This window comes from Micromonospora sp. NPDC003197 (assembly GCF_053590565.1).
Genome location: NZ_JBSFTE010000030.1, coordinates 1 through 56953 on the forward strand (window position 1 = coordinate 1; position 56953 = coordinate 56953).

Here is a 56953-nt window from a genome sequence, read left to right on the forward strand (position 1 = left end):
AAGAAGAAGCAAGTAAAAGGGGGGACCTGCCGGGGTCGGTGCGACCTGCTCGGTGTCCCGGGGGATGTAACGCTCGGGGTGGGCCGGCTATTTCCCGCCGGCCGGGTTGCCGGAGTGTTGGACGCGCGCCGGGGGGCGGCTGTCCGGGGGTCCGGGGTGGCTTCCCGAGGCGGCCTGGGTGGGGTGCTGCTCCGGGCGTCGGTGGGTTCAACGCCTGGGGGTGGGGGGTCATTCCGCGGATCCGGACACCCAGCACTGTCGATCATGGGGGCAACCAGGCATGAACCGGACGTCGCGGAAAGGCTGTTCGTAACCGACCCGAACGACCGTTAAGCTGATCGGGTGGATGTTGACGATCTCTTTCCGCCGTACCGGCTGGCCGCCGCTCAGCGGGCCGCAGCCGACGCCGGGTTGGACGCGTTGATCATCCCACCCGGGTCCGATCTGCGTTATCTGACCGGTTACCACGCTCATGCGTTGGAGCGGCTTACCTGCCTCGTGTTGCCTGCCGAGGGGGAACCGACTCTGATCGTGCCGGCTCTGGAACGTCCCGCCGCCGAGGCATCCCCCGCGTCCCGGACCGGCATACGCATCGTCGACCATGCCGACGGTACGGATCCGTACCCGTTGGTGGTGAAGGCCCTCGGCGGCCCGGTCGGCGCGATCGGCCTCGGTGACCGGATGTGGGCCGAGCAGGTCCTCGCGTTGCGGGCGACGCTGCCTGGAGCGATCCAGCGACTGGCCGGCGAGACCCTGCGTGAGCTGCGGATCCGTAAGTCCCCAGCCGAGGTGACGGCGCTACGTGCGGCCGGTGCGGCGATCGACGCGGTACACGCCCGGATGGGTGAATGGCTGCGTCCCGGCCGCACCGAGGCACAGGTCGCGGCGGACATCGCGGTGGGCATCCGGGACGCCGGCCACGCCAGTGTCGACTTCGTCATCGTGGCCGCTGGACCAAACGCGGCGAGCCCACACCACGAACCCTCCGACCGGTTGATCGAGGCCGGTGATCCGGTGGTGGTCGACATCGGTGGCACCATGCCGTCCGGCTACTGTTCGGACTCCACCCGCACCTATGCAACCGGTGGTCGGCCGCCCAGCGCGTTCCTCGACTACTACCAGGTCCTGCACACCGCACAGCGGGCCGCGGTCGCTGCGGTACGTCCCGGGGTCGCCCCCGAAACGGTGGACGCGGCTGCTCGGAAAATCATCACCGAGGGCGGTTACGGGCCGGAGTTCCTGCACCGTACCGGGCATGGGATCGGCCTGGACACCCACGAGGAGCCGTACATCGTGGCTGGTGCCACCCGCCCAATGGAACCGGGGATGGCGTTCTCCGTCGAGCCGGGCATATATCTGGCGGGCCGACACGGGGCCCGCATTGAGGACATCGTCGTCTGTACCCCGGACGGCGTGGAACGGCTCAACCTCACCCCCACGGAGCTCACCCAGCTATGACTGTCGACCGGATCCTGCCCAGCGACGAGGCGTACGACCTGCTCGCCCTCACCACGGAACTCGCCGACCGGGAACTCGCCCCTCGGGTGACGGAGTTCGAAAGCCGGGGCGAATTCCCCCGCGAGGTGCTCCGTACCCTCGGCCGGGCCGGGCTGCTCGGGCTGCCCTACCCCGAGGAGTACGGCGGTGCCGCCCAGCCGTACGAGGTTTACCTACAGGTACTGGAGATTCTGGCCAGCCGGTGGCTGACGGTCGCTGAGGCGGTCAGCGTGCACACGTTGTCGGTCTACCCGGTCGCTACCTACGGCAGCGAACAACTGCGGGAACGGCTACCCGAGATGATCGGCGGTGACCTGCTGGGGGCGTACTGCCTGTCGGAGCCGCAGGGAGGGTCTGACGCGGCGGCCCTGACCACTCGGGCCCGACGGGATGGCGACGAATTCGTCGTATCCGGTACCAAGGCGTGGATCACCCACGCCCCTATCGCCGACTTCTACAACGTCTTCTGCCGTACCGGTGGCCCGGGAGCGTCCGGCATCTCCTGCCTGCTCGCCGACCGAGGCACGCCGGGCATCGTGCCACAGACTCCAGAACGGACGATGGGCCTGCGGTCGTCGCCGGTGGCGCAGATCGCCTTCGACGACGCGCGGATATCGGCCGATCGGCTGATCGGAACGGAGAACGCCGGATTCACCATCGCCATGACCGCACTGGATTCCGGCCGGCTCGGAATCGCTGCCTGCGCCGTCGGGCTGGCCCAGGCGGCGCTGGACTACGCGGTGAACTATGCCCGGGAACGGGAACAGTTTGGACGTTCCATTATCGACTTCCAGGGGTTGGGTTTCCTGATCGCTGACATGGCCACCCAGGTGTCCGCCGCGCGGGCGCTGATGCTGACCGCTGCCCGGCTGCGCGACACTGGCCGGCCCTACTCGATCGAGGCGGCGAAGGCCAAGTTGTTCGCCTCCGACATGGCGATGCGGGTGACCACCGACGCGGTGCAGATTCTGGGGGGCGCCGGCTACGTCGCCGATCATCCGGTAGAACGGTTCATGCGAGAGGCAAAGGTGCTTCAGATCGTCGAGGGGACCAATCAGATCCAGCGGATGGTCATTTCCCGTTCCCTCGCACGGTGATGAACGACTCGACGCGCGATCGGCAGCACCACGAAACTCAGTTACTGCGTGTAGGTTCCTGGCTGTGGAGGACATCGATCGGGCTATCATCGCCGCGCTGACCGTCGACGGCCGCCTTTCCTACACGGATCTTGCGGAAAAGGTGGGTCTGTCGGTGTCCGCGGTACATCAGCGGGTGCGCCGACTGGAACAACGCGGAGTCATCAAGGGATACACGGCAAAGGTCTCGTATGAAGCCCTGGAGCTGCCCCTGACCGCGTTCGTGGCGATCCGGCCGTTCGACCCGTCCCAACCCGATGACGCCCCGGAACGGCTGGCCCACCTGCCCGAGATCGACTCGTGCTACTCGGTAGCGGGGGAGGACTTCTACCTCCTGTTGATCCGGGTGGCCGGGCCAGCCGACCTGGAACGGGTGCTGCAGGAGATCCGTACCGCGGCCAGCGTCACCACCCGCACCACCGTGGTGCTCTCCACGCCGTACGAGGCCCGCCCGCCGAAGATCGGGCACGCGCAGACCGCCTAGCCGCAGCGGTGGTGACGCCGGAGCGCTCTCCACTGTAGGCATTGCGAACCGATTTACCCGGACTGCTGCGGGGTGGTCGGCTGGTCGCGTACGCCGCCGGACAACGCGCGCAGGGCGTTGAGAATGACCGCGACGTCGATCCCCTCCTGGAGGAACGCCCCGGCGACCGGGGGAAGCGCACCGGCCGCCGCCACGATCATGGCGATGACGGCCAGCCCCATCCCGCCCGTCGCGCTCTGCACGGCGATCCGTCGGGCGTATCGGGCGATCTCCACGGTTTCGGCGAGCCGGTCCAGCCGGTCGACGGTCAGTACCGCGTCGGCGACCTCCGCCGAGGCGGTCGCCCCGCTCGCGCCGATCGCCACTCCGACGTCGGCGGCGGCCAGCGCCGGAGCATCGTTGATGCCGTCACCCACCATCACCGTCACGGCGTGCTCCGACTCGGCCCGTACCCGCTCGACCTTGTCCTCGGGACGACACAGCGGTACGACGTCGTCGACCCGGACGATCCGGGCCACCCGCTCGGCCACCGGCGGCTGGTCCCCGGTGAGCATCAGGATCCGGGTGAACCCGGCCTGCCGCAGCCGGTCGATGGTGGGCACCGCGTCGGGGCGTACCGGATCGCGGAGCAGCAGCGCACCGGCCACCTCGCCCTCGACGCTGACCCAGACCACCGACATGCCTTCCCGGTCCGCCCGCTGTCGTGTCTGCTCGGCCCAGTCGGGCAGCTCGGCGCTCACCTGCCCGACCTGTACGCGGCGCCCCTCGACCCGTCCGCCGACCCCTCGTCCGGGCTCCTCGGTCACCTCCTCGGGAATCGCCAGTTTCAGCTGGCGGGCGGCGGCCTCCCGGACGATCGCGGTGGCCAGCACGTGCTGGGACAGCTGCTCGACCGACGCGGCCAACCGAAGCACCTCGTCCGGTTGTAGCCCCGGTGCCACCACCGTCTCCGCCGTCGCCGGGCGGCCCTCGGTCAGCGTGCCGGTCTTGTCGACCAGCAGCGTCCGGGCCCGCCCCAGCACCTCCAGCGAGCCGCCGTCGCGGACCAGTACGCCTCGGCGGGCAGCTCGGGACACACCGGAGACGATCGCGATCGGGGTGGCCAGTAGCAGGGGGCACGGGGTCGCCACCACCAGGACCGCCACCGCCCGACTGAACGAGCCGGATACCGCCCAGCCCAGGCCGGCGACGATCAGCGTGAACGGTACGAAGGCCGCCGCGTACCGGTCGGCGAGCCGGACCACCGGCGCCTTCCGGGCGGTGGCCTCCTGCGCCAGCCGGACGATTCCGGCGTAGGTGCTGTGGGCTGCGGTCTCCGTGGCCCGCATGCCGAACGCCGCCCCAGCGTTGACCACACCGCTGGCCACCGGCTGGTCCGGCCCGAGTTCGACCGGCCGGGACTCGCCGGTCACCACCGACTCGTCGATCGACGCGGCCTCCTCGGTGTGGCCGTCGACCGCTACTACTTCGCCTGGGCCCACAAGTAGCCGGTCCCCGGGTTGGACCGCCTCCAGATCGATCACCTCGACCCCGCCGCCCGCAGTACGTCGTTTCGCCGTCCGGGGTGCCCGGCTGAGCAGTTCGTGCAGGTCACGCGTTGCTCTACGCTGGGCGTACTCCTCCAGGGCCCGGCCGGTCGCCAGCATCAGCGCGATCACCGCGCCGGCCAGGTACTCGCCGATGACGAGGGCACCCAGGAGTGCCAGCGCCGCGATCACGTCGACTCCGAAGTGCCGGTGAAACAACGAGCGGACCACCGTGTATGCGGTGGGCAGCAGTGTGCCGACCGTCGCGGCGGCCCAGAGCAGTTCGGCGCTCCAGCGTGGGCCGGTGAACCAGAGCACCCCACCGGCGACGACCACGATGCTGAGGCCGATCAACGGTGCCCACTCCCACCAGCTGCGCCATCGCGCCAGCCACGATCTCATCGTCCTTCGCCTCCCGGGCACTCGCTGCCCGTACCGATCCTCGCAATCCGATCGCTGAGCCACGCCGGAAACGGCGCAGCCCCGAAACGGCACGGCCCCCGAACCCCGGTGTCAAGACGGCGTCAAGAACACGGACCCGGCCGTAGCGGGACCGTCAGGAGTGGTTATCGAAGCTGGCCAGGGGCGTTTGCATGGTCTGACGCGGTCGGTCATGGCCGTGGTTGACCTGTTGTGGAGGAGACGTTCGGTGCTCGACGTCGTGTTCGTGCTGCTGACAGTGGGACTGTTCGCGGCTCTCACCCTGCTCGTGCGGGCGGTGGAGCGACTGTGAACGCGGTCAATCTGATCGGTCTGATCGTGGCGGCCGGGCTGGCCGTCTTCCTGGTGGTCGCCCTGCTGTTTCCGGAGCGTTTCTAGATGACTACGACGACCGCGGGCGTGATCCTCATCGTCACGCTCGGCGCCGCCCTGGTGGCGGTCTACCGCCCGCTGGGCGACTACATGTTCCGGGTGGTCACCGCCACCGCGCATGCGCGGGTGGAGCGGGGAATCTACCGGGTGGTGGGGGTGGACCCGGCCACGGAGCAGTCCTGGGGCCGGTACGCCCGCAGCCTGCTGGCCTTTTCGGCCCTGTCCTTGCTGTTCCTCTACGGTCTGATGCGCGTCCAGGACAAGCTCTGGCTGTCCCTGGGGCTCGACCCGGTCACCGACCACATCGCCTGGAACACCGCCGTCTCGTTCGTCGCCAACACCAACTGGCAGGCGTACTCGGGTGAGTCGACCATGGGCCACCTGGTGCAGATGGCCGGGCTGGCGGTACAGAACTTCGTCTCGGCGGCGGTGGGCATCGCGGTGGCGGTAGCCCTGGTCCGGGGCTTCGCCCGGAGTCGTACCGAGCAGCTGGGCAACTTCTGGGTGGACCTGGTCCGGATCACCCTGCGGATCCTGCTGCCCATCTCGGTGCTCGGTGTCATCGCGCTGATGATCGGCGGCGCGGTGCAGAACCTCTCCGGTGGTACGGAGGTCTCCACGCTGGTCGGCGGTACCCAGACGATCACCGGCGGCCCGGTGGCCAGCCAAGAGGTGATCAAACTGCTGGGCACCAACGGAGGAGGCTTCTACAACGCCAACAGCGCCCACCCCTTCGAGAACCCGACGGCGTGGACCAACTGGCTACAGATGTTCCTGATCTTCGTCATCCCGTTCTGCATGCCCCGGCTGTTCGGACGGATGGTCGGGCAGAACCGGCAGGGCTACGCCATCGTGGCCGTGATGGCGGTCCTGGCGGTGGCCAACATCGCCCTCACCAACGTGTTCGAGCTGACCGGCAACGGCACCGTGCCGGAGGCGGTGGGGGCGGCCATGGAGGGCAAGGAGTCCCGGTTCGGGATCTCCAACTCGGCGACCTTCGCTGCGGTCACCACCTTGACCTCGACCGGCGCGGTCAACTCGTTCCACGACTCCTACACCGCGCTCGGCGGCATGATGCCGCTGGTCAACATGATGCTGGGCGAGGTCGCCCCGGGCGGTGTCGGGGCCGGGCTGTACGGCCTGCTCATCCTCGCCGTGATCACCGTCTTCGTCGCCGGCCTGATGGTCGGGCGCACCCCGGAGTACCTGGGCAAGAAGATCGGGGCCCGGGAGATCAAGCTCGCCTCGATGTACTTCCTGGTCACCCCGACCCTGGTGCTGGCCGGTACGGCCGCCGCCTTCGCCACCGGCAACAACACCACCGCGCTCAACGTCGGGCCGCACGGGCTGACCGAGGTGCTCTACGCGTTCACCTCCGCCAGCAACAACAACGGCTCGGCCTTCGCTGGGATCACCGTCAACACCCCGTGGTGGGACACCGCGCTCGGGCTGTGCATGCTGCTCGGCCGATTCATACCGATCGTCCTGGTACTCGCCCTGGCCGGATCCCTGGCCCGGCAGCGACCCGTACCCGAAACCGACGGCACGTTGCCGACCCACCGACCGCTCTTCGTCGGCATGGTCGTCGGTGTGACCGTGGTGCTGGTGGCGCTGACCTTCCTACCCGCGCTCGCCCTCGGCCCGCTGGCCGAAGGCCTGTGAGAGACCTGCTGAGGAAAGAGAAGATGACTGTCACCCCTGCGGCGCCCGCCCCGGTGGACGAGCTGCCACCGACCGGAGGATCGGGTACCCGCCCATCCCTCGGTGAACCGGGTCGGCGGGTCGGCGGCGGCCTGCTGGATCCCCGGCAGATGATCCGCTCGCTGCCCGACGCGCTACGCAAACTCAACCCCGCCACACTGTGGCGCAACCCGGTGATGCTGATCGTCGAGATCGGCGCGGCGCTCACCACGGTGCTCGCCATCATCGACCCGAGCGTCTTCGCCTGGGCGATCACCATCTGGCTGTGGCTGACCGTCGTGTTCGCCAACCTTGCCGAGGCCGTCGCGGAGGGCCGCGGCAAGGCCCAGGCGGCCACGCTGCGGAAGGCCCGCAAGGACACCATCGCCACTCGTCTCGTCGGCTGGACCCCGGGTGCCCGGCCGGCCCAGTACCGAGAGGAGGCGGTCGCCGCCCCGGAGTTGATGCCCGACGACATCGTGCTGATCGAGGCCGGCGGCGTGATCCCGGGCGACGGGGACGTCGTCGAGGGCATCGCCAGCGTGGACGAGTCCGCGATCACCGGTGAGTCGGCACCGGTGATCCGCGAGTCCGGTGGTGACCGCAGCGCGGTCACCGGCGGCACCCGGGTGCTCTCCGACCGGATCGTCGTACGGATCACCCAGAAGCCGGGGGAGAGCTTCATCGACCGGATGATCAGCCTGGTCGAGGGGGCCAACCGGCAGAAGACGCCCAACGAGATCGCACTGAACATCCTGCTTGCCGCGCTCACCCTGATCTTCCTGCTGGCGGTGGTGACCCTCCAGCCGATGGCCATCTTCGCCAAGGACTACCAGGCCGCCGCCCAGGACAGCGCCGCGATCACCGCCGACGGGATCACCGGCATCGTGCTCGCCTCGCTGCTGGTCTGCCTGATCCCCACCACCATCGGCGCGCTGCTGTCGGCGATCGGGATCGCCGGAATGGACCGTCTGGTCCAACGCAACGTGCTGGCGATGAGCGGTCGGGCGGTCGAGGCGGCCGGCGACGTGGACACCCTGCTGCTGGACAAGACCGGCACCATCACCCTGGGCAACCGCCAGGCCGCCGAGTTCCTGCCGGTCGAGGGGGTGACCTCGGAGGAGGTGGCCGACGCCGCCCAGTTGGCCAGCCTCGCCGACGAGACTCCCGAGGGCCGCTCGGTGGTCGTACTGGCCAAGAACGAGTACGGCCTGCGGGCCCGCGAGGAGGGCGTGGTGCCGCACGCCACCTTCGTACCGTTCACCGCGCAGACCCGGATGAGCGGCGTGGACCTGGGCGCCGAGGGGGTCGACGGCGGGGTACGGCAGATCCGCAAGGGTGCGGCCACCGCCGTGATGAAGTGGGTACGCGACAACGGCGGTCACCCCTCGGACGCCGTCGGGCAGATCGTCGACGCGATCAGTGGTAGTGGTGGCACCCCACTGGTGGTCGCCGAGCACGTCGAGGGCGCTCCGGCCCGCGCCCTCGGGGTGATCCACCTCAAGGACGTGGTCAAGAGCGGGATGCGGGAACGCTTCGACGAGATGCGCCGGATGGGCATCCGGACCATCATGATCACCGGCGACAATCCCCGTACCGCCAAGGCCATCGCCGACGAGGCCGGGGTGGACGACTTCCTGGCCGAGGCCACGCCCGAGGACAAGCTCGCCCTGATCCGGAAGGAGCAGGAGGGCGGTCGACTGGTCGCGATGACCGGCGACGGCACCAACGACGCACCCGCGCTGGCCCAGGCCGATGTCGGGGTGGCGATGAACACGGGTACGTCGGCGGCCAAGGAAGCCGGCAACATGGTGGACCTGGACTCCGACCCGACCAAGCTGATCGAGATTGTCGAGATCGGCAAGCAACTGCTCATCACCCGGGGCGCGCTGACCACGTTCTCCATCGCCAACGACATCGCCAAGTACTTCGCGATCATCCCGGCGATGTTCGCCACCGTCTACCCGAGCCTGGACACGCTCAACATCATGCGGCTGTCCAGCCCCGAATCCGCGATCCTGTCCGCGGTCATCTTCAACGCGATCATCATCGTGGCGCTCGTACCGCTGGCGCTACGTGGAGTGCGCTACCGGCCGAGCAGCGCGGCGGCCCTGCTGCGCCGCAACCTGTGGATCTACGGCCTGGGCGGCATCGTCGCCCCGTTCATCGGCATCAAACTGATCGACCTTCTCATCCAGTTCATCCCAGGGATCTCGTGATGCGTTTACCGACCTGGTTGTCCCAGCACCTTGCCGCACTGCGCGCGGTCCTGGTCCTCACCGTTCTGCTCGGGCTGGTCTACCCGCTGGCCATGGTGGCCATCGGCCGGTTGCCCGGCCTGGCCGACCGGACCGACGGCTCGCTCGTTCGTGACGGCGGGGGCAAGGTGATCGGCAGTCGGATGATCGGGCAGTCGTTCACCGACGCCGACGGCAACCCGCTGCCGGCCTACTTCCAGAGCCGCCCCTCGGCTGCCGGGGACGGCTACGACCCGACCTCCACCAGCGCCAGCAACCTCGGGCCGGAGAGCGTGGTGGACACCCTCTCCGACGATCCGGAGGAGGCGTCGCAGAGCCTGCTCACCCAGGTCTGCGCCCGTAGCCGGGCGATCGGTGAACTGGACGGCGTGGACGGGCGCCGGCCGTACTGCACCAACGACGGGGTCGGCGCGGTCCTGTCGGTGTACCGACGCGACGGGCTGACCGGGCCGGTGATCCGGGTGGTCAGCGTCAACCAGGCCTGCCCGGTGACGCCGTTTCTGTCGACCTACGCCGGGATCACCGTCGAGTGCGCCCGGCCCGGCGAGGACTACCGAGGTGGCCTGGTCACCCCGGTACGGGGCGACGCGCCGGCCGAGCCCGCAGTCCCCGTCGACGCGGTCACCGCCAGCGGCAGCGGTCTCGACCCGCACATCAGTCCCGCGTACGCCCGGCTCCAGGTGCCCCGGGTGGCCCGGGAGCGGGGCAGTGACGTTGCCACCGTGCAGCGGCTGGTCGACGCGTACACCTCCGGGCGCCAGTTGGGCTTTCTGGGGGAACCGGTGGTCGACGTACTGGGGCTCAACCTCGCCCTGGACCGGGACCTACCGATCCGCCGCTGAGGCGCCGTGGCGTTGAGGTGTTGAGGCGTTAGGAAGGGCCCCTTGCTATACAGAAAACGATAGGAAGGGGCCCTTCCTAACATGCGAGGGCAGGATTGATACGTGGCACGTGGGCAGTTGCGGATCTACCTCGGGGCGGCCCCGGGTGTAGGTAAGACCTACGAGATGCTGGAGGAGGCGAACCGGCGGGCCGAGCGGGGAACGGACGTGGTCGTCGGGTTCGTCGAGACCCACGGTCGGAAGGCCACCGCGGCGATGATCGGTGACCTGGAGGTGATCCCTCGGCGGACGATGAGCTATCGCGGCGTGGAGTTCACCGAGATGGACCTGGCCGCGGTCCTGGCGCGACGCCCCGAGGTGGCCATCGTCGACGAACTGGCCCACACCAACGTCCCGGGCTCCAGCAACCTCAAACGCTGGCAGGACGTACAGGAGCTGCTGGACGCCGGCATCACCGTGTTGTCCACGGTCAACATCCAGCACCTGGAGTCGCTCAACGACGTCGTGGAGCAGATCACCGGGGCCAAGCAGCGGGAGACCGTACCGGACGAGATCGTCCGCCGGGCCGAGCAGGTCGAGCTGGTCGACATGACCCCGGAGGCGCTACGCCGCCGCATGGCACACGGCAACATCTATCGCCCCGACAAGATCGATGCCGCGCTGGGCAACTACTTCCGGATCGGCAACCTGACCGCCCTGCGCGAGCTGTCCCTGCTCTGGCTGGCCGACAAGGTGGATGAACAGCTGGGCCGCTACCGTACCGATCACGACATCGGGGCCACCTGGGAGGCCCGGGAGCGGGTGGTGGTGGCGCTCACCGGCGGCCCCGAGGGGGAGACCCTGATCCGCCGGGCCGCCCGAGTGGCGGCCCGCGGCAAGGGTGCCGACCTGCTGGCCGTACACGTCGCCCGCAGCGACGGGCTGGTCGGCGCGGACCCGGCCCAGCTGGCCCGGCAGCGGGTGCTGGTGGAGAGCCTCGGCGGCACCTACCACCAGGTGGCGGGCAACGACGTCCCGGCGGCGCTGCTCGACTTCGCCCGGGGGGTCAATGCCACCCAGATCGTCCTCGGGGCCAGCCGCCGGGGCCGGTTCGCCCAGTTGCTCTCGCCCGGGGTCGGGGTGACCACCACCGCGCGGTCCGGGTCGATCGACGTCCATCTGGTCACGCACGAACAGATCGGGCGGGGGCGGCAACAAGTCTCCGTCGGCAGCGCACTGTCCCGCCGCCGACGGCTGGCCGGGTTCGCGCTGGGCGTGGTGGGCATGCCACTGCTCACGTACGGGGGGCTTCTCCTCGAGGACGCCCTGTCATTGACCAGCGAGATCCTGGTGTTCCTCGCCGGGGTCGTGGGGGTGGCGCTGGTGGGCGGACTGTGGCCGGCGCTGCTGGCGGCGGTGGTCGGCTCCCTGCTGATCAACTATTTCTTCACCCCGCCCACCCGCGACTTCACCATCGCCGAGCGGGAGAACCTGCTCGCGCTCGCGGTCTTCCTCGTCGTCGCGGCGGCGGTGAGCGCAGTGGTGGACCTGGCCGCCCGGCGGACCCGGGAGGCCGCTCGGGCCAGCGCCGACGCGCAGACCCTGGCCACCGTCGCGGGTGGGGTACTGCGGGGTGCTCGACCGCTGACCGCGCTGCTGGAACGGCTGCGGGAGACCTTCACCCTGCGTACGGTGACCCTGCTGGAACGGGTACCGGACGCACCGCCCAGCCCGGACCTGCAACATGACCCCAGTGCCTGGCGGATCGCCGCCAGCGTCGGCCCGCAACCGTGCACCACCCCGGCCTCCGGTGACGTCGACGTACGGGTCGACGAGAACCTGTCCCTGGTGCTCAGTGGTCGGCTGCTGGACGCCGCCGATCGACGCATCGTCGAGGCGTTCGCCGCGCAGGCGGCGGTGGCGCTGCGCCAGGAGCGACTCAGTGAGGAGGCGGCAGCGGTCCGGCCGTTGGCGGAGGCCGACCGGATGCGTACCGCCCTGCTGGCGGCGGTCAGCCACGACCTGCGTACCCCGTTGGCTTCCGCGAAGGCAGCGGTGACCAGTCTGCGCAGCGTGGAGGTCGAGTTCGACGAGGCCGACCGGGACGAGCTACTGGCCACGGCGGAGGAGTCGTTGGACCGGCTCGGGCAGTTGGTGGCGAATCTGTTGGACATGAGCCGGTTGCAGGCGGGGGTGCTGGGCCTGTCGCTGACGCCGATCGGGCTGGAGGACGCCGTACCACCGGCGCTGGACGAGTTGGGTGAGCCGGCCCGGCAGGTCCAGGTACGACTTCCCGCTCACGTGCCGGCGGTGTTGGCCGACCCAGGGCTGCTGGAACGGGTGCTGGTCAACCTGGTGGCCAATGCCCTGCGATTCAGTCCGCCGGACCAGCCGCCCCTGGTCACCGCCAGCGAACATGGCGGACAGGTCGAGCTGCGAGTGGTGGATCAGGGGCCGGGCATTCCGCACGAGGAGTGGGAACAGGTCTTTCTACCCTTCCAGCGCTACGGTGACCGCGACAATCATGCCGGTGTGGGGCTCGGACTGGCCCTGTCCCGGGGACTGGCCGAGGCGATGGGCGGCAGCCTGGTGCCGGAGGACACGCCCGGCGGGGGACTGACGCTGGTGCTCAGCCTGCCCTCGGCGGAAGGAGAGAGCCGGTGACCCGGGTGCTCGTGGTCGACGACGAACCGCAGATCCTGCGTGCGTTGCGGATCAACCTACGCGCCCGCCGCTACGACGTGGCCGTGGCGGCCGACGGTGCCGCCGCGCTGCGGTTGGCCGCCAGCCATCATCCGGACCTGGTGGTGCTCGACCTTGGGCTGCCCGACATGGACGGAGTGGAGGTGATTCGTGGGTTGCGCGGCTGGACCAACGTACCGATCATCGTGCTCTCCGGCCGGGCCGGCAGCCAGGACAAGGTCGCCGCGCTCGATGCGGGGGCCGACGACTACGTCACCAAGCCGTTCGGGGTGGACGAGCTGCTGGCCCGGGTACGAGCGGTGACGCGACGTACCGCGGGAGCGGGGGAGGCGGTGCCGGCGGTCGTGATCGGACGGCACACGGTCGACCTGGCCGCGCACGTCGTACGTGCCGACGACGGCACCGAGGTCCGGCTGACGCCAACGGAGTGGCACCTGTTGGAGATTCTGGCCCGCAACCCGGGCCGGCTGGTGAGTCAGCGGCAGCTGCTGCACGACGTGTGGGGTCCGCAGTACCAGTCCGAGACGAACTATCTGCGGCAGTACATGGCCCAGTTGCGGCGCAAACTGGAGGACGACCCGGCCCGGCCCCGGCATCTGTTGACCGAGCCGGGTATGGGCTACCGCTTCCAGCCGTAGCCCATACCCGCTCCTGGCCGGAGCGCGTCGGCCCAACCCCGGCAGTGGTGCCTCGCCTCAGCCCCTGCGGGCGGCGATCACGGTGGCGTACCGGGCCGCCACGTCCGGCCAGTTCACGATCTCCCACATGGCCTTGACGAAGTCCGGCCGGACGTTGCGGTACTGCAGGTAGTAGGCGTGCTCCCAGGCATCGAAGGCGAGCAGCGGCACCGAGCCGATGCCGACATTGCCGTGGTGGTCGTAGACCTGCTCGACGATGAGCCGGCCGCCGACCGGCTCGTAGGACAGCACACCCCAGCCGGAACCCTGCACCAGGGTGGTGGCCGCCGACATCTGGGCGTGGAACGCCTCGAACGAGCCGAAGTGCTCGGTGATCGCCTCGGCCAGGTCGCCCTCGGGTCGCCCGCCGCCGTCCGGCGACATGTTCTGCCAGTAGAGCGAGTGCAGCACGTGCCCGGAGAGGTTGAAGGCGAGCGTCTTCTCCAGCCCCACGATGCCGGTCAGTTCGCCCTTGTCGCGGGCCTCCGCGATGCGTTCGAGACTGTCGTTGGCGCCCTTGACGTACGCGGCGTGGTGCTTGTCGTGGTGCAGCTCAAGGATCTGTCCGTTGACGTGCGGCTCCAGCGCCGCGTAGTCGTAGGGCAGGTCGGGCAGGGTGTAGGTGCTCACGTTCGGACCCTTTCGGCCGGGGAGGTGATAATGCAAGGCTTACTTGTTTGCCATGTATGCAATAAGTGGTCGGTGGGCTCATCCATCGCTGAGCACCCCGGTGTTCTGGCACGCGGTCAGCCGCCACTGCCCGTCCTCCTTCGCCATGACGAACAGCGGGGTGCCGACGTCCTCACCTTCGGTGTTCCGATAGACCTGACGGACCTTGACGGCAGCCACGTCGGGCCGGATGAACAGCACGTGTTCGACCTCGAAGGTGACGGTCGATCCGCGCATCCCGCCAGGCAGCACCTGGTGGGTGAAGGCCGAGATCGCGTCGCGGCCGAACAGCCGTTTGCCGTGGCCGGTCGTCCAGATCGCGTCGGCCCGGAACAGGCTGACGAACTCGTCGGGTAGCTCGTTGTTCTGGCTATGTTCGACCGTGGCGACCACCTGGCTGATCGCCTTGATTTCGGCCTTGCGGGTCTCTTCGTCGATGGTCATCGCGCTCATGGGACCGACCGTATGACCTCAAGCGGACTTGAGGTCCAGACGTTCCAGAGTGATCAGTCGTACTACACACCAGCCCGCTCGTACGACGCCCGGTCGTGACATCCCCGGGTTTGGCTGTCGGCCCTGGGTGGGGAAGGCCGCTCGCTGCTGTACGGGCATCCGCGTACCCACACCACGTGGCACCGGGTCGCGCCGCTGCTGGAGGACTACCGGGCCGGCGCCAGAGCGGGCGCAGGGTGCCACACCGGCCAGGTGCCTGGCCGCTCCATCCCGGCACCGACCGACTTGCGGGTGCCGTCCACCGTGACCAGCCGGGCGGCCACCCCGAGCGACTCCAGCCACGGCACGGCGTCGTAGCCGCGCAGCACCGTAGCGACGCTCAACGCCTTCGCATCGACACAGTTCGCCGCCGCCACGGATACGCCGGCCCACTGCTGGGCCGGTGGCTGACCGGTGCGTGGATCGACGATGCCGAAGCCGGGCGGGTCGTGGTCCAGGCCGGAGGAGGTGGCCACGGCGCCACCGGCCAGCATGATCCGTTCGGTGCCGAGGGAGACCGGCCAACCATCCGTCGGGAGGGCTCCGGCGGTGGCGACACACCGGCCGAGGCCGACCAGCGCGCCGTCGTCGTACCGGGCGGCGAGCAGGTCCGCGCAGCGCTGGGCGGCGTACGCCTTCACGATCGCGCTCAGGTCGAGCACCACGGCGGGTGGCACCGTCAGGTGCCCCTGGTGCAGGAGGACGCTCCGCCAGCCGTCCACCGGGCCGGCCGGGAGCGCTGGGCCGGCCGGGGATACGCCATTACCTGATAGCCACGGCCGACACAGCCGTAGCCGCAGCAGAGCTGCTCCGATGGTCGGGTCGACGTCCCCATCGGTCAACTCGGCGGCGGAGAGCGCGGCCGTCACCAGGTCACTCAGCGGGGGACTGACCCGCACCGGCTGTCCCGCCGCCCGGTGCGCCCGGGCCAGCTCGGTGTCGGATCGGCCTCGGGCGTAGACCCGGTTGATCTTCACAAGTTCGGCCATCACCAGTCGCCGGGCACCGATCATGACGGTTGGGTCGGTGACCGTGACCCGTACCGGTGTTCCCCGATACGCCCATCGTGCCGTCCGCATACGCCGCTCCCGTCACTACCCGTGGCCCGGTCAGCCTCGCGACGGTGGCTGTATCGGTGGTGTGACGAACCTGTGAGTCAGCTGTGACAACGCTGGTGGCCGTCTCGTGGCCGGGCGGTACGGCGATCGCACAGGTGACACACAGACGACCCAGAGGACAGACCCAGCCAGCAGCGGCATCATGCAGGTTATGGGCACCGATCCACGATCCACCGGCAGCCAGGTCGAGTTGCGCCGACCCGACGGCGAGCCGGTACGGGTGCTGGTGGTCGACGACGAGACGACGTTGACCGACCTGCTCGCCATGGCACTGCGCTACGAGGGATGGCAGGTGCAGGGCGCGAACACCGGCACCAACGCGGTGCGGGTGGCGAGACAGTTCCGACCGGACGTCGTCGTACTCGACGTCATGCTGCCCGACCTGGACGGGTTCGAGGTGCTCCGGCGGCTACGCGGGCACCTTCCCGACGTGCCGATCCTGTTTCTCACCGCCCGGGACGCCGTCGAGGACCGGATCGCCGGGCTGACCGTGGGCGGTGACGACTATGTGACAAAACCGTTCAGCCTGGAGGAGGTGGTGGCCCGGCTTCGGGCCCTGATGCGGCGGGCCGGGGTGGCGATCGCTCCCCAGGAGGAGGCGATGCTGGTGGTGGGCGACCTGACCCTGGACGAGGACAGCCACGAGGTACGCCGGGGCGGGCAGCTGATCTCGCTGACCGCGACCGAGTTCGAGCTGCTGCGGTTCCTTATGCGTAACCCGCGGCGGGTACTGAGCAAGGCGCACATTCTGGACCGAGTGTGGAACTACGACTTCGGCGGCCAGGCCAATGTGGTCGAGCTGTACATCTCCTATCTGCGTAAGAAGATCGACGCTGGCCGGGAGCCGATGATCCATACGCTGCGTGGTGCGGGGTATGTCCTCAAGCCCGCCGACTGACGGTCGACCCGACGACCAGTCGCACGTCCCCTCGGCGGCGGACCGGTCACCGCAGGCCAACCGGCGGTGGTGGTCGCGAGCGGCGGATGGCATCCGGCGGTGGTGGCGGCGGCAGGTCGGCCCGGTCCGGCGGTGGCTGGCCGGTCGCTCGCTGCGCACCCGACTGGTGGCGGCGGTACTGGCGTTGCTCGCCGTCGTGTGCGTGGCGATCGGTGTGGTCACCACGGTGGCGCTGGACAACTTTCTGGTCGACCAGCTTGATCAACGTCTCGGTACGGCGGCCACCCGGGCAGGCGGGCCGCTGGGTTGGCCAGCCCCCGGTGGGGACGGGTTCTTCCGGGGCCAAGCTGCCGGAACCCTTACCGCCAAGGTGGAGGACGGACAGCTCGTCTGGGCCGCCACCTTCCGGCCGGACGCCGCGACCGAGCAGCAGCCGGTACCGGCTGCGCAGCGGTCCACCCTGCTGGCGTTGCCCACCGACGGCCGGCCTCGTTCCCGGGATCTCGGCGAACTGGGGGACTACCGCCTGGTCGCCCGCCGCACGCCCGATGGCGACGTGTTCGTCACCGGCCTGCCGCTGGCCGAGGTGCAGCGAACCGTCTGGTGGATGGTCGCGCTCCAGGCGGGGATAGCCGGTGCCGGGTTGCTGATCGCCGGTACGGCAGGTGCCTTGATCGTGCGGGCCGCGTTGCGCCCGCTACGGCGGCTGGCGGCGACCGCCGGTCGCGTCGCCGAGCTGCCGTTGGACCGGGGAGAGGTGGCGTTGCGGGTCCGGGTGCCGGCCACCGACACCGACCAGCGCACCGAAGTGGGGCAGGTTGGTGCCGCGCTCAACCGGATGCTGGGGCACGTCGCCGCCGCGCTCACCGCCCGGCAGGCCAGCGAGACCCGGGTACGTCAGTTCGTCGCGGACGCCAGTCACGAGTTGCGTACGCCGCTGGCAGCGATCCGCGGCTACGCCGAACTCGCCCGCCGGGGCCGGGAGCCAGTACCGGCAGACGTCGCCCACGCGTTGCGCGGAGTGGAGTCGGCCAGCGCCCGGATGACCCGCCTGGTCGATGACCTGCTGCTGCTTGCCCGGTTGGACTCGGGTCGGCCGTTGGCCACCGAGCCGGTGGACCTGTCGGCGCTGGCGGTCGACGCGGTCAGCGACGCCCATGCGGCCGGGCCGGAGCACCGGTGGCGGCTGGAGTTGCCCGCCGAGCCGCTGCAGGTGGTCGGTGATCCGGTCCGGTTACCCCAGATCCTGGCGAACCTGTTGACCAACGCCCGTACCCACACCCCGTCCGGCACCACCGTCACGACCGGCCTGTCGGCGCCCGGTGACGGCACCGCCGAGATCACCGTCGCCGACGACGGGCCGGGCATCCCGGCCGAGTTGCAGCCGGAGGTCTTCGAGCGGTTCAGCCGGGGAGACACGTCCCGATCGCGGGCCGCCGGTAGCACCGGCCTCGGACTGGCGATCGTGGCGGCCATCGTGGCGGCGCACGAGGGCACGGTCACCGTTGTCAGCCAGCCGGGACATACCGTCTTCACGGTACGACTTCCCGGGCTCGTCGCCGACCCACCGTCCTGATCAGTCACCAGCCAACTCGCCTCGTACCGGTCCGGGCCGCTCGGCTGTTTCTTGGGCTTCGGCGGCGGCCAGTTGGCGTACCCGCTGAACCTCGGGCGCATGGTGGAAGCGCCAGGCGACCCGGGCGAGCCAGGCGCTCTCCGCGGCCAGGGAGGGATCGATGTCCTGGACCGGATGCTCGGCGCCATAGTTGCGTCCGGCGGCGTGCCCGGCCAGCGCGGCGGCGATCACCGCCGCCTCCAGGGTGGCCGGATCTGCAGCCGGGCCGACCCACCGGGCCACCTCCGGGTGGGCGTACGGGCGTAAAACCAACTGCGCGTCGCGGATTTCGATGACCCGGCGGTAGAGCGCGAACTCCGCTCCGGTTGCCAATCGGGGGGTGGTGGTGAGGGTGACCTGGGGTACCGCCTCGTGCAGGGTGCGCCACAGCGGCTGGATCTGCCGGTAGCGAAGTACCGCACGTCCCCAACGTAGCGGCGCGGTGAGTCGGTTGCCCCAGGCGGTGAGGGTCGCCCCGATCAGCCAGAGGACCACACAGATCGCCCCGATCGCCGAGCCCACCGGCAGGGTGGTGGCCAGTGACCGTCCGGTAGTCAGGGTGATCATCGGGCGTACCCCGGACCAGCCGGCCCAGATGATTCCGAGAGCCGCGCCGGCGACCGCGAACCGTAGCCCCACCCGTAGCGCCGTGGCCTCGATGTGGCGCACGTAGCCGCCGACGCTGTGGATGAAGGTGGCCAGGCTGGCGGCGATGTAGAGGAAGAACACGGCCAGGTAACCGACCACCAGCGGATCGCGGGAGTAGACGTTGACGAAGTTCAGGGTGTGCTGGGTGTCTGCCAGCAGTAGGAGGGTGGCCATCAGCGCGATGGCCGCAGCCAGGATGATTCCGTGCCGCCGCAGCCACTGCCGGGTGTGCTGCGGCCGGGCGATGCTCTGCCCGAGCGCCCCGAGGAAGTAGGCGGCGGTCATCTCCAGTCCGTTGCCGACCAGCCGGGCAAGGTTGGGTACGGGTTCGAAGTGGCTGGCCAGGATCAGGGTCGGCTGTGCCATGGTGGCCAGTCCCAGCCCCAGAAAGAAAAAGAAGGCCGACAGGTAGCGCAGGCCGGAGGCGCGTCGGTCACGCCGTACGCGGAGCAGCTTGTAACCGCTGACCCCGACGGTGAGGGCACAGGCGCAGTAGTTGATCCAGTTCATTCGCTCAGCGGGTGTCGAATACGGACCCGAGTCGGGCCAGACCGTCGGCGACCTCGGGGGAGGTGGTGCCACTGGCGCGTCGTCGGGCTCGCTGGGCGATCATCGAGGCGACGAGTTCGGCCTCCTGCTCCTGGTCGGCCGTGTAGTCGGACCGGCCGAGGACCCTCCGGACCAGGTCGCTGGAGAGGTTGGGCAGCAGGAGACGGGGCAGCACGTCGAGGGTGGTGTCGCCGATGTGTCCACATAGCAGGTGCCCCACCTCGTGTAGCAGGATGTGGTCCTGGTGCAGACGGGTGGTGCTGGCCGAGTAGAAGATGTAGTCGGCCTGGTCGGTGGCGACGAGGGCACCGCAGTGGGTGGCCTGGCCGGACATTGGCACCAGTTCCACTGGGCGACCGCGCTGGCGGGCCAGTGCAGCGACGAATCCCGCCGGGTCGAATGGCGCGGGAATCGCCAGCGCCTCGACGATTTGTTTGCACCGGCACCACATGCTGCGGTCAACCGCCATCGCGCCCCGCCGTCGCGTTTCGGCGTGCCTCCCGTCGGCTGATTGCCTCGATCATGTCGCTGATGGTGTCGAGCCCCTCCGGGGACAGGGTGACCGCCCGGAGGGCGATCTGCCGTACGGTGTTGTCCCGCAACGCCCCCAGCAACTCCAGCTCGCTGGCGATCCGGGCGCTCTGCTCGTCGTCGAAGAAGTAGGCCGGCGGTACCTGGAAGAACTGGGCGAGCGCCTCCAGGTGTCGTTTGGTGGGGTTGTCCCGTCGGCCGGTGCGTAACTGCCAGAGGTAGGTGGCGGAGAAGGTCTCCCCGGTCGCCTCGCGGCAGGCGCTGGCGACCTCCTCGTTGCGGTACTGCTCCCGATCCGGGCGCCGGATGATCTCGAAGAGCCGGTTGATCTTCTCGGCCAGGGTGGACCGGTCGGTGGGTTGGGCCATTCAGCCACTCCTCCTTCCGGAATGGACAGATCCCCGCAACGGTATTGACGGGGCGGACTTCCTCGGAGATTCTAGCGGGGGAGCTTTGAACTGAAATGAATCATCAGGTCATCGTCTTCCATCTCAGCTTGGTGCTGAGGAGGTACGAGGTAAGCAACACGGGACCGAGCCGGTGTGTCGTCCCCCGCGGCACACCGGCTCGTCTGCGTACCACTGAATCGGTTGCGCTGGACGGGCGCCGGGGGCTCGTCCAGCTCTTCTTCCACCTCGGCACACCACACTGTGCCGGCCGACCCACACATGCCACATGGCCAAAGGGAACCATCCCTGGTGTGACCGGCCGGGGGTCGGGAGAAGATAGTGCAGTGAGCGAGACGATGGCGGCCGGAACCGGTGCCGGGCTTCGGCCCCGAGTCGACGCGGTGGTGGTCGGTGCCGGACCCAACGGTTTGGCCGCAGCGCTCGTCCTTGCCGGTGCCGGCCTCAGCGTTGAGGTATACGAGGCTGCCGACACGATCGGTGGCGGCGCCCGGACCGAACAGCTCACCCTGCCGGGCTTCTGGCACGACGTGTGCTCGGCGGTGCACCCGATGGCCCTGGCCTCCCCGTTCTTCCAGGCGTTCGACCTGGCCGCACACGGTGTCGAACTGCTCCAGCCGGAGGTCGCGTACGCCCACCCGCTCGACGGAGGGCGGGCCGGTCTGGCCTGGCGGGACCTCGACCGTACGGCCGAGGGGTTGGGGGTCGACGGGCCGGCGTGGCGATCGTTGCTCGGCCCGCTGGCCACACACTGGCGGCCGCTGGTCGCCACCATCATGTCCGACTTCCGTAGCGTCCCCCGCCACCCGGCAACCGCACTGCGGTTGGGCCTGCGGATCCTGGAGCAGGGCTCGCCACTGTGGTCGGCCCGGTTCCGGGACGCGACGGCACCCGCGCTGCTCACCGGGGTCGCCACCCACGCGATCGCACCGCCCCGGTCCCTGGTGCCCGCTGGCGCGGGGCTGCTGTTGGCCGCGCTCGGACACGCCGTCGGGTGGCCGATGCCGCGGGGCGGCAGTGCGGCCATCATCCGGGCGATGGCCGCCGAACTGGTCCGCCTGGGCGGACGGATCGTCACCGGCACCCGGATCGACACGCTGGCGCAGCTTCCACCGGCCCGCGCCGTCCTGCTCGACGTCACACCAGCCGGGTTGCTCCACATCGCTGGCGACGCGCTGCCCGCCGGCTACGCCCGCCAACTGCGCTCCTTCCGGTACGGCGGTGCGGTGTGCAAGGTCGACTTTGCGCTCTCCGGTCCGGTGCCCTGGACCGCGCCCGACCTGGATCGGGCCGGCACCCTGCACCTGGTTGGCGCCCGGCCGGAAGCGGTGGCCGCCGAGCGGGCGGTGGCCACCGGCCGGCACGCGACCCGCCCCTATGTGTTGGCGGCCCAGCCAGGGGTGGTCGACGACACCCGCGCCCCGGCCGGGCGGCAGGTGCTGTGGACGTACGCGCACGTGCCGAACGGTTCACCCCGGGATGTCAGCGACCAGGTCGTCGCCCAGGTGGAGCGGTTCGCCCCCGGGTTCCGGGACCTGATCCTGGCCACCCACGTGATTCCTGCCGCCGACGCGGCGAGGCACAACGTCAACTATGTCGGTGGGGACATCTCCAGCGGTGCCGCGACGGCCTGGCAACAGGTGATGCGGCCGGTCCCGCGCTGGGACCCGTATCGCACCCCGTTGCCCGGGGTGTATCTCTGCTCGTCGTCCACCCCGCCGGGGCCGGGCGTGCACGGCATGGCCGGGCTGCACGCCGCCGGTCGGGCGCTGCGACACCGGTTCGGTATCCGGGCCGACCCACTTTGCTTCATCGAATCCTCCGGATTGGCGGACGGTACGGCCATCGGCTGCCTCGGGGTCCACAGCAACCGCTGACCTGGGTCGACGGTGATCGTTGACCGAATCTGGACCAGCCGACCGGACGAATTCACCTTCTGTTTCACAGGTCTTCACAGCTCGTTCCGAGCTTGTTCCGATGTTGATCGGGTTGGCTTGCTTCTCGTGACCGACGAGAGAGGAACGGCGCGCACCAGACCCGGTGATGATCAGGCCGGCCATGCCCTGCGGGCACCCAGCAAACTGCACGCGTTCAACCGGTACGAGGTCAAGTATCTGGTGGATGCGTCGTTGGTGCCCGCGTTGAGGGACGAACTGGCCAAGCGGTTGGATCCGGACAGTCATGGTGCGAACGGCGGATACGGCGTGTGGAGCGTCTACTACGACACCACACGGTTGCGTTTCTACTGGGAAAAGATCGAAGGGTTGCGGTTCCGTCGCAAGATCCGGATCCGGCATTACGGAGATCGGTTCAACGTCGATGACGACACCACCGTCTATGTCGAGATCAAGCAGCGGGTCAACCGGGTCACCCAGAAACGTCGGGTTGCCCTGCCATACCGGCTGGCTCGGCGGCTCTGTGACGAGCGGGTGATGGTCGATCACGCACCGGCTCAGTCGGCCTTCGTTGAGGAGGTGCTCGGCCTGGTGTCGGGCTTGGATCTACGGCCGGTGGCGATGACCGGCTACCAACGGCAGGCCTTCGTCGGCCGGGAATCGGACCTGGGCCTTCGGGTGACCCTGGATCACCGGGTGCGCGGACGGGATCGGGACTTCCATCTGGGGGCTGATTCGGAGAATCGGTTCATCATCCCGCCGTCGAAGTCCGTGCTGGAGGTCAAGGCGAATGAGCGGGTGCCGTACTGGCTCACCGATCTAGCGGCTCGGACGAACCTGTCGGTGGTCCGGGTGTCGAAGTACTGCCAGAGCGTCGAAGCCTTCGGGCGTGCGCCACGATCGATATTCCACATTTCCGATGATGCTGGCGACGAACTGTCGTCAATGGCTTTCCAAGGCGAGGGATAAGCAGCAATGGAATTCAACGTGCAAGATCTCTCCGGCACCTTCAGTGTCGGCGACATAACGATCGCGCTCGCCCTGTCGTTCGTACTCAGTGCGGTGATCGGCTGGATCTACCGAGCCACCCATCGCAATGTCTCCTACAGCCAGTCCTACGTCCAGACCCTGGTCATCCTCGGGATGCTGGTTTCGTTGATCATGCTGGTGGTGGGGTCGAACATCGCCCGCGCCTTCGCGCTCGTCGGTGCGCTGTCGGTGGTGCGCTTCCGTAACGCCATCAAGGAGACCCGGGATGTCGGGTTCATCTTCCTTACCATGGGCGTCGGAATGGCCTGCGGCACTCGGTTCTACACCCTGGCGGTCATCGCGACCGTCGCGATTGGCCTGGTCGTCCTGGTGATGTACCGGTTCAGCTGGTTCCAGTTGAACGTGCAGCGGCAGGTGGTCAAGGTGCAGGTGCCGCCGGACGGGGACTACACCGCGAACATCCAGGACGTGTTGCTGCGGCACACTTCCGAGTTTGAGCTGGTGAGCCTGGAGTCCATTCGCGGCGGAGCCCTCACTGAGCTGCTGTACAGCGTACGGCTCAAGAAGGGCGCCAAGCCCGGTGAACTGATCTCGGCGTTGAGTGAGCGGACGGCGGGGCAGCGGGTGACCGTTCTGACCGGCTACGACCAGACGGATCTGTGATGACCACGCCACTACCGGCGGCACCCGTGCCGCGGCCGGTCCGCCGGTCGGTGGTCGGGCGACTCAAGGACCGGATTCCGCTACGGGTGCGGCACTACTGGAAGCTGTTGACGGTCTGTGTGGCCTTTCTGACCGTGTTGACCCTCGGGTTCGGCAGTGATCGGATCCGGCCGTACGTCAGCAGCCACAGCGACGAGTCCGGCGATGCGGTGACGGTCGACCTCGCTGGCCGTCAGGATCTGTTCGACGCGACCACCGGGCACAGCATCTCGCTGACCTTCCGGGACGCCGACTATCAGCGGATGCTCGACGAGTACTTTGCCAACGGTGAGAAGGAGTACGTCGAGGCGGATCTGATGATCGACGGAACCGCTGTGCCGAGCGTCGGGATCCGCCTCAAGGGCAACTCCACGCTGATGGGGCTGACCCGCAACGGGGAGGCCCGCCAGAACCGGAGCGGCGACCGTCCGGAGGGTGCTCCGAATGGTGGTGACCGGGCCGGTGGCCCGCCGGCCGGTGGCGGCTTCCCGGGTGGCGGCTTCCCAGGCGGTGACTTCCCAGGCGGTGACTTGCCGGCCGGTGCGGGTCCCGGCGGTGGTGGACCGGGCGGTGGCGGTCCGGGCGGCCGGGCATCGCTGGCAGCTGAGGAGCCTGAAGACCTGCCATGGTTGATCAGCTTCGACGAGTTCGTCGAGGGGCGTCGCTACCAGGGACACCAGGAGATCGCGGTACGGGTCGCCGGGATGGGCGGTGGAGCCAACGTGCTCAACGAGGCGCTGGCGTTGTCCCTGTTCGAGACGGCGGGAGAGCCCGCCCAGCGGTACACGTACAGCTCGTTCACGGTCAACGACCGGCCTACCGTTGCCCGGCTGGTCGTGGAACATCCCGACGAGCACTTCGCCGACCAGTTCGACTCCCCGGGGGTGCTGTACAAGTCGCTGAGCACCAGCCGGTTCGAATATCAGGGTGAGGATCCGGTCGAATACCAGGACGACTTCAACCAGATCAACAAGAAGGGGAGCCAGGACCTGCAACCGGTGATCAATCTGATCAAGTGGGTCACCGAGGCCAGTGACGAGGAGTTCGCCGCGCACCTCGCCGATTACGTCGACGTGCAGTCGTTCGCCCGGTACGTCGCGATGCAGAACCTGCTGCTCAACTTCGACGACATGGCCGGCCCCGGACGTAACTACTACCTCTGGTACGACCTGGATACGAAGAAGTTCAGCGTGATCAGCTGGGACCACAATCTCGCCTTCAGCGGCAGCGCCACGCAGGGCCCGCACGACTCGGGATCCATGGGCGGCATGCGGGGTGGGATGGGTCGCCCAGGGGGTGGCGCCACTACTGGCCAGGGGACCGGTCAGACGCCTCAACAGCCTTCCGCGTCGGCTTCGGCTACGCCACCAGCGGGCCAGCAAGCCGGGCAGGGCAACGAGGGGGCGGCTGGACCCACCGGAGCGGCTCCGCCCGGTGCGGACGGCGCGGCTGGGCCGGGTGCGGACGGCCAGCGGAACGGGTTCAACATGGGGCACAAGCTCAAGGAACGGTTCCTGGCGAGCGACGCCTTCACCGAGGTCTACGAGAACGCCTATCGCGAGCTCTACCAGCAGTTGTACGGCAGTGGCCGAGCACTGGAGATCATTGACGCGGTCAGCGGTGTACTGGCCACTGTCGAGGGCTACCAGGCAGAGGCAGGCGCCACCGAAGCCGAGCAGCTGAGGACACTTGTTCAGCAGCGTACCGAGAGCCTCGCCAAGAACGAGGTAATCACTAAGGGCTAGCGCGGGGGTGGGCCGGGGCACCGATCTGTGACGGTGGCTCCGGCCCATTCCGCCTGCCACGAAGCTCGGTTACGTCTTCGGCGGCCAGCCCTGTCGTTGGATGCATCGTGGCTGGTTTCCCCCACTAAGATCATTCTGTCGAGACCTGACGTATGAAGATCTCGGGAGTGAAGGCGGTACCGGGTGGCACATTCCTTGATCCGACGAGCACACGAGTCCGATGCCCCGGCCCTCGCCCAGCTCCGTCGGGAGTGGACTGAGGAAGAACAGGGCAGCTGCGACGATCCGGAGTTCGAGCGACGCTTCGCTGCCTGGTACGCGAGCGAGTCGACGCGTCGGATCACTTGGCTGGCGGAGCTGGACGGCCGGCCGGTGGGCATGGTCAACATGGCGGTCTTCGATCGGATGCCGAGGCCCGGTTGCGAGCCGAGCCAATGGGGTTATCTGGGTAACGCGTTTGTGCTCAAGGCGTATCGGAGCCAGGGCATTGGGCAGCTGCTCATCGCCGCGCTGTTGGAGTACGCCAACCGGAACGACTTCGCCAGGGTGGTGCTCAGTCCGACCGAGAGATCGGCCCCGTTCTACGAGCGGGCGGGGTTCGGCCCCGCTGACGTACTCATGGTCAAGACGTTCGGTGCCTCCGACTCGCCCGGTACCCCATCCGGTGACCAGCGCGGACGATCGTCTGGCCGTACCGGGTCACAAGCGGCGAGCCAGGTCCCGGACCGCTGAGCCGGGCTGGCAGGCTGACGGGTGTGTATCGGGAGACAGGGTCGCGGCTGGCTGGGTCGGTGCTGTGGTGGACCACGGCGCCGGATGCCGAGGGCCGAGGGCGGGTGCTGCCCGATGGCTGCACCGATCTGATCTGGTCCAGCCGCAGGGGCCTGCTGGTGGCTGGACCGGATACCAGCGCTGAGGTGACCGTCAGAACGCCGGGGGAGCGCCACGTCGGACTCCGTTTCCCGCCCGGCACCGGCCCCGCCGTGTTCGGGATGCCAGCGTACGAGTTGCGGGACCAGCGGGTGCCGCTGTCGGCGGTCTGGGCCGCGCCGCTGGTCCGGGAACTGGAGGATCAAGCGGCGGGTCTGACCGATCCCGGCCGGCTTCTGGAGTCGATCGCGGACCACCGGTTGCGTGCGTACGGTGGCCCCGATTCGTTGGCCGCCGCGGTGGTCGCCCGGCTCGATGCCGGTGCCAGTGTCACCGCCATTGCCGAAGCGGTCGACCTCGGCAACCGCCAACTGCACCGCCGCTGCCAGGCCCTGTTCGGGTACGGCCCGAAGACCCTGGCCCGGATTCGGCGGATGCAGCGAGCCCTGGCGCTGGCCCGGGCCGGGGTGCCCGTCGCCGAGGTCGCCGTCCGGAGCGGGTACGCCGATCAGCCGCACCTGTCCCGGGAGGTACGACAACTGGCCGGCGTACCGCTCGGGGTGCTCTTGGCGGGTGACTAACCCAGGCCGCCGGGCTGGGTGGCGGCTAGTCGGCCGCCGGGGTCGGGGCTGGGTTCGCCGCGAACAGGTCCACCCCGTTGCCATCCGGGTCGTGCAACACCGCGTACCGCTGTCCCCAGAACGCGTCCCATGGTTTGAGCTCGCCGTGATAACCGGCCTCGGTCAGCTCGGCGTACACCGCGTCCACCTCCGCTGGGCTGTCACAGGCGAAGGCGAGACTCGACCCGCCGGTGCTGCCGCCACTCGGTGGCGGGGTCCAGTCCGGGTAGAAGGAGCGGATGACGTCGAAGGTGTCCCAGGCCATGCGGAGGCCGCCAGGCAGGGTTACCTCCACGTGCTGCTCGGTGTCGGCGCTGGCCGGGATGTCCAGCCCGAGCCTGCGGTAGAAGGCGAGTGAGCGGCCCATGTCGGCGACAGCCAGGCCGATGAGATCGATTCGAGGTGCCATGCGTCGACCGTAAGCCCTGCTGGGCGGGACCGTCTTGAAGGAATCGGACACCTGGGACCGGTTCTCTGGTGCCTCTGTGCGACGGCGTTTGCCGGCGTACGGTGTTGTTATCGGCACCCAAATCCGACTGTTCACGACATGTCCGGCGAGGTGTGGGCAAGCGACTGGAAGGAGGTGGCTCCGATGGACCTGGCCTATCTGGACGCGGGATCCGGCAGTCTCATCGTGCAAGCGGTAATCGGCGGCGTGGCCGGGGTGGCGGTGGCGACCAGGCTGTACTGGCGTCGCCTCGTGTCCCGGTTCCGCAAGCCACCGGCCGCCAACCAGCAGGACTGAGGCGGGGCCACCGGATGCTTCCCCGCTCGTCCGCGCCCGACACCGGACCTCGACCAGAGCCCGGCTCCTTTCGCGATCCCACCAACCGCGTCTTCTACGCCGGCGAGCAGGTGCTTCGCGGACTCGGGCCGAGAGCGGCCGAGGACTGGCAGGCGCTGGCGGCGAGCGACTTCTTTCCCCCGTTGCTGGCCGCAGGCAAGGTCTGCGGCACGGAGACCGCCGAGGCGGCGACGATGCCGTCGGCTGCGGCGACCGGCTGGACCACGGTGTTGCGACACGAACGCATTCCGTTCGTCTCCTACCCGTACGAGTGGTCCTTCAGCATGTTGCGCGACGCGGCGCTGCTGCACCTGGAGATCCTGCGGGCCGCGCTACCCGCCGGTTTCACCACCAAGGACGGATCGGCCTACAACCTCCAGTGGCGGGGAGCCAGCCCGGTCTTCATCGACGTCGGCTCCTTCGAACCGGCCCGCGACGGTGAACCCTGGGCCGGCTACCGGCAGTTCTGTCAGACGATGCTCTATCCACTGATGCTTCAGGCGCATCTCGGCATCGACTTCCAGCCCTGGCTACGGGCCCGGATCGACGGCGTCGAAGCCGGGCAGATGCGCAAACTGTTCGGCGGCACCCGCCGATTCTCAGCCGGCGTGTTCAAACACGTCCACCTGCACGATGCGATGCAGGCCGGCAACGCCGGCACCAGCACCGGGCAGGTACGCGAGCAACTGCGGGTGGCCGGCTTCTCACGGGAACTGGTGCTCGCCACCGTCCGTGCCGTCGACAAACTGGTCCGTCGGCTGGACTGGCAGCCGCCGGCCAGTCACTGGTCGGACTACCAGCAGACCTGCGGCTACTCGCCGGACGACCGGACCCGCAAGGAACGTTTCGTTGACGCCGCGCTGGCCGAGGCGGGCCGGCCGGAGCTCGTTCTCGATCTCGGCAGCAACGACGGCACCTACGCGCGGATCGCCGCTCGGCACGCCGATTATGTGGTCGCGGCGGAGAGCGATCCGGCCGTCGTCGACCAGCTGTACCAGCGGTTGCGAGCCGACCAGGAGAACCGGATCCTGCCGCTGGTGGTGGACCTGGCCGACCCGTCCCCGGGCGGAGGCTGGCAGGGTACGGAACGGGCGTCGTTCACCGCCCGGGCCGAGGCGGACGCCGTACTGGCCCTGGCGGTCGTCCACCATCTGGCCATCGGACGTAACGTGCCACTGGGCGCGGTGGTTGACTGGCTGGTCGGGTTTCTGGCCAGCGCCGGTCGACGCGGTCGCTTGGTGGTCGAGTTCGTGCACCCGCAGGACCCGATGGCGCAGCGACTCCTGGCCAACAAACCCGCCGGGCTCTTCCCTGACTATCACCGGGGCGAGTTCGAGCGGCTGCTTGGGCAGCGGTGTGAGATCGTCCGGCGGGAGGAGCTGCCGTCGGGGACCCGTACCCTCTACGTCGGGGTTCCGCGTGGCTGAGGCGGCGGCCGAACTGGTCGGCGACGTCGGGTCGGCCCCGGTGCGGCGCTTCACCGAGCGGCGAGCCGCGCTGGAGATCGTGGGACTGTGCGGTCTGGCGATCACCCAGCCGGTGCTCGACGTCACCGGCCGCAGCCCGGACTTCTTTCTCTTCCACGGTGCCGCTGGTCTGGACGTCCTGCTCTTCGTGGCGGTGTGCGTGCTGCCACCACCGCTTCTCCTGTGGGGAATCGGCGTGCTCACCCGGCTCGCCGGGCCAGCGATACGGTCCGCCACCCACACCGCCACCGTCGGGCTGTTGCTCGCCGCGCTCGCCCTCCAGGTGGTCAAACACCTGCTGCCGCTGCGCGGGGTGCCGCTGGTGCTGGCCGCTCTCGCGGTCGGTGTGGCCGGCGGGTACGCCCATCGGCGCTGGTCGGCGCCGGGTCAGCTGCTTCGGTTCGCCTCGGTGGGACCGCTGATCTTTGTCTTGGTTTTCGTCCTCGTCTCGCCGGCCTCGGCGGTGGTACTGCCACGCGAACGAGGCGGGTCGGGGCCGGGCTTCGCCCGGTCGGCCGGCCATCCGCCGGTGGTACTGATCGTGCTGGACGAACTGCCGCTGGTCTCGTTGCTCGGGCCGGACGGGCGCATCGACGCGAACCGGTTTCCCCACTTCGCCCGGCTGGCCGGGCAGTCGACCTGGTATCGCAACGCGACCGCGGTGAGCGGCTGGACGCCGTACGCCCTGCCGGCGATGCTGACCGGCCGCTATCCGACCGAGACCGGCGCGCCACACTACTCCACGTACCCGGACAACCTGTTCACCCTGCTCGGCGGCCGGTACGACATCCGGGCCCAGGAGAGCATCGCCCAGCTCTGCCCGCCCAGCCGGTGTGCCCGGAGCGCCCCGGCCGGTCCGGTGCTCCCCACCCTGCTACGCGAGGGCGCCGGCCTGCTCGGCCAGGTGCTCTCACCGACGGACGACGACCGCGATCCGACCGCCTCCTACCGGGAGGTGCCCCAGCAGGAGGCCGAACGCGACCGCCAACAGTCGGTCCCGACGGATCCCCGGTTCCGGTGGGACACCCTCGACGACAACCAGCCGGCGCGGTTCACCGACTTTCTCGCCGGGTTGCGTGCGGGGCGTACCTCGGTACGGCCAACCCTCGACTTCCTGCACCTGCTGATGCCGCACAGCCCGTGGAGCTACCTGCCCTCCGGGGTCCGTTACGACGCCCCGGCCGACCTGGCCAACGATGGTGCCGGCTGGGTGACCCTGGCCAGTGATCGCCATCTCGCCCAGCTCGGCTACACCGACCGGTTGATCGGCGAGACCCTACGTACCCTGGAGGAGACCGGCAGCCTGGACGAGGCCCTGGTAGTGGTCACCGCCGACCACGGGGTGAGCTTTACCCCGCAGGCCCAGGGCCGAGGCCTGGAGGCGGTACGTCGCTCCCCGGGCGAGGTGCTGTGGGTGCCGATGTTCGTCAAGGAACCGGGCCAGCGGGTCGGCCGGGTGGACGATCGCAACTGGGAGCACGTCGACCTGCTGCCGACCATCGCCGATCTGGTCGACATCGAGGTGCCCTGGCGGGTCGACGGCGTGTCAGCGGTGAGCGGCGGCCGGGACCGGTCGGAGAAGTACTTCTATGACCAGCCGGGCAAGCGCATCGCGGTACCCGGTCCCGAGACCTTCGCGGCGGTCGTCGGCGCGACGGTCCCACCCCCAGTCGCCCGGTCGGAACTACTCGGACGGGCCGTGACCGACTTCGCGGTGGTCGAGACCGGGGTGTCGGCTCAGGTCGCCAACCTTGCCGCGCTGCGCGGGGTCGACCCAGCCGAAGGGAAGCTTCCGGCGCTGCTGCACGGCACCGTGCCCGCGACCGTGCCCGACGGCACCCGGTTGGTGATCGCGGTCAACGGTCGGATCGGGGCGGTCGTCCCGGTTGTCGCACCGGATTCCGGGGGGCGCCGGTTCGCCGCCCTGGTCAGCGACGACGCGCTCTTCAATCCGGGAGTCAACCGGCTGGAGCTCTTCACACGGATCGACGGCCAGGAGACCCTGGGCCGACTGCGCCTCTGATCACTGCGGTCCGTTTTCCCGGCCCAGGTGCCGCCCGTCGTTGGGACGTGATCGTCCGAAGGGTGACGCATCCCTCACCTCGAAGCCATGGCAGGAGGTATGCAGCGATCGGTTATTACGGTAAAAGCGAAGGCGATTCAGTGAAAATTTTGCCGGCGAAGCGAGGATTAGATGACGGAAGTAAAGCTCGAGCACCCCCAAGGGCAACTTTCGATGCCGGTGCAGCCCGCCGTCGAAGGCCCATCGGGCATCGGCGTCGGCAAGTTGTTGAAGGAGACCGGGCTCGTCACCTACGACCCTGGCTTCGTCAACACCGCCGCGTGCTCCTCGGAGATTACCTACATCGACGGCGATGCGGGCATTCTGCGCTACCGTGGCTACCCCATCGAGCAGTTGGCCGAGAAGTCGTCGTTCCTGGAGGTTTCCTACCTGCTGGTCTACGGCCAGCTGCCCACCGAGCAGCAGCTCGCGGACTTTGCCGAGCGGATCCGTCGGCACTCGCTGTTGCACGAGGAGATGCGTCGGTTCTTCGACGGCTTCCCGCGTGACGCGCACCCGATGGCGGTGCTCTCCTCCGCGGTGAGCGCCATCTCCACCTTTTACCAGGACAGCCTGGACCCGTTCGACCAGGAGCACGTGGAGATCTCCACGATCCGGTTGATGGCCAAGGTGCCGACGATCGCGTCGTACGCGTACAAGAAGTCCATCGGTCAGGCGATGCTCTACCCGGACAACTCGCTGGGCTACGTCGAGAACTTCCTGCGGATGACGTTCGGCGTGCCGGCAGAGGAGTACGAGGTCGACCCGGTGATGGCCAAGGTGCTGGACATGCTCTTCGTCCTGCACGCTGACCACGAGCAGAACTGCTCCACCTCCACGGTGCGGCTGGTCGGCTCCAGCAACGCCAACCTCTTCGCCTCGGTCTCGGCCGGCGTCAACGCGCTCTTCGGGCCGCTGCACGGTGGTGCCAACCAGGCGGTGCTGGAGATGCTGGAGCAGATCCGGATCGAGGGCGGGGACGTGCAGTCCTTCGTCCGTCGGGTCAAGGACCGCGAGCAGGGCGTCAAGCTCATGGGCTTCGGTCACCGGGTCTACAAGAACTACGACCCGCGCGCCGCCATCGTGAAGAACGCCGCGCAGGACGTGCTCTCCCGGATGGCCAAGCCGGACCCGCTGCTGGACATCGCGATGCAGCTGGAGGAGATCGCCCTGGCGGACGACTTCTTCGTCTCCCGTCGGCTCTACCCGAACGTCGACTTCTACACCGGCCTGATCTACAAGGCCATGGGGTTCCCGACGAAGATGTTCACCGTGCTCTTCGCGCTCGGTCGGCTGCCCGGCTGGATCGCCCAGTGGCGTGAGATGATCTCGGACCCGGAGACCAAGATCGGCCGCCCGCGGCAGATCTACAAGGGTTCGGACGAGCGCGACTACGTGCCGCTCGACCAGCGCTGACCGACCTTCACGCGTACGGCCGTCGACCCCACCCGGGGCGGCGGCCGTCGTCGTTTCCAGCGGACCGCTCGATCCCGACCGCCCCGGTGCCGATCGCCCGGTGCCGACCGCCAGCGGCAACCCGTGCCCAGGTACGGCAGGGGTCAGCCGGCTCGGAAGTGCGCCGCGAGCAGCGCCAACCCTGACTCGATCCGCTCCCTGGGGATCGCCCCGTACCCGAGTACCAGCCCTGGTCGAGCGTCCGAGGGGAGGCCGCCCGCTGCCGCACTGCCGTCGTCGCTGCTGGTGGCGGCCCGACCGGTGCGGTAGTCGCCGAGTTCGCGTACCCGGACCCCGGCCTGCCCGACCCGGCGGATCATTCCGGGCAGGTCGATCGGGACATCCGGCCGGAGTAGGGCACACAGGTGCAGTCCGGCGACGGAGGGGATCGGTTCGAGCCAGTCGGCGAAGTCCCGGCGCAGGATCTGGTGGATCAGGCGCTGCCGGGCTGCGTACTCCTTGTTGGCCCGGCGCAGGTGCCGGCCCAACAGCCCCTCGTCGATGAATCGGGCCATCGCCGCCTGGGTGTGCTGGTCACCGTGCCAGTCGGTCAGCTGCTTGGCCGTCCGTAGTGCGGTGCGCAGTGTGGTCGGTGCCACCAGGAAGCCGAGCCGCAGTGTCGGCAGCATGACCTTGGAGAAGGAGCCGACATAGACGACCCGGCCGTCCTGGTCGAGCGCCTGCAACGGTTCCAGCGGCCGGTCCGCGAAGCGGAACTCGCTGTCGTAGTCGTCCTCGACGATCACGGCACCCTGCTGTTGCGCCCAGGCGAGCAACGCTGACCGGCGGCGCAGGGACATCGGGACGCCCAGCGGGAACTGGTGCGATGGCGTGGTGTAGACCAGCCGGGCCCCGGCTGGCAGGGCCGACACGTCCAGCCCTTCGCGGTCGACCGGCACTCCGACGACCCGGGCGCCCAGGGACTGGAACAGCCGGCGGGCTGCCGGATAGCCCGGGTCCTCGACCGCCACGCAGTCGCCCGGCTCGATCAGCACCCGGCCGACGAGGTCCAACGCCTGCTGGGCGCCCTGCGTCACCAGCACGTCGTCGGCTCCGGCCCGGACCGACCGGGAGACACCGATGTGCCGGGCGATCGCCGTACGCAGGCCTGGGTGCCCGGATGGTTCGCCGTAGCCGGCGGTCAGCAGGGCGCCGGCGCGCAGCTCGCCGGTGACGATCCGGCGCCAGGTTTCCAGCGGGAACAGGTGCGGGTCCGGGATCCCCACGTCGAAGTTGAAGTCCGGTTTACCCTGCGCCGGGCCAGGCGAGGTGAGGATGTCGCGCCAGAGGCCTCGGGGAGCGACCGCACCGCCGCTCGGCGCGCTCCGGTCCGGTATCCGGTCGGTGGCCTCGTCACAGACGAAGGTGCCCGCACCGATCCGGCCGACCAGGAAGCCCTCGGCGGTGAGCCGGTCGTAGGCGGCGGCGACCGTGTTACGGGAGACGGCCAATTGTCGGGCCAACTCCCGGGTCGGGGGCAGTCGTTCGCCCGCGCGGAGTCGGCCGTCCAGGATCGCGTCGAGAAGCTGTCGGTAGATCCGGGCGGTCAGGTCGCCCCGGCCGGCGAGGGTGACGTGGATGTCCACCAATCCAACCTACATTGGCCCAATCAGAACGCTGAAAATTGGATCTGATGCCGCGCCAATCCGGCTCCTAGGCTGATCCGCGTCGCACCCGATTCCTGGAGGAGGATGACGTTGACCATCGCTGACATGTGGTTCGACCCGATCTGCCCGTGGGCCTGGATCACCTCACGATGGCTGCTGGAGGTGGAGCGGGTACGGGACGTGCAGGTGCACTTCCATGTCATGAGTCTCTCCGTGCTCAACGACGGGCGTACCGGACTGCCCGAGTGGTACGAGAAGTTCCTCAGCCGGGGCTGGGGGCCGGTACGGCTCGCGATCGCCGCCGAGCAGAAGTACGGCAACGAGGTGCTGCGCGACCTCTACACCGCGCTCGGCACCCGGATTCACCACCAGAAGGCACCGGTCGACCATGACCTATACGTCGAGGTGCTCACCGAACTCGGGCTGGCCACCGAACTCGCCGACGCCGCTGCGACGACCGATCACGACCCGGCCCTGCTGGCCAGCCACCACGCCGGGATGGACCCGGTCGGCGACGAGGTCGGCACCCCGGTGATCCACACTCCGGGGCCGGACGGCCAGCCGATCGCCTTCTTCGGACCGGTGGTCACCCCGGCCCCACGGGGCGAGGCAGCCGGAAAGCTGTGGGACGGCGTACTGCTGGTCTCCGGCACCGACGGATTCTTCGAACTGAAGCGCACCCGTACCCGCTCGCCGAGCTTCGAATGACCGCCCCCACCCCACCGCGAAAGGGCAGGACATGAGCCGAATGACCGTGCCGCAGGGGGCGGCGCTGTCGATCGGAGCCGTACTCGGCACGGGTGTGATCGCCCTGCCGGCTCTCGCGGCGCAGATCGCCGGTCCGGCGTCCATCCTGGCCTGGATCGCGATGATCGCGCTCTCCGTGCCGCTCGCCGCCACCTTCGCGGCGCTCGGCACCCGGCACGCCGACACCGGTGGGGTCGCCACCTACGTCCGGCGGGCCTTTGGCGCGCGGGCGGCCACCGTGGTGGGGTGGTGCTTCTACTTCGCGGTGCCGATCGGAGCGCCGGCCGCCTCGATGTTCGCCGGAGCGTACGTTGCCGAGGCGTTCGGCGGTGGCCACCGCACCACCCTGGTCACCGCCGCCGTGATCGTCGCGATCGTCACCGCGACCAACGCCGGTGGCCTACGCGTCTCCGGACGACTGCAACTCGTCCTCGCCGGCGTACTGGCGGCGCTGCTGTTGGTGGCCACGCTCACGGCACTGCCCCACGCTCGGTGGGACAACCTGGTGCCCTTCGCGCCGCACGGCTGGCTCGCCGTCGGTTCGGCGGCCGCCGTGCTCGTCTGGGGTTTCGCCGGCTGGGAGGCGGCCACCTCATTGGCCGCCGACTTCCGCCGCCCGGCCCGGGACCTGCCCCGGGCCACCGGCATCGCCCTGGTCGTGGTCGGTGTGCTCTACCTGGGTGTCGCCAGTACGAGCCTGCTGGTGCTCGGCGCGGCCACCGGCTCCACCGAGGCACCGTTGGCGCACCTGCTCGCCATCGGGGTCGGCGGCGAGGTACGGGTGCTGACCGCGCTCGTCGCAGTGCTGTTGACCATCGGCACCATGAACGCCTACTTCGCCGGAGCAGCCCGGCTGGGGGCTGCGCTGGGCCGCGATGGTGCGTTGCCCGGCTGGTTCGCCCGGGGCAGCGAGTCGGGGCAGGTGCCCCGGCGCAGCCTGACGGTGGTCGGTCTGCTGTCCGCCCTGGCGCTGGCCGGGGTGGCCGTCACCGGCGTCGGTCCCGGCCTGTCCGTACAGCTCACCAGCGGATCGTTCACCCTGGTGTACGTCCTGGGTGCGGCTGCGGCCGTGCGTCTGCTCCCGGCCGGCAGTTGGTCTCGCCGAGCGGCGGTCGTGTCACTCGTCGCCGTGTCGGTGCTGCTGGTCATGACCGGGGTGTACGTCCTCTGGACGCTGGCGGTCAGTGTCGCCGCCCTGCTCTACGCCGGCCGGCGGCGATCCAGCCGGTCAGCCGGCCACCGGCCACTCGTGGACCGGGCGGTTGCTGTGCATGAGCGGGATGTAGCGGTGTAGCACCTCGCGCAGGGCGGCTGGCCGGTCCAGGTTTCCGGCATGCATCAGCCGGCGCAACGTCGCCACCTGCCAACTCGCGCCGTTGCGCCCGGTGAGACACCGTTGCTCGATGATGCCCAGCAGTCGATCCCGCTCCGCGGCGACCAGCCCCCACCCGTCCAGGCCCTGCTGGGCCATTGGCAGCAGGCGGCGCAGCACCAACTCGGTGACCGGCAGATAGCCCAGGTTGGGCCAGTAGACCCGGGCGGCAATGCCGTGTCGGGCGCAGGCGTGGAAGTTCTCCTCGGCGGCGCTGAACGACATTCGCGACCAGAGCGGGCGGTCGGCTTCGGCCAGGGTCCGTACCAGGCCGAAGTAGAAGGCGCTGTTGGCGATGGTGTCGACCACGGTGGGGCCGGCGGGCAGCACCCGGTTCTCCACCCGCAGATGGGGTCGGCCGGCGACCACGTCGTAGACCGGCCGGTTCCACCGGTACACCGTGCCGTTGTGCAGGCGTAACTCGGATAGGGCGGGGGTCTCGCCCCGGGCGAGGGTCTGCGCCGGATCTTCGTCGTCACAGACCGGCAACAGGGCGGGGAAGTAGCGGACGTTCTCCTCGAACAGGTCGAACACCGAGTTGATCCAACGCTCGCCGAACCAGACCCGGGGCCGTACGCCCTGGGCCTTGATCTCCTCCGGGCGGGTGTCGGTGGCTTGTTCGAACAGCGGGATGCGGGTCTCTCGCCACAACTCCCGGCCGAACAGGAACGGTGAGTTGGCACCGAGAGCGACCTGGATTCCGGAGACGACCTGGGCGGCGTTCCAGTACGCGGCGAACTGCGCCGGGCTGACCTGAAGATGAAGCTGAGTGCTGGTGCAGGCCGCCTCCGGGGTGATGGTGTCGGCCGTCGTCTCCAGCCGGTCCACCCCGTCGATCCGGATCTGTAGGTCCTCGCCCCGAGCTGCGAAGATCTGCTCGTTGAGCTGTGCGTAGCGCGGATTGGCCGAGAGGGTCTGCGCGGTCAGATGCTCCGCTGCCAGCGTCGGCAGAATGCCGATCATGACCATACGGGTGCCGACCGCCCGCGCCTTCTCCTCGGCTGAGTTGAGGCTGGCTCGGACATGCTCCTCGTATTCGGCGGTGCCCTGGCCGGCCAACTGTCGCGGCGCCACGTTGATCTCGACGTTGAACTGCCCGAGTTCGGTCTGGAAGCTCGGATCGGCGAGGGCGGCGAGCACGTCGGCATTGCGCATCGCGGGCATCGATCGTTCATCGACCAGGTTCAGCTCGATCTCCAGCCCGGTCAGCGGCCGGTCGAACTCGAACCGCGCCGCCCGGAGCATCTCAGCGAAGACGTCGAGACAGGCGTGGACCTTCTGTCGGTGTCGGGCCCGATCCTCCCGGGTGAAGGTCTGAATGCCGACGTCCTCGCCCATGGTCACCGTCCTATTGCTGGCTGATATTTCCAAACTGCCATGTCTGGTCAGATCAGCCGGAGATTTCCGTCGGCCGCGTCGGTGCCGGACCGCTCGACAGGCCGATGACGAGGGGAGATAGCATCACCATTCGACGAATCCGGGAGGGATCCATGCGCCGTACGGCAATGAAGCTGTTCGTGGTGGCGGCGATTGCTGAGGCGATCTCGTGGCTGGCGTTGCTGATCTCGATGGTCGTCAAGTACGGCCCTCTGGACAACGAGATCGGGGTCAAGATCTCCGGCCCCATCCACGGTGCGCTCTTCGTCATCTACGGCGTGCTGGTCCTCCTGGTGTCCCGGCTGGGCCGGTGGTCCCTGCCGGTCACCGCCGTCGCGTTGCTCGCCTCGATTCCGCCGTTCACCACGCTGCTCTTCGAGCGCTGGGCGCGGCGGCGCGGGCTGCTCACCCTGCCGGAGGCGGCGACACCGGAACCGGACCGAGTCGCGGTCGGCTGACCCGCTCAGGTGGCGGTAAGGACGTAGCCGACCACGACTAGCCCGAGTACCAGCAGGCCCAGCATCGACTGCAGGACCAGCGCCGGCCCCAGGTGGGACCAGAGGGTCGGTATCCGCGGGGTCAGTAGCTGGCCGGTGGTGATGTTGACGATTCGTTCGACCCGGGGCGCGAGGTCGCTGTCCTTCTGGCTCCGTACCGTCACCTGGATGTGATCGGCGGGTTCCAGGGCGCTCTGCGGCAGGTGCCCATGGATCTCCACCTCGTAGAGCACCCCGTGGTCGTCGCGCATCCGCAACGGAGTCACCAGGAACTCGGGACCCTTGCGTAGCTCCTTGAACTTGCGCTTCCCGCCGCTGCCGGTGCCGGCTCGCAGCACGGAGAGCACCAGCGTACCGATCAGGCGGGCCACGCTGGCGGCGGTGAGCACCGCGACCAGGGCGGGCCGGCGTACCTTCATCTCCCGCGAGTAGCCGTCCCGGAGCCGAATGACCCGGCCGGTGACGATCGGGCCTCGGGGATACACGGGCCGTTCAGGAAAGAGTTCCCTGTCCACGTTCACCACTGAGTGTCCGATTTCACGCACGGATTGTATCGACCGTGGAACGTGAATGGAGATGAATGAAAACTATTCACGTCGGTGTCGCGGTGGTTTCCGCGTCCGGTTGCCACGAGGCCGGCCGGCCGAGGTGACAAGCCGAGCGCCTCGGGTATGCGTGCGCCGAGTAGGAGAGGGGGCGACACATGGAGCTGTCCTTCCTGGGGCCGGTCTGTACCCGTCCCGGCCCATGGGCCTCGGTCTACCTGGACGCGTCCCGGGATACCCAGGACGCCCGACCGGCACTGGACCTGCGTTGGCGGGCACTCAGTGAACGGTTGGCGCAACAGGGGGCCGATCGGGACACGATCCAGGCCCTGGACGCGGTGGTACGCGGACACGATCCGCTGGCCGGGGACTACGGACTGGCCGCGTTCGCCAGTCACGGCAAGGTGGCGCTGAGCGAGTACATGTCCGCCCCGCCGGTCCGGGAGATCGCCAGCTACGCGCCGCTGCCGCACACCATGCCGTTGGTGGCCCAGCGGGGGGCCCAGGTGGCGTGGGTGCGGGTGCTGGCCAGTCGTACCGGTGCCGATGTCAAGGGCGTCAGCGTCGGCGGGGTGACCCGTCGCGCACACGTCAAGGGCAGCGACCAGTTCCCGATCCGGCGGGTCCAGCCGGGCGGCTGGTCGCAGTCACACTTCCAGCGCGAAGCGCGAATAGCCTGGAAACGCAATGCCGGCGACGCCGCCGCCGCGACCGCCGAACTGGCCGACCGGGTCGGCGCCGAAGTGGTGGTGGTCGCCGGCGACAACCAGGCGAGATCGCTGCTCGCCGGTCAGCTGCCGGAACGGTGGCAGGACCGGATCGTACAGACCGATGCGGGTTCGCGGGCCGGCGGCGCTGACCTCGGCGCGATGGACGACGTCACGGTCCAGGCCATCGCCGAGGTGGCCGACCAGCACACCCAGACCACGCTCGACCGGTACGGGGTGCAGGAGGACGTCGGCGGTGGGTTCGATGCCGTGGTGGCGGCGCTGCAACGGGGGCAGGTCGACACCCTGTTGATCGTCGACGACCCATCCTCCACCCAGCGGCTCTGGATCGGGCCGGAGCCCACCGAGATCGCCACCTCGGCGGAGCAGCTCACCGCCATGTCGGTGCCCGAGCCGCAGCAGGTACGCGCCGACGCCGCGCTGATTCGGGCGCTGGTCGGCACCGACGCCGCGATGACCGTGCTCGCGCCCGAGCAGGCGCCGGAGTTGGACGACGGGGTCGGGGCGGTCCTGCGCTACGTCGACGCCGGGACACCCGGCCGAGGTAATCCCTGACCGAACCGGATCGCGCCGCGTCACCGGCGGGCAACGCCGTACGGTGACGCGGCGTAGCCGTGTGCGGCCCCGGGCGTCGGGAGTCGGTGGACGGACGGCATTCGAGGCGTCGGGAGCCGATGGTCGGGCGGCCTGGTCGGGAGCTGGCAGACGGGCAGAAAACCGACGTTCGATGCGCCCGGCCGCAGGTTGGCTCCGTACTCGGATTACTCGCGCCAAGTGGCCCATGCCCCGTTTGAACCTGATTCGGACGGGAAGCCGGGGCGGGCGTGGCGCGAACGAGAGAAGGTGAGCCCGGTGCCTGAGATACCAGAGTGGTTGGCCGCCAGCGCCGCCGGCACCGAGGCACCAGAACCGCAGAACGTCGTGTCCCCGGACAGCCTTGCCCGGGTGTTTCTGGCTGCGGCGTCCCGGGCGCTGCGCCGAGAGGACTGCGCCGATCTCGACCACCAGCCGACACTGTCCCGGTTTCGCGGGGCGCCACCCCGGGTTCGGCGGGTGGCGGTGGCCAGGGCGGGTAGTCGGGCGGCGATGTCCGTGCCGCGCGCCGGGGAGATCGACGTTGAACGGGTCGCCCGCTGGGCGGTGCAGCACTACGCGCCGCGGTGGTATCCGGGAATGGTGATCGGGTCACCGCACGGCGCTGCCGTCCATCTCGCCACCGCCCTCGGAGTTCCGTGGCTGCCCTCGGCGTTCGAGGTGACGGTGCAGTGGGCAAGCGGGTCCGTCGACAATCCAGTTGGTGCCCTGGCCCATGGTGCCCAGATTGCCGCTCGGATCATCGCCGGCAACCCGGAAGTCGGAATCCGGCAGGTGCACGATCCGGCTGTGCGCGGAGTTCTGGCCGGTTCGACCGTATCTCTCGTGGTGCGGTGGCGTGGCCTGCCCGACGCGTACCGGTGGTTTCTCGGCAGTCACCTGGTTCCCGGTGCGCCGGTGCTGCTACTGCGCGACGCCCGTACCTGGCCGGTGCTCGACTCCGGGCTGGGGCACACGTTTCAGGTGGGTGGCCCCGCCAGTGGGCTGGCGCCGGCCGACTTCCTGCCCGCCAGAAAGGTGCTCGACCAGTTGCTGCGCGGGCTCGGTGGTGACCCTGCCCGCTGGGAGCTTCCCGGCCCCGCGAGCCCGCCCAGCGATGCCGAGCACGGGATCGAACCGGGGTTCGAGGCGAGCCTGCGGGAGTGGGTGCAGGGCACCGGCAGCCCGTTGCACCGGATTCTGGCCCCCCGTCCGGAGGTGTTGAGCGCCGCCGTCGCGGACATGTATCGGGGCTGGCTGCGTAGCGCCGGCAAGAGTGGAAACAGGTGTGTGGTGGAGTGCGGCCGCCTCATCGACCCCTGGCAGGTCATCCGGGCCGGATTGGTGCCGTACTGGTGTGAGAATGCCGCTCGGCGAAGTGTGGCCGGTGCCGAGTGGTGGCTGGCGGGCAGCGCCCCCTTCACCTCCGTGGATGTTCTGCCGGAATCGCCAGGCCTGCGCTCTCCGGCGCTGGCCGGGTTGCCGCAGTGGCTGGCTGTGGCCTCGTTCGGCAGCCGTCGCAGGGCGCTCGATCGGGGGGCTGCCCGAGGTTATCCGCTCACCCCGATGCCGACCCGGCGCGCGACGGAGGCGCTGCGCGGACAGGCGTACGATCTTCCGACCCCACCGCCGCTACGGGTGGTCGACGCGCTGGCCGCACTCCGCGACAGCGGCAGCCCGCAGGGCCTGCTCGTGTGCTGAGACCAACCGGATCTTGAGGGCGGGTAACGGTAACCGCCCGACCGAAACGAGCCCGGGAAGAGCCGCTTCCGTGATTGAGTACCTACAGGGTGGGAACATGGCTGGCTGCAATGGGTCGAGTGCGCTGTGTCATGACAGTGAGTAGTTCGCCGTCGACATTTCGGTCGCAGATTCGCTTCCAGCCCCACCCCATGGTCCGTGGCAACTAATGACCGGTTTCGCAATCCGGGCGGGGGACCTTCCTGAGGGAGGCGCGGATGTTCGGACAGACCACCACAACCACCACAACCACCACCTCACCCACTTCACCCACCTCACCTACTTCACCTACCGAGCGTGGACTTGAGGACCTGGATGCGGCGGCGACGGCCTATGCCGCCCGGATTGCCGGGCTGCCACCTGAACGGCGGCAGGAGGCCCGAGATGACCTGGTCCGCTTCGCGTTGCCGTTCGCCGGCCGCCTCGCCCGTCGCTACCGGGGGCGAGGCGAACCGCTGGAGGATCTCGAACAGGTGGCGCGACTCGGCCTGGTCAACGCGGTGGACCGCTACGACCCGGAACGCGGCTCGTTTACCGCGTACGCGGCCATCACCATCGTTGGGGAGATCAAGCGGCACTTCCGTGACCGCACCTGGGGCGTCCACGTGCCCCGGCGACTGCGTGACCTGATCCTCGAGGTCGGTCAGGCTACGGCCGCGCTGACCAGCGAACTGTCCCGTACCCCCACCGTCGCCGAGTTGGCCGAGCGGTTGGAGACGCCCCAGGAGGAGATTCTCGCCGCCCTGGAATCCGCCGCCGGCTACAGCCCGGCCTCGCTCAACGCCCCGGTTGGTGGGGAGAGCTCGGCCGAGTTCGGTGACCTGGTCGGAGAATCGGACAACGACCTGGAATCGGTCGACGACCGGGTGACGGTCAGCGGACTGCTGTGCCGACTGCCCTGGCGGGAGCGACGCATCCTCGCCATGCGGTTCTACGGCAACCAGACGCAGGCCGAGATCGCCGCCCGGTTCGGGATTTCGCAGATGCATGTTTCCCGACTGCTGTCTCGGGCGTTGACCTGGCTTCGGCAGGCCATGCTCGCCGATGCCCCGGCTACCTGGCAGGCGGGTGGGGAGGCGGAGCAGCAGCGGATGCGAATCTCGGTGCGGCGGGCCGGCGACCGGGTGGTGGTCGAGGTCGGCGGGGAACTCGATCGGGAGACCGCTGATCAGTTGCGGTGTGCGGTCGTGGATGCGGTCACCGCCGGACAGCCGGCCGAGGTGGTGGTTGACCTGGTCGACCTGGCCGCCGTCAACGCCGGCGGTGTCGCCGCGTTGCTCGCCGGCCGAGACGCCGCGCTGCGTAGCGGCACACCACTGCGGCTGGCCCGAGCCCAGCCCGGCGTACGGCAGTCGCTCACCGCCGCCGGTCTGGCCCCGCTGTACGCCTGATCCGGCACGTCGGCTCGCCGGCCTCGGCCAGTCCGCGAGCCTCAGCCCGCCACCGCGTGGGGCAGACCTTGGTCGGGGCGCGGATCTCACCGTTGGTCCTCCTCGTCGTCCTCTGGCGAGCGTCCGGTACGCCAACGCTCGTCGACCTCACCACCTCGCTCGTCGATATCCCGAGTCTCGTCGGGCTGGCTGGGTTCGAAGCCAGGCCGGAGCACCTCGTCCGGCTCGGGCACGTCGATTGGTCGCGCCCCGGACTCGGGTACCGGATGGAAGGAGGTGGCCGCCCGCGCGCCGTGCGCTCCCTCGGTGGTCGGCGGCTCCGGTTCCGGTGGCCGGGCCTCGTGGTGCAGTTCCTGCTCAAAACTCTGCGGCGGTTTCGTGGACCGCTGCGGTAGGTCCCGGCCGAGGTCGGCCACCAACGGGCCGTACTTCAGGTCGAAGGCGGGACGCTCGGAACGAATACGGGGCAGCTTGTTGAAGTTGCGCAGTGGCGGCGGGCAGGAGGTCGCCCACTCCAGCGAGTTGCCGAATCCCCAGGGGTCGTCTACCGACACCAACCGACCGAACCGGTACGACTTCCAGACGTTCCAGATGAAGAAGAGCGTCGACGCGCCGAGGATGAACGAGCCGATGGTGGAGATCGTGTTCAGCCCGGTGAAGCCGTCCTGTGGCTGGTAGTCGGCATAGCGTCGGGGAAAACCCTTCGTGCCGAGCCAGTGTTGTACCAGGAAGGTGGCGTGGAAGCCGATGAACATCGTCCAGAAGTGGGCCCGGCCGAGCCGCTCGTCGAGCATTCGGCCGGTCATCTTGGGGAACCAGAAGTAGACGCCGGCGAAGGCAGCGAAGACGATCGTGCCGAACATGACGTAGTGGAAGTGCGCCACCACGAAGTAGGTGTCGGTGACGTGGAAGTCGACCGGCGGGCTGGCCAGCAGCACCCCGGAGAGCCCACCGAGCAGGAACGTCACCAGGAAACCGACGGCGAACAGCATCGGTGTCTCGAAGGTGATCTGCCCTTTCCACATGGTGCCGATCCAGTTGAAGAACTTCACCCCGGTGGGGACCGCGATCAGGAAACTGAGGAAACTGAAGAACGGCAACAACACCAGTCCGGTGCCGAACATGTGGTGCGCCCACACCGTCATCGACAGGACGGTGATCGCGATCGTCGCGGCGACCAAACCCTTGTAGCCGAAGATCGGCTTACGGGCGAAGGCCGGGATGACCTCGGTGATGATCCCGAAGAATGGCAGCGCGATGATGTACACCTCAGGATGGCCGAAGAACCAGAAAAGATGTTGAAAGAGCAGCGGACCGTTGTTGGCGGGGTCGTAGACGTGCGCCCCGAGTCGTCGGTCCGCATAGAGCGCGAGTAGGGCGGCCGCCAACAGCGGGAACACCAGGAGCACCAGCACCGCGGTCAGCAGGATGTTCCAGGTGAAGATCGGCATCCGGAACATGGTCAGTCCGGGTGCCCGCAGGGTGACGATGGTCGTGATCAGGTTGACCGCACCGAGGATGGTGCCCAGCCCGGACAGCGCGAGCCCGATGATCCACAGGTCGGCCCCGATGCCGGGGGTGTGGTCGAGCCGGCTGAGCGGAGTGTAGGCGGTCCAACCGAAGTCGGCGGCACCGTTCGGAGTGGCCAGGCTGGTCATGACGAGTGTCCCGCCGAACAGGTAGAGCCAGTAGGAGAAGGCGTTGAGTCGGGGGAAGGACACGTCGGCCGTGCCGATCTGCAACGGGACGATGTAGTTGGCGAAGCCGAAGACCAGCGGGGTGGCGAACAGCAGCAGCATGATCGTGCCGTGCATGGTGAACATCTGGTTGTACTGCTCGGTAGAGAGGTACTGCAGACCCGGGCGGGCCAACTCGGCCCGGATCAGCAGCGCCATCACCCCGCCGACCAGGAAGAACCCGAACGAGGTGACCAGGTACATCAACCCGATCTGCTTCGCGTCGGTGGTGCGCAGCAGACGGGTCAGTGTGTTGCCCGGGATCACCTCACGGACCGGGCCGGGATATCCGCCGAACCGCGCTGGCACCAGGATCGTTGACCGCCGGCTGTGCTCCGGCTCGGTGGTAACCCGCTCAGACATCGATCTCACCCCGTACGACCTTGGAAAGGACGGCGGTGGCTACCCAGTCCGGGCAGGTCGAAACCAGGGCAGTCAGGAAATTTCGCTCGGTCGGGTCGCCACACCCCACAAAAGTCGCCGCCCGCCCAGGCCGGGCGAGCGGCGACCAGATGTTAGGAAGGGCCCCTTCTTATCGCTTTCTGCCTTGGAAGGGGCCCTTCCTAACACTCAAAGCACGCGGGAACCGATCACGCTGGGGCACGGCCCCGAGGGGCTACCAGGCCCAGCGCGATCATGCCGATACCGAGGAACAGGTGCAGCCAGTTGTCGGCACCGTTGAGCGGAATGAAGTTCGCGGAGCTCTCGTAACCGACCGCCAGGCCGTACAGCCACAGCAGCAGATAGATGACCCCGCCCCCGACCAGGAAGATCCGGGCTCCGGAGACGGTACGGGCCAACGCCAGACCGACCACCCCGAAGAGGAGATGGACGAGGTTGTGCAGGATCGAGACCTGGAAGACACCGAACAGCTTGGCCTCGGAGTGGTGCGTGGCGAACTGCATCGTGTCGTAGTTGGTCGTGATGCCGGGAATGAAGCCGAGGATGCCGACCAGCAGGAACACGATGGCTACCAGGGCTGCCGCCTTGCTCACCGGAGCTCGGCCGACCGGGGCGGTCGGCCCGGTGCGTACCGAAGGCCGTGACTTGCTGCTAACCATGCCCTCACCTCCATCGGAAGCCTTGCCGCCGGGTTCCCGACGTCCATCCGGACAAACCCCGTGCGGCGCAGCGCCGACGATCAGGGGCTAGCTGGCCGCCAACCGGCGTACGTTGTCGTACAGCTCCAGATAGCGCTCGGCCATCACCCGAGGGGTGAATCGGCGTACGGCTTCCTGGCGGCACTCGTCGCCCTCGATCTGGGTCGCGGTGTGCACCAGTTCGGGTAACTCGTCCGCTGTTCCGGCCAACAGGCCGGTCCGCCCGTGCTCGATCAGCTCGGGCAGGCAGCCGCGGGCGGTCGCCACCACGGGCGTACCCAACGCCAGGGACTCCACCACCGCCGTACCACCCGGCTCCTCCCAACACAGCGGAAAGAGACTGGCGCGGGCGCTGGCGACCAGGTCGTCGCGTTCTCGCCCGGCGACCGTACCGACCCAGCGCACCCGTACTCCGTCGACCAACGGGGCCACCTGTTCGTACCAGTAACGCACGTCCGGGTTGTGCCGGGCGACCTCTCCAGCGGCGCTCAGCTCAGCCGGCCGGTGGTACGGCCCGACCGGCCCGGCCAGCACCAGCCGGAAACCCGCGCGATGGGCGAGCTCGGCACCGATGTGTTGTCCCTTTCCGGGCGTGATCCGGCCGAGGATCACCACATGGTCCCCCGGATCGACCGGGGGCGGCCGCTGCGCCGTCGCCAGCGGGGTGGCCAGGTGTACGTGTCCGACCGAGTGCGCCCGCAGTGCCTGCGGGGCCCGGGCCAGTTGCGCCGCCGAGACGCCGTTGACCCGTACCCGGTTTGCGCCGTCGACGTATCCATAGAGGTCCGGATGTTTGCCGAGGTCCCAGTGCAGGGTGTGCAGCACCGGGGGCGCGTCCCGGCCCATGGCGGTCAGAGTGGCCAGCCCGACCGCTTCGACGTGGTCATGGACCAGGTCGATGTCGTCGCGTTCGCGTAGGGCCCGGACCACCCCGTTCAGGTGCGCCTGAGCCACCCCACACACCTGGTTGTACGGCCGTTGTAGCGCGGCGAACTGGCCGTCGGCGAAGACCGACAGACGGTCGTCGACCGGTAGGGTGCTGTTGGCGACCGAGGCGAGGACCACTCGTACCCCGAGCCGTCGCAGTTCGGGTACCAGGGTGGCGATCACGTTCTCGATGCCGCCATAGCCCGGAGGCGGTACGGAGAGCCACGGCCCGGCGTTCATCAGGACCGTCAGCGCCATCTGCCCCGCCTCCGTCTCGGGCGCACCGCGGCCTCCAGCGTGGTGCCCCTGTTCACGCCAGCCCTTCCGGTGTCTGCCTCACACCGACACCCGGCCACACCCGGTGAGTCGGTCCCGCAATTCGATCAGCGGGGGCCGTTCCTGTACGGACACGTCGCTGACCACGATGTCGCGTTCGAGGTTGGGCAGCGCTGCCGCAGCACCCCGCCGGAACTGGGTCAGTACGCTGGCTGGCACCCCGGTGGCGGTGACCCGACCCTGTCGATGCAGCCGGGACCACACGGTCAGCATGATCTGCGCGGACATCCGGCCCAACGCCTCGGTGCTCTGGTGCCGGTGCAGGCGCTCGCCAAGATCAACCTGGGCGAGCGCATCCAGGCCGACCAGCTCCAGTAGGTCGATGAGCATGGCGATCTCGACGCCGTAGTCGGAGACGAACGGGATCCGTTCCAGGACGGTACGGCGACCGGCATACTCTCCGGCCAGCGGCTGTACGAAGCCGGCCAGCTCCGGCCAGAACAGGTTCAGCAGCGGACGGGCGGCCAGTTCGGTGACTCGACCCCCGCCGTCCGGGTCGACGTCGACGCGGTGTTCACCCGGCCCGTCGCGATGCGCGTCACGAACAACCGAGTCCGGGCCATACATGTCACGGCCCGGCGAGGCAGGGCCATACGAGTCACGGCCAGGCGAGCCAGGGCCGCTTTCGGCCCCGAGTAGGGGTCGATGGTAGAAGCCCTTGACGAAGGCGACCGATGGGTCGAGTAGCAGCGGGCCGAGCAGCCCGGTCACGAAGTGCGGCCGGAACTCGCGCAGGTCGGCGTCGACGAAGGCGACCACGTCACCGGTGCTGCCTGCCAGCCCAGCCCAGAGCGCGCCGCCCTTGCCGTCGAGCCGGGGGAGGTTTCGGCTGATCTTGTCCTGCCCGACTACCTCCGCACCGGCTGCCGCCGCTACGGCAGCGGTCCGGTCCGTGGAGTGCGAGTCGACCACGATCAGCTCGTCGACCAGGGGGAGTCGTTCGACCAGGTGCCGGCGGATCGTGGCGACGATGGGGCCGACCGTGTTCTCCTCGTCGTGCGCTGGAATGACCACGCTGACCCGAGTGTCGCCTTTCGCCGCCATGAGCTGGTCAGCCGTCCACTCTCCGGCCGAGGCGGTGCGGTAGGCCGTCCAGGCTTCGACGACGGGTGACATGGTCGCTCGCGAGTGCCACACGGGCATACCCCCAGTTGATCCGACTAGCGCGGTTTCCCTTGTCGGGAGAGCGCTAACCGCGCTCCGTCGAACATCCTGATCTCGCCGGCGAACCAACGCGGTCCGGGGTCGCGCACGGGTCCGATCGAACACACCGGTTTGAGCCCGACGAGGCCGGGCAGGCGGGCATCAGCCGGGGGCGGTGGGAGAGGAATCCGGGACGGTGGGAGAGGAGTACGGGGATGCGCGGATGCCGGATCGGGCTGGTGGGAGCCGGCAACGTCGCGGACCGGCACGCCCGGGTACTTTCCGGCTTCGACGACGTCACGCTGGTCGGGGTGACCGACGTGGCCCCGGACGCCGCGCTGCGGTTGGCACAGCGCTACGACGTACCGGTGTGCGGTGATCTCGATGCGTTGCTCGACGCGGCACCGGATGCCGTCTATATCTGTGTGCCGCCGTTCGCGCACGGCACGGCGGAGGAGGCGGTGCTCACCGCCGACCTACCGCTCTTCGTGGAGAAGCCGATCGCCGCAGACCTGCCGACCGCCGCCCGACTCGCAGCCCTGGTCGCTGCGCGCGGCGTGCTCACCGCCGTTGGGCATCACTGGCGTTACCTGTCGGTGGTGGAGCAGGCCCGGCGGATCCTGGCGGATCGGCCGGTACGGATGATCTCTGGTGCCTGGCTGGACAAGATGCCCCCGGTGCCCTGGTGGGCCCGGGCCGAACAATCCGGTGGCCCGGTGGTCGAACAGGCCGCCCACGTCCTGGACCTGACCCGGTTGCTGGCGGGTGAGGTGGCGGCGGTGACCGCGTACGGGGACGGGTCGCCTCCCTGTGACGATGCGGACATCGACGGGGTCACCGTGGCGGCCCTGCGCTTTGCCAGCGGGGCGGTGGGCACCTTGGCCTCGGCCTGCGTACTCGACTGGAAGCACCGGGCCGGTGTCGAGGTGCTGGCCGACGGACTCGCGCTGCGGATCACCGAGGACGAGCTGGTGGTCCGGGACGGTGATCGGGAGCAGCGGTACCCGGGTGACCCGGAGGCGGCCCGGGTGGCCGTGGACCGGGCTTTCGTCGACGCGGTGCGGGGTGTCGGCGCGGACATCCGGATGCCGTACCCGGAGGCCTTCCGCACGCACCGGTTGGCCTGTGCCGTGGCCGAGTCGGCGACGACCGGCCGATCGGTCCGGCTCGACTCGGCCGGACCCGTCATGCCGGTTCCGTCTGCTATGCCGGCCTCGCCGAGCACGCCGGCCCCGTCGAGCGTGCCCGCCGTGGTAGTCAGGTCGACCGAGGGCACCCATGCCTGACCGGGTGGTGGTGGTCGACGGGCCGGGGCGGGTGACGATCCGCGCGGAGGAGCCGGCACCGCTGCGGGACGGGACGTTCCGGGTACGGACCCGATACAGCGGGGTGTCCACCGGCACCGAGCTCAGCTACGTCAAGGGCACCAATCCCTACCTCTCGGCGACCTGGGACCCCGATCTCGGACTGTTTCGCCCCGGCACCCCGTCGGCCCCCTATCCGGTCACCCGGCTCGGCTACATGGAGGTCGCCCAGGTGGTGGCGAGTCGTACCCCGGTCGTGGACGAGGGCAGCGTCGTGGCGATGAGCTACGGCCACCGGACCGGGTATCTGGCCGATCCACTCACCGACCGGTTCGTCCCGTTGCCGGCCGACCTGGACCCGCTGCTCGGGATCTACGTCGCCCACATGGGGCCGATCTGCGCCAACGGGCTGTTGTACGCCGCCGCCGACCTGTATGGCACCGATGTGCGCGACCTCGGTGCCGGAGTCCGGGGGCGACGGGTGGCGGTGACCGGGGCTGGCGTCGTCGCGTTGCTGACCGCGCTTCTCGCCCGGCAGCACGGCGCCGCCTCCGTGGTCGTGCTCGACCCGACGCCGCAGCGGCGGGCGGTCGCCGCCGCACTCGGGTTGGAGACCCTCGACCCGACCGCCGATGATCCGGCGGAGGCGCTCAAGCTCCGCTGGCCGCACGGCCCCGGTGACCGGGGCGCAGACCTGGTGTTCCAGTGTCGGGGGCAGCCCTCGGCGTTGCAGCTGTCGCTGCGCCTGCTCCGCCCGCACGGGACCGTGATCGACCTGGCCTTCTACCAGTCCGGTGCCGATGAGGTACGCCTCGGCGAGGAGTTCCACCACAACGCCTTGACCCTCCGGTGCGCCCAGATCGGCCGGGTACCCCGGGGTCTGGCCCCCACCTGGGACCGGGAACGGCTCTCCGCCGAGACGATCACCTTCCTGCGGGCGTACGGCGGCCTGCTCCGGGCCCACCTGGTGTCGGCCGTGGTGCCCTTCGAGGACGCGCCGACCCTGCTCGCCGAGCTGGCCGCCGGTCGCCGACACGAGGTACAGGCGGTCCTCGCCAGCACGCCCTGAGCCGTACCGGACACTCGTGCCGGAACCGCCTGGAAGCCCGCAGTGGGCAGCTCGACATCTCCGGCCAGCCGGGCCACCCGGATCCGCTTCCGGTCGCGTACCGTTGCCCGTCATGGGTGTGTCGCAACGGTTGAAGAGCAGGTTCCGGCGTTTCCTCCAGCGTCCGGGCAGCACCGTCGATCTGGCGCCGCTGGAGAAGCGGCTAGCAGCCATCGAGGCGCGCGAGGAGGAGTTGGCGGCGCTGGACGACGCCGAGTTGACCGAGGCAGCCGGCCAGGCCGACGACTACGTGGAGATCTGTGCGATCGGGCGAGAGGCCGCTCGCCGTGGCCTGGACCAGCGGCCGTACGACGTACAGCTGCTCGGCGCGATGGCGCTGCTCTCCGGCAAGGTCGCCGAGATGGCCACCGGTGAGGGCAAGACCCTGACCGCCGCGATCGCCGCGTACGGACACGTCCGACGAGGCAATGGCCCGGTGCACGTGTTGACGGTCAACGACTACCTGGCCCGCCGCGACGCCCAGTGGATGGAGCCGGTATACAAGCTGCTCGGCCTCACCGTGGGGTGGGTGACCGAGGCGTCCAGCACCGAGGAGCGGCGCTCGGCGTACGCGAAGGACGTCACCTATGTCTCGGTCAGCGAGGCGGGCTTCGACTTCCTGCGCGACCAGCTTGTCACCGACCTCGATGACCGGGTCCAGCCCGAGCTGACCACCGCCATCGTCGACGAGGCGGATTCGATCCTGATCGACGAGGCCCGGGTGCCGATGGTGCTGGCCGGGGCCGTGGCGGGCGAACAGGATCCGGTGCACACCGCCGCTGCCCTCGTCCGGAGCCTACGGGCGGGCCGGGACTACGAGGTCGCCGAGGACGGTCGGTCGGTCGCCTTCACCTCGGCCGGGCTGTCCGCGATCGAGGCCAAGCTCGACGGCATCGACCTGTACGCCGACGAGAACATCGAGCAGCTCTCCGCGGTCAACGTGGCGTTGCACGCGCATGCGTTGCTGCACCGCGACGTGGACTACATCGTCCGAGACGGATCGGTGGAGTTGATTGACGAGATGCGCGGCCGGGTGGCCCAGCGTCGACGCTGGCCGGATGGACTCCAGGCCGCCGTCGAGGCCAAGGAGGGGCTCTCCGCCACCGCCGAGGGCGAGGTGCTGGGCACCATCGCGGTGCAGGCGTTCATTGCGCTCTACAAGACGTTGTGTGGGATGACCGCCACCGCGGTGCTCGTCGGTGACCAGCTGCGGGAGTTCTTCTCCCTGGAGGTGGCGGTCATTCCGTCGAACACCCCCTGTATCCGGCAGGACGAGTCAGACCGGATCTACGCGACCCGGGCCGAGAAGGAAGAGGCGCTGATCGACGAGATCAAGCGCTGCCACGAGGTGGGCCGACCGGTGCTGGTCGGCACCCTGGACGTCAAGGAGTCCGAAGGGCTGGCCGCCGGTCTGAACGCCGCCGGGGTGCCGTGTGTGGTGCTCAACGCCAAGAACGACGACGAGGAGGCGGCGATCATCGCCGAGGCCGGCGCGTACGGCGCGGTCACCGTCTCCACGCAGATGGCCGGTCGAGGAGTGGACATCCGGCTCGGCGGCAGCGACCAGTCCGACCGGGACCGGGTCGCCGAGCTGGGCGGGCTCTACGTGATCGGCAGTGGCCGGCACGACAGCCGTCGGGTCGACGACCAGATTCGGGGCCGGGCTGGGCGGCAGGGCGACCCGGGCGGTTCGGTCTTCTTCGTCAGCCTGGAGGACGACCTGGTCGTGCGGCATGCCGGAGACGCGATCCCGTCCTCGCCCCGGATGAACGCCGACGGGCTGGTCACCGACGAGCAGGTGGACTTTGCTGTCGAGCACGCCCAGCGGGTCGCCGAGGGGGTCAACCACGAGATCCACCGCAACACCTGGCGGTACAGCGTGGTGATCGAGCAGCAGCGTAAGGCGCTTGCCGAACGTCGGGAACGCCTGCTCACCTCCGAGGTGGCGGCGATCATGCTGATCGAGCGCTTCCCGGAGCGCACCGAGGAGATGGACGAGGACATCCTGTCCCGGGCGGCCCGGTCCATCGCGCTCTACCACCTCGACCGGCTCTGGACCGAGCACCTGGCCGAGCTTTCCGAGGTACGGGAGGGGGTGCACCTGCGGGCGCTGGGCCGGCTCGATCCGCTGGACGAGTTCCACCGGGCGGCGGTGCCGGCATTCAACGCTCTGATCCCGGCGATCGAGGAGCGGACCGTGGCCACCTTCGAGGAGACCGAGTTCGACGAGGACTGGCAGCCCGACGAGGCGCAGCTGGTCCGACCGAGCGCCACCTGGACCTACCTGGTGCACGACAATCCGTTCGGTTCGGAACTGGACCGCCTGATCGCCTCGGTCGGTCGCCGACTCAGCTCCAGCTCGCGCTGAGGTTAGGAAGGGCCCCTTTCTATCGTTTCCAGCCTAGAAAGGGGCCCTTCCTAACAGCGGTTTGACGGTGGCCCGGTCTGGGTAAGAGGCCGGGTCCGAAAGTCGCGGGGGAGAAGCGAGCATGACACAGGCGATCGCACGAGCTGGGCGTACCGCGTCGCACGCGGTGATGGCGAGGATTCCGCAGCGGTGAGCCTCCAGACGCGGGAAACCGATGTCGAGACCCTGAACGTACTGGAAACGGCCGCGCTGCTGCGCGAGCTGACCGCCGGTCTCATCAACAGCAACGACTTCGACGATGCCCTGGCCCAGCTGGTTCGGACCAGCCGTGACGCGATACCGGGCGTCACCTGGTGCGGGGTGACCGTACTGCAGGCGGGGGAGCCGGCGTCGGTCGCCGCTTCCGACCCGCTGCTGACCGACCTCGACGACCTCCAGTACGGCGCGGACGGGCCGGCAATGACCGCCATTCGTCGCCGCGAGCTGATCCTGTCGGGGGACCTGCGTACGGAGACCCGCTGGCCGCTGTGGACGCGCCGAGCGTTGACGCTCGGTGTGCACGGGGTGCTCTCCGCGCCGGTCGACATCGACGATCATGTCATCGGTTCGATCAGCCTGTATACCCGAGAACCCGACACACTGGTCGAATCTCGGCAACTCACCGCGATGCTGCTCGCCGAACACGCGGGGCTGCTGCTCGCCGCCGTTCGGGACCGGGCCCGACAGGCCGCCCTCGTCGGTGAGCTGGACGGGACGCTGGTCGACGGCGAACTGATCGGCCAGGCGATCGGGGTGATCATGACGCAACGTGGCTGCCCGGCACCGGAGGCGTTGCAGGTGCTACGCACCGCGTCGGCGGCACTGTCGATCCCCCTGCGGGACGTCGCCGAGCGGCTGGTCGCCTCGGTGTCCAGACCTCGCGGTAACTGACTACGCCGCCCTGACCAGCACACAAGGGTGGCTACTGTCGTTTTGCCGCTTCTCCGTTCGGGTACCGACCTGGACAATGGTCGATGCGCGAACTGGGGAGGTCGCTGTCATGGAGAGCCGGTTGCGAGTCCAAGGCCACCCGATCCAGCCGATGCTGGTGACGGTTCCGTTCGGGTTGTTCGTCTGCGCCACGGTGTTCGACCTGACCGACCTGCTCGGCGGGCCCGGCATCCTCGGGGAGGTCGGTTACTGGACGGTGGTGGCTGCCCTGGTCTCGGCCGCGCTGGCCGTGGCGGCCGGCATGGTCGACCTCTGGGACGTTCCGGCCGACCGGACCCGCCGCACTGTGGTCATGTTCAACCTGGCCAACGCGGTGATGGCGGTGCTGTTCGTCTTCGTGTGCCTGGCAAGAGCCGGTGGGTCGGACCGGGGCGCGAGCGGCGGCCTCCTGGCGGTCGAACTGCTCGGCCTTGCCGTAGGGGCGGTCGGGGTGCGGCTGGGCGCGGTGCTGGTCCAGCGGTTCGATCGGCACCCGGGCGAGGCGCCGACCTTCGACGCGCTCGGGTCGGCCGCCGGGGTCGGGGTCGAAGGTCCCGCTCACCCCACCCGCGGCTGATCCCGCACGGCGTACCTCTCGGGGCAGCCCGTACGGCGTACCTCTCGGGCAGAACGTCGGCGACAGAACCGGGCAGCCGGGTGGTCAGGAATGCGCCTCGGCCCGATGCGCGGCGAGTACGTCGTCGCCGAAGTCGCTGTACGGCCGGCGGAGCACCGTGTGCGCGTGGTTGCCGTCCTCACTGGTGTTGTCGTACTCGATCAACAGATCGTCGCCTTGCACCCGGTAGTAGTGGCGTTGGCCCGGCCGGGTTGGCCCCTCCCAGGCGAAGTGCAGGTCACCTCGGGCGATTCGGGCCGATTCCCGGACCGCCAACTCCTCGGGCAACCGGTCCAGGTAGAGCCCTACGAGCTGGTTGAGCAGTGATCGGGCGGTCGGTCCGAGCTGTGCGGCAGATATCCCAGCGGGCTCGATTTCGGTGGTGAACTGGGGCTTCGTGGCGCTGCGGATGTCACCGGGGGCCTGGTCGGCCACGATCGCGGCGGACCGTCCGGTCGGGCCGAGTGCGTCCAGCAGCGCTCGGGCCAGGTCCTCTTCGGGGGCCAGCGGCCGGGTTACGGTTCGGCCGGCATAGCTCACCCGGGCCAGGTTGGCCCCGAGGAAGATCGGCGCGGGGGAGACCTGGTCACCGACGATCGTCATGGTCACTGACAGGTGATGCCCTTCGAACCGCCAGGACCACCGCTCGTCCCGCCGGGGATCGCCGAAGACCGCCACCCAGTAGTCGGCACTGTGCCGGCCCCGACGCCAGCCCTCCGCCCGGTCTAACACCTCCTCCAGCGCGATGATCGTCATCGCCTGGGCGTACGCGTGTGGGCTCAGTGCGGTGGCCAGCAGCCGGTGGGCGGCCTTGCGAGCGGCCCGGTCCAGGTCGGCGACGCAGGCGCCGGGGCGGGGCCGGGGACGGTACTCGATCCACCGGCGGGCCGCATCGTCTGCGAAGGGCCGCGCGGCAAGTGCCCGTGCCGGATCGTCCAGCGCATCCAGCAGGTTGCTCGCGGCATTCCGCATCTGTCCGGCGAGAGAGGAATCGTCCACGTCGCTTGTATACCCGGCCGAGCCAGAGCGCAGGTCAGCGGCCTGTCCGGTTCGATGTCGAGCCTGGTTACGACGCCTGCACCGGGGACCGGGCCGGGGGCGAGCGAGTCGCCGGAGGGATGACGGGTCAGCTCGGCTGTAGACCGGGCTCAGCTCCGCCCGGCCCGCTCGCTCCGTCGTAGGCGAAGATGACCAGCGGCTGGCCGTCGCGATCCTCGTGCCGGGAGGTACGCAGATAGCGCTGGATCAGCCCGTCGATCTCCAGTTGCACGATCGCGGCGTCCTCGGCGGTGAACAGCGTGCCGTCCCGGGGGCCGCCGAGCAGCAGTGCGTCGGGTGCCTTCGGCGTCGTCATGGCTGGCCGGCTACCCGTCCTGACCGGGCTCAAACGATGACCGGGCTCAAACGGTGATCGGTTCACTTCGGGTCCAGCCGGCTTCGGTGCCAGTAGGGATCCCTGGTTCAGCAGGGTTTCTGGTTCAGTAGGGCGAGCATCTCGGGCAGGTCGAAGAACGCGGCGGTCTCGATTGCCGACGGGCTGCCGTGTGCCGGGTCGGCTCCGGCTTCGAGTAGCGCGGTGACGATCTCCGTCGAGCGTCGGAACGTGGCCGCCGCGAGGGCCGTCTGTCCCCGGTCGTTGACCCGGGAATGGTCCGCTC

At 69.2% G+C, this 56953-nt stretch carries 50 protein-coding genes (1 of these 50 cut by a window edge); 32 read left to right on the forward strand and 18 right to left on the reverse strand.

The window, feature by feature from the left end; all coding sequences use genetic code 11:
• Nucleotides 1–342: 342 nt before the first annotated feature.
• The 3 genes from ACWDV4_RS25685 to ACWDV4_RS25695 all read left to right on the forward strand — a co-directional run bounded on the left by ACWDV4_RS25685 (nt 343) and on the right by ACWDV4_RS25695 (nt 3117).
• Nucleotides 343–1458, forward strand: a complete 1116-nt coding sequence (locus ACWDV4_RS25685) for a M24 family metallopeptidase (RefSeq protein ID WP_449983529.1) — start codon at nt 343–345, stop codon at nt 1456–1458.
• On the forward strand, nt 1455–2594 hold the full coding sequence (locus ACWDV4_RS25690) for an acyl-CoA dehydrogenase family protein (protein ID WP_449983532.1): 1140 nt from the start codon (nt 1455–1457) through the stop codon (nt 2592–2594). Before ACWDV4_RS25685 ends, ACWDV4_RS25690 begins: the two co-directional genes overlap by 4 nt.
• Nucleotides 2595–2658: 64 nt before the next feature.
• Nucleotides 2659–3117 carry an Lrp/AsnC family transcriptional regulator gene (locus tag ACWDV4_RS25695; RefSeq protein ID WP_449983535.1) on the forward strand — a complete coding sequence of 153 codons (459 nt, stop codon included), beginning with the start codon at nt 2659–2661 and terminating at the stop codon, nt 3115–3117.
• A 53-nt stretch (nt 3118–3170) separates the two neighbouring features.
• Here ACWDV4_RS25695 and ACWDV4_RS25700 read toward each other — a convergent pair whose 3' ends face one another.
• Nucleotides 3171–5045, reverse strand: a complete 1875-nt coding sequence (locus ACWDV4_RS25700) for a heavy metal translocating P-type ATPase (RefSeq protein WP_449983538.1) — start codon at nt 5043–5045, stop codon at nt 3171–3173.
• Between the two features lie 327 nt (nt 5046–5372).
• Here ACWDV4_RS25700 and kdpF point away from each other — a divergent pair, with 327 nt between their 5' ends.
• The 6 genes from kdpF to ACWDV4_RS25730 all read left to right on the forward strand — a co-directional run bounded on the left by kdpF (nt 5373) and on the right by ACWDV4_RS25730 (nt 13556).
• Nucleotides 5373–5462, forward strand: coding sequence for a K(+)-transporting ATPase subunit F (gene kdpF, locus ACWDV4_RS25705; protein ID WP_184538190.1), 90 nt, complete (start codon nt 5373–5375; stop codon nt 5460–5462).
• Entirely contained in the window at nt 5463–7118 is a 1656-nt protein-coding gene (gene kdpA, locus ACWDV4_RS25710) for a potassium-transporting ATPase subunit KdpA (protein WP_449983542.1), read from the forward strand.
• Nucleotides 7119–7141: 23 nt separating this feature from the next.
• Complete coding sequence (gene kdpB, locus ACWDV4_RS25715) at nt 7142–9355, forward strand: potassium-transporting ATPase subunit KdpB (RefSeq protein WP_449983545.1); 2214 nt, start codon at nt 7142–7144, stop codon at nt 9353–9355.
• Nucleotides 9355–10236, forward strand: coding sequence for a potassium-transporting ATPase subunit C (locus tag ACWDV4_RS25720; protein WP_449983548.1), 882 nt, complete (start codon nt 9355–9357; stop codon nt 10234–10236). The genes kdpB and ACWDV4_RS25720 overlap by 1 nt, the downstream gene beginning before the upstream one ends.
• A 102-nt stretch (nt 10237–10338) precedes the next feature.
• Nucleotides 10339–12879, forward strand: a complete 2541-nt coding sequence (locus tag ACWDV4_RS25725) for a DUF4118 domain-containing protein (RefSeq protein WP_449983551.1) — start codon at nt 10339–10341, stop codon at nt 12877–12879.
• On the forward strand, nt 12876–13556 hold the full coding sequence (locus tag ACWDV4_RS25730; RefSeq protein WP_449983554.1) for a response regulator: 681 nt from the start codon (nt 12876–12878) through the stop codon (nt 13554–13556). Before ACWDV4_RS25725 ends, ACWDV4_RS25730 begins: the two co-directional genes overlap by 4 nt.
• A gap of 57 nt (nt 13557–13613) precedes the next feature.
• On the opposite strand, the gene ACWDV4_RS25735 is transcribed toward ACWDV4_RS25730, so the two are convergent.
• The 3 genes from ACWDV4_RS25735 to ACWDV4_RS25745 form a co-directional block, all read right to left on the reverse strand.
• Nucleotides 13614–14225: a superoxide dismutase gene (locus tag ACWDV4_RS25735; protein WP_449983557.1), complete on the reverse strand. Its 612-nt coding sequence runs from the start codon at nt 14223–14225 to the stop codon at nt 13614–13616.
• A gap of 78 nt (nt 14226–14303) precedes the next feature.
• Nucleotides 14304–14717, reverse strand: coding sequence for an SgcJ/EcaC family oxidoreductase (locus ACWDV4_RS25740; RefSeq protein WP_449983560.1), 414 nt, complete (start codon nt 14715–14717; stop codon nt 14304–14306).
• A gap of 206 nt (nt 14718–14923) precedes the next feature.
• Nucleotides 14924–15835, reverse strand: coding sequence for an FAD:protein FMN transferase (locus ACWDV4_RS25745; protein ID WP_449983563.1), 912 nt, complete (start codon nt 15833–15835; stop codon nt 14924–14926).
• 190 nt (nt 15836–16025) lie between these two features.
• On the opposite strand from ACWDV4_RS25745, the gene ACWDV4_RS25750 reads away from it, so the two are divergent.
• Complete coding sequence (locus ACWDV4_RS25750; RefSeq protein WP_449983566.1) at nt 16026–16772, forward strand: response regulator transcription factor; 747 nt, start codon at nt 16026–16028, stop codon at nt 16770–16772.
• Between the two features lie 136 nt (nt 16773–16908).
• On the forward strand, nt 16909–18348 hold the full coding sequence (locus ACWDV4_RS25755) for a sensor histidine kinase (protein ID WP_449983732.1): 1440 nt from the start codon (nt 16909–16911) through the stop codon (nt 18346–18348).
• Here ACWDV4_RS25755 and ACWDV4_RS25760 read toward each other — a convergent pair whose 3' ends face one another.
• From ACWDV4_RS25760 to ACWDV4_RS25770, 3 genes are read right to left on the reverse strand one after another with little or no spacing between them, the layout of a single operon-like run.
• A complete protein-coding gene (locus ACWDV4_RS25760; protein ID WP_449983569.1) occupies nt 18349–19545 on the reverse strand; it encodes an MAB_1171c family putative transporter in 1197 nt (398 codons plus the stop codon).
• Nucleotides 19546–19549: 4 nt separating this feature from the next.
• Nucleotides 19550–20053, reverse strand: coding sequence for a hypothetical protein (locus ACWDV4_RS25765; RefSeq protein WP_449983573.1), 504 nt, complete (start codon nt 20051–20053; stop codon nt 19550–19552).
• Complete coding sequence (locus ACWDV4_RS25770; RefSeq protein ID WP_449983576.1) at nt 20043–20483, reverse strand: XRE family transcriptional regulator; 441 nt, start codon at nt 20481–20483, stop codon at nt 20043–20045. Before ACWDV4_RS25770 ends, ACWDV4_RS25765 begins: the two co-directional genes overlap by 11 nt.
• Nucleotides 20484–20848: 365 nt before the next feature.
• Between ACWDV4_RS25770 and ACWDV4_RS25775 the strand changes: the two genes are divergently transcribed.
• The 6 genes from ACWDV4_RS25775 (at nt 20849) to ACWDV4_RS25800 (ending at nt 27305) form a co-directional block, all read left to right on the forward strand.
• On the forward strand, nt 20849–22399 hold the full coding sequence (locus ACWDV4_RS25775; protein ID WP_449983579.1) for a phytoene desaturase family protein: 1551 nt from the start codon (nt 20849–20851) through the stop codon (nt 22397–22399).
• A 126-nt stretch (nt 22400–22525) separates the two neighbouring features.
• Nucleotides 22526–23386 carry a VTC domain-containing protein gene (locus ACWDV4_RS25780; protein ID WP_449983582.1) on the forward strand — a complete coding sequence of 287 codons (861 nt, stop codon included), beginning with the start codon at nt 22526–22528 and terminating at the stop codon, nt 23384–23386.
• Between the two features lie 6 nt (nt 23387–23392).
• Nucleotides 23393–24070: a DUF4956 domain-containing protein gene (locus ACWDV4_RS25785; RefSeq protein ID WP_449983585.1), complete on the forward strand. Its 678-nt coding sequence runs from the start codon at nt 23393–23395 to the stop codon at nt 24068–24070.
• Nucleotides 24070–25854 carry a CotH kinase family protein gene (locus ACWDV4_RS25790; protein ID WP_449983587.1) on the forward strand — a complete coding sequence of 595 codons (1785 nt, stop codon included), beginning with the start codon at nt 24070–24072 and terminating at the stop codon, nt 25852–25854. The genes ACWDV4_RS25785 and ACWDV4_RS25790 overlap by 1 nt, the downstream gene beginning before the upstream one ends.
• A 183-nt stretch (nt 25855–26037) precedes the next feature.
• Nucleotides 26038–26586, forward strand: a complete 549-nt coding sequence (locus tag ACWDV4_RS25795) for a GNAT family N-acetyltransferase (RefSeq protein ID WP_449983590.1) — start codon at nt 26038–26040, stop codon at nt 26584–26586.
• A gap of 23 nt (nt 26587–26609) precedes the next feature.
• Nucleotides 26610–27305 (forward strand): helix-turn-helix domain-containing protein, encoded by a 696-nt coding sequence (locus ACWDV4_RS25800; RefSeq protein ID WP_449983593.1) that lies wholly within the window; start codon nt 26610–26612, stop codon nt 27303–27305.
• 25 nt (nt 27306–27330) lie between these two features.
• Here ACWDV4_RS25800 and ACWDV4_RS25805 read toward each other — a convergent pair whose 3' ends face one another.
• Nucleotides 27331–27753, reverse strand: a complete 423-nt coding sequence (locus ACWDV4_RS25805; protein ID WP_449983596.1) for a VOC family protein — start codon at nt 27751–27753, stop codon at nt 27331–27333.
• Nucleotides 27754–27891: 138 nt separating this feature from the next.
• Between ACWDV4_RS25805 and ACWDV4_RS25810 the strand changes: the two genes are divergently transcribed.
• The 4 genes from ACWDV4_RS25810 (at nt 27892) to ACWDV4_RS25825 (ending at nt 33072) form a co-directional block, all read left to right on the forward strand.
• Nucleotides 27892–28089, forward strand: coding sequence for a hypothetical protein (locus ACWDV4_RS25810; protein ID WP_449983754.1), 198 nt, complete (start codon nt 27892–27894; stop codon nt 28087–28089).
• 14 nt (nt 28090–28103) lie between these two features.
• Nucleotides 28104–29555 (forward strand): methyltransferase, encoded by a 1452-nt coding sequence (locus tag ACWDV4_RS25815; RefSeq protein WP_449983599.1) that lies wholly within the window; start codon nt 28104–28106, stop codon nt 29553–29555.
• A gap of 13 nt (nt 29556–29568) precedes the next feature.
• Nucleotides 29569–31617 carry a sulfatase-like hydrolase/transferase gene (locus ACWDV4_RS25820; RefSeq protein ID WP_449983736.1) on the forward strand — a complete coding sequence of 683 codons (2049 nt, stop codon included), beginning with the start codon at nt 29569–29571 and terminating at the stop codon, nt 31615–31617.
• 171 nt (nt 31618–31788) lie between these two features.
• The gene (locus ACWDV4_RS25825; RefSeq protein WP_449983602.1) at nt 31789–33072 is read left to right on the forward strand and encodes a citrate synthase; all 1284 of its coding nucleotides are present in this window, start codon (nt 31789–31791) and stop codon (nt 33070–33072) included.
• A 143-nt stretch (nt 33073–33215) separates the two neighbouring features.
• Here ACWDV4_RS25825 and pdxR read toward each other — a convergent pair whose 3' ends face one another.
• Nucleotides 33216–34697, reverse strand: a complete 1482-nt coding sequence (pdxR, locus tag ACWDV4_RS25830) for a MocR-like pyridoxine biosynthesis transcription factor PdxR (protein WP_449983605.1) — start codon at nt 34695–34697, stop codon at nt 33216–33218.
• Between the two features lie 105 nt (nt 34698–34802).
• Between pdxR and ACWDV4_RS25835 the strand changes: the two genes are divergently transcribed.
• A complete protein-coding gene (locus tag ACWDV4_RS25835) occupies nt 34803–35426 on the forward strand; it encodes a mycothiol-dependent nitroreductase Rv2466c family protein (protein ID WP_449983609.1) in 624 nt (207 codons plus the stop codon).
• Nucleotides 35427–35457: 31 nt separating this feature from the next.
• Nucleotides 35458–36759 (forward strand): APC family permease, encoded by a 1302-nt coding sequence (locus ACWDV4_RS25840; RefSeq protein ID WP_449983612.1) that lies wholly within the window; start codon nt 35458–35460, stop codon nt 36757–36759.
• Here the strand turns inward: ACWDV4_RS25840 and ACWDV4_RS25845 are convergent.
• Nucleotides 36694–38175, reverse strand: a complete 1482-nt coding sequence (locus ACWDV4_RS25845) for a glutamate-cysteine ligase family protein (protein WP_449983615.1) — start codon at nt 38173–38175, stop codon at nt 36694–36696. The genes ACWDV4_RS25840 and ACWDV4_RS25845 overlap by 66 nt on opposite strands.
• A 152-nt stretch (nt 38176–38327) precedes the next feature.
• On the opposite strand from ACWDV4_RS25845, the gene ACWDV4_RS25850 reads away from it, so the two are divergent.
• Complete coding sequence (locus ACWDV4_RS25850) at nt 38328–38672, forward strand: DUF3817 domain-containing protein (protein WP_449983618.1); 345 nt, start codon at nt 38328–38330, stop codon at nt 38670–38672.
• A 5-nt stretch (nt 38673–38677) separates the two neighbouring features.
• On the opposite strand, the gene ACWDV4_RS25855 is transcribed toward ACWDV4_RS25850, so the two are convergent.
• Complete coding sequence (locus ACWDV4_RS25855) at nt 38678–39235, reverse strand: hypothetical protein (protein WP_449983739.1); 558 nt, start codon at nt 39233–39235, stop codon at nt 38678–38680.
• A gap of 179 nt (nt 39236–39414) precedes the next feature.
• Here ACWDV4_RS25855 and ACWDV4_RS25860 point away from each other — a divergent pair, with 179 nt between their 5' ends.
• The 3 genes from ACWDV4_RS25860 (at nt 39415) to ACWDV4_RS25870 (ending at nt 43688) form a co-directional block, all read left to right on the forward strand.
• A complete protein-coding gene (locus tag ACWDV4_RS25860; protein ID WP_449983621.1) occupies nt 39415–40539 on the forward strand; it encodes a baeRF2 domain-containing protein in 1125 nt (374 codons plus the stop codon).
• Nucleotides 40540–40845: 306 nt separating this feature from the next.
• The gene (locus ACWDV4_RS25865) at nt 40846–42258 is read left to right on the forward strand and encodes a hypothetical protein (protein ID WP_449983742.1); all 1413 of its coding nucleotides are present in this window, start codon (nt 40846–40848) and stop codon (nt 42256–42258) included.
• Between the two features lie 257 nt (nt 42259–42515).
• Complete coding sequence (locus ACWDV4_RS25870; RefSeq protein ID WP_449983624.1) at nt 42516–43688, forward strand: SigB/SigF/SigG family RNA polymerase sigma factor; 1173 nt, start codon at nt 42516–42518, stop codon at nt 43686–43688.
• 86 nt (nt 43689–43774) lie between these two features.
• On the opposite strand, the gene ctaD is transcribed toward ACWDV4_RS25870, so the two are convergent.
• The 4 genes from ctaD to ACWDV4_RS25890 all read right to left on the reverse strand — a co-directional run bounded on the left by ctaD (nt 43775) and on the right by ACWDV4_RS25890 (nt 48831).
• Entirely contained in the window at nt 43775–45787 is a 2013-nt protein-coding gene (ctaD, locus tag ACWDV4_RS25875) for an aa3-type cytochrome oxidase subunit I (RefSeq protein WP_449983627.1), read from the reverse strand.
• 227 nt (nt 45788–46014) lie between these two features.
• Nucleotides 46015–46485: a DUF4383 domain-containing protein gene (locus tag ACWDV4_RS25880; RefSeq protein ID WP_449983630.1), complete on the reverse strand. Its 471-nt coding sequence runs from the start codon at nt 46483–46485 to the stop codon at nt 46015–46017.
• A gap of 87 nt (nt 46486–46572) precedes the next feature.
• Complete coding sequence (locus ACWDV4_RS25885) at nt 46573–47709, reverse strand: glycosyltransferase (protein ID WP_449983633.1); 1137 nt, start codon at nt 47707–47709, stop codon at nt 46573–46575.
• A 78-nt stretch (nt 47710–47787) separates the two neighbouring features.
• Nucleotides 47788–48831 (reverse strand): glucosyl-3-phosphoglycerate synthase, encoded by a 1044-nt coding sequence (locus tag ACWDV4_RS25890; RefSeq protein ID WP_449983745.1) that lies wholly within the window; start codon nt 48829–48831, stop codon nt 47788–47790.
• A gap of 314 nt (nt 48832–49145) precedes the next feature.
• Between ACWDV4_RS25890 and ACWDV4_RS25895 the strand changes: the two genes are divergently transcribed.
• The 5 genes from ACWDV4_RS25895 (at nt 49146) to ACWDV4_RS25915 (ending at nt 55256) form a co-directional block, all read left to right on the forward strand.
• Entirely contained in the window at nt 49146–50216 is a 1071-nt protein-coding gene (locus ACWDV4_RS25895; RefSeq protein WP_449983635.1) for a Gfo/Idh/MocA family protein, read from the forward strand.
• Nucleotides 50209–51303 carry a zinc-dependent alcohol dehydrogenase gene (locus ACWDV4_RS25900; protein ID WP_449983638.1) on the forward strand — a complete coding sequence of 365 codons (1095 nt, stop codon included), beginning with the start codon at nt 50209–50211 and terminating at the stop codon, nt 51301–51303. The genes ACWDV4_RS25895 and ACWDV4_RS25900 overlap by 8 nt, the downstream gene beginning before the upstream one ends.
• A gap of 112 nt (nt 51304–51415) precedes the next feature.
• The gene (secA2, locus tag ACWDV4_RS25905; RefSeq protein ID WP_449983641.1) at nt 51416–53710 is read left to right on the forward strand and encodes an accessory Sec system translocase SecA2; all 2295 of its coding nucleotides are present in this window, start codon (nt 51416–51418) and stop codon (nt 53708–53710) included.
• Between the two features lie 189 nt (nt 53711–53899).
• Nucleotides 53900–54640: an ANTAR domain-containing protein gene (locus ACWDV4_RS25910; protein ID WP_449983645.1), complete on the forward strand. Its 741-nt coding sequence runs from the start codon at nt 53900–53902 to the stop codon at nt 54638–54640.
• A gap of 109 nt (nt 54641–54749) precedes the next feature.
• Nucleotides 54750–55256 carry a DUF2231 domain-containing protein gene (locus tag ACWDV4_RS25915; protein ID WP_449983647.1) on the forward strand — a complete coding sequence of 169 codons (507 nt, stop codon included), beginning with the start codon at nt 54750–54752 and terminating at the stop codon, nt 55254–55256.
• An 84-nt stretch (nt 55257–55340) separates the two neighbouring features.
• On the opposite strand, the gene ACWDV4_RS25920 is transcribed toward ACWDV4_RS25915, so the two are convergent.
• From ACWDV4_RS25920 to ACWDV4_RS25930, 3 genes are all read right to left on the reverse strand, one after another.
• On the reverse strand, nt 55341–56267 hold the full coding sequence (locus ACWDV4_RS25920; RefSeq protein WP_449983748.1) for a DUF3500 domain-containing protein: 927 nt from the start codon (nt 56265–56267) through the stop codon (nt 55341–55343).
• Nucleotides 56268–56421: 154 nt separating this feature from the next.
• The gene (locus ACWDV4_RS25925; protein ID WP_449983649.1) at nt 56422–56649 is read right to left on the reverse strand and encodes a hypothetical protein; all 228 of its coding nucleotides are present in this window, start codon (nt 56647–56649) and stop codon (nt 56422–56424) included.
• A gap of 107 nt (nt 56650–56756) precedes the next feature.
• Nucleotides 56757–56953: the end of an ankyrin repeat domain-containing protein gene (locus ACWDV4_RS25930; protein WP_449983652.1), read on the reverse strand. It continues 202 nt past the right edge of the window; only the last 197 of its 399 coding nucleotides appear in the window; the start codon falls outside the window, past its right edge; its stop codon occupies nt 56757–56759.

What these genes read in the sequence shown, in the direction of transcription:
- ACWDV4_RS25765 (WP_449983573.1), bottom strand. Translation starts at nt 20,053, where the DNA reads ATGGCGGTTGACCGCAGCATGTGGTGCCGGTGCAAACAAATCGTCGAG.
- kdpA (WP_449983542.1), top strand. Translation starts at nt 5,463, where the DNA reads ATGACTACGACGACCGCGGGCGTGATCCTCATCGTCACGCTCGGCGCC.
- ACWDV4_RS25885 (WP_449983633.1), bottom strand. Translation starts at nt 47,709, where the DNA reads ATGGCGCTGACGGTCCTGATGAACGCCGGGCCGTGGCTCTCCGTACCG.
- ACWDV4_RS25835 (WP_449983609.1), top strand. Translation starts at nt 34,803, where the DNA reads ATGACGTTGACCATCGCTGACATGTGGTTCGACCCGATCTGCCCGTGG.
- ACWDV4_RS25850 (WP_449983618.1), top strand. Translation starts at nt 38,328, where the DNA reads ATGCGCCGTACGGCAATGAAGCTGTTCGTGGTGGCGGCGATTGCTGAG.
- ACWDV4_RS25925 (WP_449983649.1), bottom strand. Translation starts at nt 56,649, where the DNA reads ATGACGACGCCGAAGGCACCCGACGCACTGCTGCTCGGCGGCCCCCGG.
- ACWDV4_RS25845 (WP_449983615.1), bottom strand. Translation starts at nt 38,175, where the DNA reads ATGGGCGAGGACGTCGGCATTCAGACCTTCACCCGGGAGGATCGGGCC.
- ACWDV4_RS25745 (WP_449983563.1), bottom strand. Translation starts at nt 15,835, where the DNA reads ATGCGGACGGCACGATGGGCGTATCGGGGAACACCGGTACGGGTCACG.
- ACWDV4_RS25690 (WP_449983532.1), top strand. Translation starts at nt 1,455, where the DNA reads ATGACTGTCGACCGGATCCTGCCCAGCGACGAGGCGTACGACCTGCTC.
- ACWDV4_RS25740 (WP_449983560.1), bottom strand. Translation starts at nt 14,717, where the DNA reads ATGAGCGCGATGACCATCGACGAAGAGACCCGCAAGGCCGAAATCAAG.
- ctaD (WP_449983627.1), bottom strand. Translation starts at nt 45,787, where the DNA reads ATGTCTGAGCGGGTTACCACCGAGCCGGAGCACAGCCGGCGGTCAACG.
- ACWDV4_RS25770 (WP_449983576.1), bottom strand. Translation starts at nt 20,483, where the DNA reads ATGGCCCAACCCACCGACCGGTCCACCCTGGCCGAGAAGATCAACCGG.
- ACWDV4_RS25920 (WP_449983748.1), bottom strand. Translation starts at nt 56,267, where the DNA reads ATGCGGAATGCCGCGAGCAACCTGCTGGATGCGCTGGACGATCCGGCA.
- ACWDV4_RS25750 (WP_449983566.1), top strand. Translation starts at nt 16,026, where the DNA reads ATGGGCACCGATCCACGATCCACCGGCAGCCAGGTCGAGTTGCGCCGA.
- secA2 (WP_449983641.1), top strand. Translation starts at nt 51,416, where the DNA reads ATGGGTGTGTCGCAACGGTTGAAGAGCAGGTTCCGGCGTTTCCTCCAG.
- ACWDV4_RS25870 (WP_449983624.1), top strand. Translation starts at nt 42,516, where the DNA reads ATGTTCGGACAGACCACCACAACCACCACAACCACCACCTCACCCACT.
- ACWDV4_RS25785 (WP_449983585.1), top strand. Translation starts at nt 23,393, where the DNA reads ATGGAATTCAACGTGCAAGATCTCTCCGGCACCTTCAGTGTCGGCGAC.
- ACWDV4_RS25720 (WP_449983548.1), top strand. Translation starts at nt 9,355, where the DNA reads ATGCGTTTACCGACCTGGTTGTCCCAGCACCTTGCCGCACTGCGCGCG.
- ACWDV4_RS25915 (WP_449983647.1), top strand. Translation starts at nt 54,750, where the DNA reads ATGGAGAGCCGGTTGCGAGTCCAAGGCCACCCGATCCAGCCGATGCTG.
- ACWDV4_RS25880 (WP_449983630.1), bottom strand. Translation starts at nt 46,485, where the DNA reads ATGGTTAGCAGCAAGTCACGGCCTTCGGTACGCACCGGGCCGACCGCC.
- ACWDV4_RS25815 (WP_449983599.1), top strand. Translation starts at nt 28,104, where the DNA reads ATGCTTCCCCGCTCGTCCGCGCCCGACACCGGACCTCGACCAGAGCCC.
- ACWDV4_RS25790 (WP_449983587.1), top strand. Translation starts at nt 24,070, where the DNA reads ATGACCACGCCACTACCGGCGGCACCCGTGCCGCGGCCGGTCCGCCGG.
- ACWDV4_RS25860 (WP_449983621.1), top strand. Translation starts at nt 39,415, where the DNA reads ATGGAGCTGTCCTTCCTGGGGCCGGTCTGTACCCGTCCCGGCCCATGG.
- ACWDV4_RS25700 (WP_449983538.1), bottom strand. Translation starts at nt 5,045, where the DNA reads ATGAGATCGTGGCTGGCGCGATGGCGCAGCTGGTGGGAGTGGGCACCG.
- ACWDV4_RS25895 (WP_449983635.1), top strand. Translation starts at nt 49,146, where the DNA reads ATGCGCGGATGCCGGATCGGGCTGGTGGGAGCCGGCAACGTCGCGGAC.
- ACWDV4_RS25760 (WP_449983569.1), bottom strand. Translation starts at nt 19,545, where the DNA reads ATGAACTGGATCAACTACTGCGCCTGTGCCCTCACCGTCGGGGTCAGC.
- ACWDV4_RS25900 (WP_449983638.1), top strand. Translation starts at nt 50,209, where the DNA reads ATGCCTGACCGGGTGGTGGTGGTCGACGGGCCGGGGCGGGTGACGATC.
- ACWDV4_RS25805 (WP_449983596.1), bottom strand. Translation starts at nt 27,753, where the DNA reads ATGGCACCTCGAATCGATCTCATCGGCCTGGCTGTCGCCGACATGGGC.
- ACWDV4_RS25890 (WP_449983745.1), bottom strand. Translation starts at nt 48,831, where the DNA reads ATGGCGGCGAAAGGCGACACTCGGGTCAGCGTGGTCATTCCAGCGCAC.
- kdpB (WP_449983545.1), top strand. Translation starts at nt 7,142, where the DNA reads ATGACTGTCACCCCTGCGGCGCCCGCCCCGGTGGACGAGCTGCCACCG.
- ACWDV4_RS25825 (WP_449983602.1), top strand. Translation starts at nt 31,789, where the DNA reads ATGACGGAAGTAAAGCTCGAGCACCCCCAAGGGCAACTTTCGATGCCG.
- ACWDV4_RS25840 (WP_449983612.1), top strand. Translation starts at nt 35,458, where the DNA reads ATGAGCCGAATGACCGTGCCGCAGGGGGCGGCGCTGTCGATCGGAGCC.
- ACWDV4_RS25810 (WP_449983754.1), top strand. Translation starts at nt 27,892, where the DNA reads ATGTCCGGCGAGGTGTGGGCAAGCGACTGGAAGGAGGTGGCTCCGATG.